This window comes from Neisseria zalophi, from assembly GCF_008807015.1.
Classification (GTDB): Bacteria; Pseudomonadota; Gammaproteobacteria; order Burkholderiales; family Neisseriaceae; genus Neisseria; species Neisseria zalophi.
Genome location: NZ_CP031700.1, coordinates 1,729,360 through 1,787,030 on the forward strand (window position 1 = coordinate 1,729,360; position 57,671 = coordinate 1,787,030).

General features: G+C 46.0%; 54 protein-coding genes and 4 tRNA genes (1 of these 58 running past the window's edge). 22 read left to right on the plus strand and 36 right to left on the minus strand.

Annotation, left to right across the window (positions count from 1 at the left end):
- Window positions 1–67 carry the 5' portion of a transketolase gene (tkt, locus tag D0T92_RS08000; RefSeq protein ID WP_151051824.1) on the minus strand. 1,934 nt of this gene lie to the left of the window's left edge, so only the first 67 of its 2,001 coding nucleotides appear in the window; the start codon lies at window positions 65–67; its stop codon lies beyond the left edge, outside the window.
- Between the two features lie 229 nt (window positions 68–296).
- Entirely contained in the window at window positions 297–860 is a 564-nt protein-coding gene (locus D0T92_RS08005) for an NADPH-dependent FMN reductase (RefSeq protein WP_151051826.1), read from the minus strand.
- Between the two features lie 358 nt (window positions 861–1,218).
- On the opposite strand from D0T92_RS08005, the gene tadA reads away from it, so the two are divergent.
- On the plus strand, window positions 1,219–1,947 hold the full coding sequence (tadA, locus tag D0T92_RS08010; protein WP_151051828.1) for a tRNA adenosine(34) deaminase TadA: 729 nt from the start codon (window positions 1,219–1,221) through the stop codon (window positions 1,945–1,947).
- Between the two features lie 103 nt (window positions 1,948–2,050).
- Here tadA and rnr read toward each other — a convergent pair whose 3' ends face one another.
- Window positions 2,051–4,414, minus strand: coding sequence for a ribonuclease R (gene rnr / locus D0T92_RS08015; protein WP_191963622.1), 2,364 nt, complete (start codon window positions 4,412–4,414; stop codon window positions 2,051–2,053).
- Window positions 4,415–4,487: 73 nt separating this feature from the next.
- Here rnr and D0T92_RS08020 point away from each other — a divergent pair.
- The 5 genes from D0T92_RS08020 (at window position 4,488) to D0T92_RS08040 (ending at window position 8,797) form a co-directional block, all read left to right on the plus strand.
- Window positions 4,488–4,574, plus strand: a tRNA-Leu gene (locus D0T92_RS08020).
- 65 nt (window positions 4,575–4,639) lie between these two features.
- Window positions 4,640–4,726: transfer RNA gene (locus D0T92_RS08025), tRNA-Leu, on the plus strand.
- Between the two features lie 158 nt (window positions 4,727–4,884).
- Window positions 4,885–5,508: an NAD(P)H-hydrate epimerase gene (locus D0T92_RS08030; RefSeq protein WP_151051832.1), complete on the plus strand. Its 624-nt coding sequence runs from the start codon at window positions 4,885–4,887 to the stop codon at window positions 5,506–5,508.
- 240 nt (window positions 5,509–5,748) lie between these two features.
- Window positions 5,749–7,119: a murein hydrolase activator EnvC family protein gene (locus tag D0T92_RS08035; protein WP_151051834.1), complete on the plus strand. Its 1,371-nt coding sequence runs from the start codon at window positions 5,749–5,751 to the stop codon at window positions 7,117–7,119.
- Window positions 7,120–7,339: 220 nt separating this feature from the next.
- On the plus strand, window positions 7,340–8,797 hold the full coding sequence (locus D0T92_RS08040) for a S41 family peptidase (RefSeq protein WP_151051836.1): 1,458 nt from the start codon (window positions 7,340–7,342) through the stop codon (window positions 8,795–8,797).
- Between the two features lie 91 nt (window positions 8,798–8,888).
- Here D0T92_RS08040 and D0T92_RS08045 read toward each other — a convergent pair whose 3' ends face one another.
- The gene (locus D0T92_RS08045; protein WP_151050639.1) at window positions 8,889–9,749 is read right to left on the minus strand and encodes an IS3 family transposase; all 861 of its coding nucleotides are present in this window, start codon (window positions 9,747–9,749) and stop codon (window positions 8,889–8,891) included.
- Window positions 9,689–10,036, minus strand: a complete 348-nt coding sequence (locus D0T92_RS08050) for a helix-turn-helix domain-containing protein (RefSeq protein WP_151051838.1) — start codon at window positions 10,034–10,036, stop codon at window positions 9,689–9,691. Before D0T92_RS08050 ends, D0T92_RS08045 begins: the two co-directional genes overlap by 61 nt.
- A 283-nt stretch (window positions 10,037–10,319) precedes the next feature.
- Between D0T92_RS08050 and D0T92_RS08055 the strand changes: the two genes are divergently transcribed.
- The gene (locus D0T92_RS08055) at window positions 10,320–11,351 is read left to right on the plus strand and encodes a formylglycine-generating enzyme family protein (RefSeq protein ID WP_151051840.1); all 1,032 of its coding nucleotides are present in this window, start codon (window positions 10,320–10,322) and stop codon (window positions 11,349–11,351) included.
- Window positions 11,352–11,451: 100 nt separating this feature from the next.
- Here the strand turns inward: D0T92_RS08055 and D0T92_RS08060 are convergent, their stop codons facing one another.
- The 4 genes from D0T92_RS08060 to D0T92_RS08075 all read right to left on the minus strand — a co-directional run bounded on the left by D0T92_RS08060 (window position 11,452) and on the right by D0T92_RS08075 (window position 14,902).
- Window positions 11,452–12,084 (minus strand): thermonuclease family protein, encoded by a 633-nt coding sequence (locus tag D0T92_RS08060; protein ID WP_151051842.1) that lies wholly within the window; start codon window positions 12,082–12,084, stop codon window positions 11,452–11,454.
- A 180-nt stretch (window positions 12,085–12,264) separates the two neighbouring features.
- Window positions 12,265–13,470, minus strand: coding sequence for a hypothetical protein (locus D0T92_RS11400; RefSeq protein ID WP_191963623.1), 1,206 nt, complete (start codon window positions 13,468–13,470; stop codon window positions 12,265–12,267).
- A gap of 227 nt (window positions 13,471–13,697) precedes the next feature.
- The gene (gloA, locus tag D0T92_RS08070; protein WP_151051844.1) at window positions 13,698–14,111 is read right to left on the minus strand and encodes a lactoylglutathione lyase; all 414 of its coding nucleotides are present in this window, start codon (window positions 14,109–14,111) and stop codon (window positions 13,698–13,700) included.
- A gap of 191 nt (window positions 14,112–14,302) precedes the next feature.
- Window positions 14,303–14,902, minus strand: a complete 600-nt coding sequence (locus tag D0T92_RS08075) for a Type 1 glutamine amidotransferase-like domain-containing protein (protein WP_151051846.1) — start codon at window positions 14,900–14,902, stop codon at window positions 14,303–14,305.
- Between the two features lie 88 nt (window positions 14,903–14,990).
- Here D0T92_RS08075 and waaF point away from each other — a divergent pair, with 88 nt between their 5' ends.
- Window positions 14,991–16,001 carry a lipopolysaccharide heptosyltransferase II gene (gene waaF, locus D0T92_RS08080; RefSeq protein ID WP_151051849.1) on the plus strand — a complete coding sequence of 337 codons (1,011 nt, stop codon included), beginning with the start codon at window positions 14,991–14,993 and terminating at the stop codon, window positions 15,999–16,001.
- A gap of 5 nt (window positions 16,002–16,006) precedes the next feature.
- Here the strand turns inward: waaF and xseA are convergent, their stop codons facing one another.
- The gene (gene xseA / locus D0T92_RS08085) at window positions 16,007–17,362 is read right to left on the minus strand and encodes an exodeoxyribonuclease VII large subunit (RefSeq protein ID WP_151051851.1); all 1,356 of its coding nucleotides are present in this window, start codon (window positions 17,360–17,362) and stop codon (window positions 16,007–16,009) included.
- A 170-nt stretch (window positions 17,363–17,532) separates the two neighbouring features.
- A complete protein-coding gene (locus D0T92_RS08090) occupies window positions 17,533–18,276 on the minus strand; it encodes a pseudouridine synthase (protein ID WP_404821647.1) in 744 nt (247 codons plus the stop codon).
- 155 nt (window positions 18,277–18,431) lie between these two features.
- Here D0T92_RS08090 and D0T92_RS08095 point away from each other — a divergent pair, with 155 nt between their 5' ends.
- A complete protein-coding gene (locus D0T92_RS08095; RefSeq protein WP_151051852.1) occupies window positions 18,432–19,301 on the plus strand; it encodes a phosphatidylserine decarboxylase in 870 nt (289 codons plus the stop codon).
- A gap of 198 nt (window positions 19,302–19,499) precedes the next feature.
- Here the strand turns inward: D0T92_RS08095 and D0T92_RS08100 are convergent, their stop codons facing one another.
- From D0T92_RS08100 to glyA, 12 genes are all read right to left on the minus strand, one after another.
- Window positions 19,500–20,441, minus strand: coding sequence for an IS110 family transposase (locus D0T92_RS08100; RefSeq protein ID WP_151049877.1), 942 nt, complete (start codon window positions 20,439–20,441; stop codon window positions 19,500–19,502).
- Window positions 20,442–20,813: 372 nt separating this feature from the next.
- Window positions 20,814–20,969 carry a hypothetical protein gene (locus tag D0T92_RS11405; RefSeq protein WP_191963624.1) on the minus strand — a complete coding sequence of 52 codons (156 nt, stop codon included), beginning with the start codon at window positions 20,967–20,969 and terminating at the stop codon, window positions 20,814–20,816.
- A gap of 8 nt (window positions 20,970–20,977) precedes the next feature.
- Window positions 20,978–22,120 (minus strand): zonular occludens toxin family protein, encoded by a 1,143-nt coding sequence (locus D0T92_RS08105; protein WP_151051854.1) that lies wholly within the window; start codon window positions 22,118–22,120, stop codon window positions 20,978–20,980.
- A gap of 12 nt (window positions 22,121–22,132) precedes the next feature.
- A complete protein-coding gene (locus D0T92_RS08110) occupies window positions 22,133–22,411 on the minus strand; it encodes a DUF2523 family protein (RefSeq protein WP_151049873.1) in 279 nt (92 codons plus the stop codon).
- A gap of 1 nt (window position 22,412) precedes the next feature.
- Window positions 22,413–24,251, minus strand: a complete 1,839-nt coding sequence (locus D0T92_RS08115) for a virulence factor TspB C-terminal domain-related protein (protein ID WP_151051856.1) — start codon at window positions 24,249–24,251, stop codon at window positions 22,413–22,415.
- Window positions 24,241–24,546, minus strand: a complete 306-nt coding sequence (locus tag D0T92_RS08120; protein ID WP_151049869.1) for a hypothetical protein — start codon at window positions 24,544–24,546, stop codon at window positions 24,241–24,243. Before D0T92_RS08120 ends, D0T92_RS08115 begins: the two co-directional genes overlap by 11 nt.
- Window positions 24,547–24,555: 9 nt before the next feature.
- Window positions 24,556–24,783, minus strand: coding sequence for a hypothetical protein (locus D0T92_RS08125; protein WP_151049867.1), 228 nt, complete (start codon window positions 24,781–24,783; stop codon window positions 24,556–24,558).
- Window positions 24,784–24,871: 88 nt separating this feature from the next.
- A complete protein-coding gene (locus D0T92_RS08130) occupies window positions 24,872–25,153 on the minus strand; it encodes a hypothetical protein (protein WP_151049865.1) in 282 nt (93 codons plus the stop codon).
- Window positions 25,154–25,165: 12 nt separating this feature from the next.
- Window positions 25,166–26,173: a rolling circle replication-associated protein gene (locus tag D0T92_RS08135; protein ID WP_151049863.1), complete on the minus strand. Its 1,008-nt coding sequence runs from the start codon at window positions 26,171–26,173 to the stop codon at window positions 25,166–25,168.
- Complete coding sequence (locus tag D0T92_RS08140) at window positions 26,170–26,397, minus strand: hypothetical protein (RefSeq protein ID WP_151049862.1); 228 nt, start codon at window positions 26,395–26,397, stop codon at window positions 26,170–26,172. The genes D0T92_RS08135 and D0T92_RS08140 overlap by 4 nt, the downstream gene beginning before the upstream one ends.
- A complete protein-coding gene (locus D0T92_RS08145; protein WP_151049859.1) occupies window positions 26,397–26,630 on the minus strand; it encodes a hypothetical protein in 234 nt (77 codons plus the stop codon). Before D0T92_RS08145 ends, D0T92_RS08140 begins: the two co-directional genes overlap by 1 nt.
- Window positions 26,631–26,771: 141 nt before the next feature.
- Window positions 26,772–28,022, minus strand: coding sequence for a serine hydroxymethyltransferase (gene glyA, locus D0T92_RS08150; protein ID WP_151051858.1), 1,251 nt, complete (start codon window positions 28,020–28,022; stop codon window positions 26,772–26,774).
- Window positions 28,023–28,397: 375 nt separating this feature from the next.
- Between glyA and D0T92_RS08155 the strand changes: the two genes are divergently transcribed.
- Window positions 28,398–28,598 (plus strand): hypothetical protein, encoded by a 201-nt coding sequence (locus D0T92_RS08155; protein WP_151051860.1) that lies wholly within the window; start codon window positions 28,398–28,400, stop codon window positions 28,596–28,598.
- Between the two features lie 244 nt (window positions 28,599–28,842).
- Entirely contained in the window at window positions 28,843–31,059 is a 2,217-nt protein-coding gene (locus D0T92_RS08160) for a TonB-dependent hemoglobin/transferrin/lactoferrin family receptor (RefSeq protein WP_225315093.1), read from the plus strand.
- A gap of 166 nt (window positions 31,060–31,225) precedes the next feature.
- On the opposite strand, the gene D0T92_RS08165 is transcribed toward D0T92_RS08160, so the two are convergent.
- The 6 genes from D0T92_RS08165 to D0T92_RS08190 form a co-directional block, all read right to left on the minus strand.
- Window positions 31,226–31,888 (minus strand): MarC family protein, encoded by a 663-nt coding sequence (locus D0T92_RS08165; RefSeq protein ID WP_151051862.1) that lies wholly within the window; start codon window positions 31,886–31,888, stop codon window positions 31,226–31,228.
- Window positions 31,889–32,069: 181 nt separating this feature from the next.
- Window positions 32,070–33,176: a rod shape-determining protein RodA gene (rodA, locus tag D0T92_RS08170; RefSeq protein ID WP_151051864.1), complete on the minus strand. Its 1,107-nt coding sequence runs from the start codon at window positions 33,174–33,176 to the stop codon at window positions 32,070–32,072.
- Window positions 33,173–35,233: a penicillin-binding protein 2 gene (gene mrdA, locus D0T92_RS08175; protein ID WP_151051866.1), complete on the minus strand. Its 2,061-nt coding sequence runs from the start codon at window positions 35,231–35,233 to the stop codon at window positions 33,173–33,175. The genes rodA and mrdA overlap by 4 nt, the downstream gene beginning before the upstream one ends.
- A complete protein-coding gene (gene mreD, locus D0T92_RS08180; RefSeq protein ID WP_151051868.1) occupies window positions 35,230–35,733 on the minus strand; it encodes a rod shape-determining protein MreD in 504 nt (167 codons plus the stop codon). Before mreD ends, mrdA begins: the two co-directional genes overlap by 4 nt.
- 8 nt (window positions 35,734–35,741) lie before the next feature.
- Window positions 35,742–36,620 (minus strand): rod shape-determining protein MreC, encoded by an 879-nt coding sequence (gene mreC, locus D0T92_RS08185; protein WP_151051870.1) that lies wholly within the window; start codon window positions 36,618–36,620, stop codon window positions 35,742–35,744.
- 27 nt (window positions 36,621–36,647) lie between these two features.
- Complete coding sequence (locus D0T92_RS08190) at window positions 36,648–37,688, minus strand: rod shape-determining protein (RefSeq protein WP_151051872.1); 1,041 nt, start codon at window positions 37,686–37,688, stop codon at window positions 36,648–36,650.
- A gap of 225 nt (window positions 37,689–37,913) precedes the next feature.
- Between D0T92_RS08190 and gatC the strand changes: the two genes are divergently transcribed.
- The 8 genes from gatC to panC all read left to right on the plus strand — a co-directional run bounded on the left by gatC (window position 37,914) and on the right by panC (window position 45,555).
- Window positions 37,914–38,204 carry an Asp-tRNA(Asn)/Glu-tRNA(Gln) amidotransferase subunit GatC gene (gene gatC, locus D0T92_RS08195; protein WP_151051874.1) on the plus strand — a complete coding sequence of 97 codons (291 nt, stop codon included), beginning with the start codon at window positions 37,914–37,916 and terminating at the stop codon, window positions 38,202–38,204.
- An 85-nt stretch (window positions 38,205–38,289) separates the two neighbouring features.
- The gene (gatA, locus tag D0T92_RS08200) at window positions 38,290–39,741 is read left to right on the plus strand and encodes an Asp-tRNA(Asn)/Glu-tRNA(Gln) amidotransferase subunit GatA (RefSeq protein WP_151051875.1); all 1,452 of its coding nucleotides are present in this window, start codon (window positions 38,290–38,292) and stop codon (window positions 39,739–39,741) included.
- Between the two features lie 114 nt (window positions 39,742–39,855).
- Window positions 39,856–40,629 carry a DpnI domain-containing protein gene (locus tag D0T92_RS08205; RefSeq protein ID WP_151053033.1) on the plus strand — a complete coding sequence of 258 codons (774 nt, stop codon included), beginning with the start codon at window positions 39,856–39,858 and terminating at the stop codon, window positions 40,627–40,629.
- Between the two features lie 155 nt (window positions 40,630–40,784).
- Complete coding sequence (gene gatB, locus D0T92_RS08210; protein WP_151051877.1) at window positions 40,785–42,215, plus strand: Asp-tRNA(Asn)/Glu-tRNA(Gln) amidotransferase subunit GatB; 1,431 nt, start codon at window positions 40,785–40,787, stop codon at window positions 42,213–42,215.
- 305 nt (window positions 42,216–42,520) lie between these two features.
- Window positions 42,521–43,537, plus strand: coding sequence for a 2Fe-2S iron-sulfur cluster-binding protein (locus D0T92_RS08215; RefSeq protein ID WP_151051879.1), 1,017 nt, complete (start codon window positions 42,521–42,523; stop codon window positions 43,535–43,537).
- A 130-nt stretch (window positions 43,538–43,667) separates the two neighbouring features.
- Window positions 43,668–43,743, plus strand: a tRNA-Thr gene (locus D0T92_RS08220).
- 118 nt (window positions 43,744–43,861) lie between these two features.
- Window positions 43,862–44,647: a 3-methyl-2-oxobutanoate hydroxymethyltransferase gene (gene panB, locus D0T92_RS08225; RefSeq protein ID WP_151051881.1), complete on the plus strand. Its 786-nt coding sequence runs from the start codon at window positions 43,862–43,864 to the stop codon at window positions 44,645–44,647.
- A 71-nt stretch (window positions 44,648–44,718) separates the two neighbouring features.
- A complete protein-coding gene (gene panC, locus D0T92_RS08230; RefSeq protein ID WP_151051883.1) occupies window positions 44,719–45,555 on the plus strand; it encodes a pantoate--beta-alanine ligase in 837 nt (278 codons plus the stop codon).
- 187 nt (window positions 45,556–45,742) lie between these two features.
- On the opposite strand, the gene D0T92_RS08235 is transcribed toward panC, so the two are convergent.
- The 6 genes from D0T92_RS08235 to zwf all read right to left on the minus strand — a co-directional run bounded on the left by D0T92_RS08235 (window position 45,743) and on the right by zwf (window position 53,334).
- Window positions 45,743–46,957 (minus strand): sugar MFS transporter, encoded by a 1,215-nt coding sequence (locus D0T92_RS08235; RefSeq protein WP_151051885.1) that lies wholly within the window; start codon window positions 46,955–46,957, stop codon window positions 45,743–45,745.
- A 358-nt stretch (window positions 46,958–47,315) separates the two neighbouring features.
- Window positions 47,316–48,980, minus strand: a complete 1,665-nt coding sequence (pgi, locus tag D0T92_RS08240; protein WP_151051887.1) for a glucose-6-phosphate isomerase — start codon at window positions 48,978–48,980, stop codon at window positions 47,316–47,318.
- Entirely contained in the window at window positions 48,977–49,831 is an 855-nt protein-coding gene (locus tag D0T92_RS08245; RefSeq protein ID WP_151051889.1) for an SIS domain-containing protein, read from the minus strand. Before D0T92_RS08245 ends, pgi begins: the two co-directional genes overlap by 4 nt.
- Window positions 49,832–50,061: 230 nt before the next feature.
- The gene (locus D0T92_RS08250) at window positions 50,062–51,117 is read right to left on the minus strand and encodes a glucokinase (protein WP_151051891.1); all 1,056 of its coding nucleotides are present in this window, start codon (window positions 51,115–51,117) and stop codon (window positions 50,062–50,064) included.
- Window positions 51,098–51,796, minus strand: coding sequence for a 6-phosphogluconolactonase (pgl, locus tag D0T92_RS08255; protein ID WP_151051893.1), 699 nt, complete (start codon window positions 51,794–51,796; stop codon window positions 51,098–51,100). Before pgl ends, D0T92_RS08250 begins: the two co-directional genes overlap by 20 nt.
- Before the next feature lie 80 nt (window positions 51,797–51,876).
- Window positions 51,877–53,334, minus strand: coding sequence for a glucose-6-phosphate dehydrogenase (zwf, locus tag D0T92_RS08260; RefSeq protein WP_151051895.1), 1,458 nt, complete (start codon window positions 53,332–53,334; stop codon window positions 51,877–51,879).
- 472 nt (window positions 53,335–53,806) lie between these two features.
- Here zwf and edd point away from each other — a divergent pair, with 472 nt between their 5' ends.
- The 3 genes from edd (at window position 53,807) to D0T92_RS08275 (ending at window position 57,460) form a co-directional block, all read left to right on the plus strand.
- On the plus strand, window positions 53,807–55,642 hold the full coding sequence (edd, locus tag D0T92_RS08265) for a phosphogluconate dehydratase (RefSeq protein WP_151051897.1): 1,836 nt from the start codon (window positions 53,807–53,809) through the stop codon (window positions 55,640–55,642).
- A 134-nt stretch (window positions 55,643–55,776) separates the two neighbouring features.
- The gene (locus tag D0T92_RS08270; protein ID WP_151051899.1) at window positions 55,777–56,403 is read left to right on the plus strand and encodes a bifunctional 4-hydroxy-2-oxoglutarate aldolase/2-dehydro-3-deoxy-phosphogluconate aldolase; all 627 of its coding nucleotides are present in this window, start codon (window positions 55,777–55,779) and stop codon (window positions 56,401–56,403) included.
- A 181-nt stretch (window positions 56,404–56,584) separates the two neighbouring features.
- Window positions 56,585–57,460: a DMT family transporter gene (locus D0T92_RS08275; protein ID WP_151051901.1), complete on the plus strand. Its 876-nt coding sequence runs from the start codon at window positions 56,585–56,587 to the stop codon at window positions 57,458–57,460.
- 81 nt (window positions 57,461–57,541) lie between these two features.
- Here D0T92_RS08275 and D0T92_RS08280 read toward each other — a convergent pair.
- Window positions 57,542–57,635 (minus strand) — tRNA-Ser (locus tag D0T92_RS08280).
- Window positions 57,636–57,671: the final 36 nt, after the last annotated feature.

Consider the following 57,671-nt stretch of genomic DNA (forward strand, 5'->3'; position numbering starts at 1 on the left):
CGGAATTGGCTTTTTGGACTGCATCGGCAGAAAGAAAACGGATAGCATTTGCCAGTTGAGAAGCCATGAGAATACCTTTGTTTCTTTTAGAATGGGAACGGATTGAATTATCACCTGATTCGACCGTTGTTTCAAGGCAGCTTCACTTTTGTTAGGGTTTTACCAAGGCCGTCTGAAAACATTTGATTGTTTGAAATCGATCCTTTACATCTATTTATCCGACGACTAACCATTCAATGAAGATAAGCAATAAAAAACCCACTATATAGCGGGTTTTACTGCTTATCAATTTCTGTTTATGCGTTTTTTTCTACCAATTCAACAAAACGTGTCACATAGTCTTGTAAAAACTGGCGGGTTTTTTCTACATTCAGATTACCTTCATCATCAAAATAAGTCGGTGAGTTGCCCAAGAAGATTTCAGGCTGGCCAACCGTTTTCATATCGAAATAAGATAAAGCAAGCCGTAAATTCTTTTGGCTGCTGTATCCGCCCATTTTACCGACGGAATGACTGACAATGCCATTCGGTTTATTTTTCCAAGCCACATCACTATTAGGTTTCGATCCGATATCCACCGCATTTTTTAAGCAGGCGGGAATGCTGCGGTTATTTTCAGGAGTCACAAAGAAGATACCATCCGATGCTTTTATGGTTTCTCTAAACTCCGTATATTCCGGAGGCAGTGCAACATCCGTTACTTCCGGATCATCATAATCGAAGTTGTATAAAGGCAGGTGACGGATTTCAACAATCTTGACATCATAATCTTTTGGAAACATGGGGATAATATTGTTGGCAATTTTTCTAGCAAAAGAACCTTTGCGCAGACTACCGACCAATATACTTATTTTTTTCATTTTAATAATCCATTTCTTGAAATAAAAATTAGAGTGTGTCGAAAGTCAGCATTAATCAGCTTTGTTTATCCTAGAAGAAATATTACTGACTATCATGGATTATTCTATTGCAAAAGATAATTATTATCAATATTGATTGATAAACACAAAGAATATAACCACGCAATAATCATATTAAGAAGTGATTAAGGGTGGTCAATCTTCGAATAAAATGCCTAAAATTTTATTCATATAATAATTATAAAAACCCTCACCGCCTGAAAAGTATTCCGCCATTCAAACTGTTTATAACATAGCTGAACACAGCCACATAGATTACAATAGTTTCCCTTATCTTTCAGACGGCCTGTATCACGTTATGCAGCTTACCCACCCTCCTCTTACAGAAAAAGTGCTTAAAACTTTACAGTCTATCGGCATTCACTCGCAGGCTGATTTGCAAAAGTACAGCGCCGTAACAGCATTTTTGTTGCTCAAAGCGGCCGGGCTAACCATTACCCGCAGCACTTTATGGCAATTGGTTGCCCTACAGCACAATATCCGTTTGCAAGATTTAAAGCCGTCTGAAAAAACCGCTTTATTAGAAAGGGTTCGCCAGCATCCGCCGGTCGCTATTTTCCCTCCTGTTCAGGAAATGGAATATTTTATGAAACTGGCCTTACAACAAGCTCAAGAATCCGCCCGAATCGGCGAAATACCGGTGGGCGCGGTTGTGGTGAAAAACGGGCAGCCGATTGCCGCCGCTCATAACAGTTGCATAAGCGGCTGCGATATCAGCCGCCATGCCGAAATTTCAGCCCTAGCCCAAGCCGGCCATAAGCTGCAAAACTACCGTCTGGATGGTTGCGATGTGTATGTGACCCTCGAGCCTTGCACTATGTGCGCGAGCGCATTGATTCAAGCACGCGTCCGCCGTGTGATTTATGGTGCCAAAGAGCCGAAAACCGGTGCTGCCGGCAGCATTATCAATCTATTTGCCGACCGCCGTCTGAATAGCCATACAGCCATAAAAGGCGGCATTTTGGCAGATGAGTCTCAAGATATATTACAAAACTTTTTTAATGGTAAACGTGCGACATCAACTTAAACATAACCATATTTGATGGCTTAATGATTTTGTTATAAAAAAACCGAACCACTAAACAACGGTTCGGTTTTTTGATTGGTTTATTTTCACCAATAATCAAACATCAATGTTTTTTCTTGCCCCTGCGTTTAGATTTGGCAGCCGACGGTTTACCGCCATGCTTGGCATCACTGCTTTTACCTTTGGCTTTCGCTTTAACCGTTGCATGACTACGGCTATTATTGCCTTTAGCCGATTTAGCGGCCTTATCACTCGGTTTTTTACCGCGCTTATTGGATTTTTCACCACCGCTGATTAATGTTAAATCAATCTTGCTGGTATCCAAATCGGCACGGGCTACTTTCACCACTACCCGATCACCCATACCAAAGCGTACGCCGCTGCGTTCACCTTCTATGGCCATAATCTCAGGGCGGAAATTGAAATAATCTTCCCCTAAGTCGCTGATATGTACCATGCCTTCGATATGAATATCGTCAAGGGTAACGAAAATACCGAAATTGGCCATACCCGAAATACGCCCGCCGAATACTTCGCCGACCTTATCGCGCATATAATAGGTTTTCAGCCAATTTTCCACATCGCGGCTGGCATCATCGGCACGGCGCTCGCAGAAGGATGTATGCACGCCCAAAGCCTGCCAAGATTTCGGCGTATATTTTTTCTGCTTTAACACTGCCTTAATCGCGCGGTGTACCGTTAAATCAGGGTAACGTCGGATGGGTGAAGTAAAGTGTGTGTAAGCCTCATAAGCCAAGCCGAAATGGCCTTTATTATCCGGCTCGTAAACTGCCTGCTGCATCGAGCGCAACATCATTACCTGCAACAGCTCGGAATCAGGGCGGCTGCTGAATTGCTCGGCCAGTTTGGCATAATCTTTAGGCGCAGGATTATCACCGCCACCCAAGTGTAAACCCAACAAACCTAGCTGTTCGCGCAAAGTAGCCAGTTTTTCAGGTGTCGGGCCTAAGTGATTGCGGAATAAAGCCGAATGTTTGTTTTTCAATAAAAACTCAGCGGCACACACATTCGCAGCCAACATACACTCTTCAATCAGCTTATGCGCATCATTGCGGACAACCGGTACAATGCGTTCGATTTTGCCGTTATCATCAAACATCATCTGCGTTTCAAGGCTTTCAAACTCGACCGCACCACGCTGATGGCGTTTTTTCTGCAAGATTTTAAACAGTTTATATAAAGTTTCGATGGGCTGTTTATGCGGATAATCGCCTCCTTTTTCCAACCATTCCCACACTTGCGTATAGGTTAACCGCGCTTTAGAACGCATCACAGCCGGATAGAATTTATATTCTTTAATATTGCCCGCATAAGTTACCACCATATCGCACACCATACATAAGCGTTCGACATCGGGATTTAACGAGCAAATACCGTTGGACAAACGTTCCGGCAGCATCGGAATCACTCTGCGCGGAAAATAAACGCTGGTCGCCCGCTCTTGCGCATCTTTATCAATGGCATCATCCGGGCGGACATAATGGCTGACATCGGCAATCGCCACCACCAAACGGAAATTACGGCCGATTTTTTCGGCATACACCGCATCGTCGAAATCGCGGGCGGTTTCACCGTCTATCGTCACCAGCGGCAAATCACGCAAATCGACACGGTCTTCATCCCAATCTTTAGCCTGAACATGGTCGGGAATATTCTCAGCCGCCTGCATACAGGCCTCGCTGAAAATATACGGCAATTGGTGTTTGCGTACCGCAATTTCGATTTCCATACCGCTATCGGCATAATCGCCCAATACTTCAATCAACTTGGCCACTGCGGGACGGTGTGCGTCGGGATAGCTGACAATTTCAGCCACCACAACCTGACCGGATTGCGGATTCATTTCGGTTAAACTGGCCGGCTCTAAAATGATACTTTGCGTTAAGCGTTGGTCTTCGGGATCCAATATCGCCACACCGCGCTCGATATAATATCGGCCGACCACCTGTTTTTGCGCGCGCTCGACAATATCCAGCACCTGCCCTTCACGCCGCCCTCTGCGGTCAATCCCGCCGGGGCGCACGGTAACGATATCACCATGCATCAAACCGCGCATCTGTCGTTCGTATAAAACAAAATCACCCTCACCGGTAGGAGTGAGGGGAACGGCGAAACCAAAACCATCTTTATGGGCTTCGATACGGCATTTCACCAATGCCAATTTATCTGCCACACATACCGCACCACGGCGGTTAATCAAAACTTGGCCGTCTCTGGCCATTGCCTTAATGCGGCGTTCGAAAAATTCATATTCCGCATCGGTAATCGAGAGTTTTTGTGCCAATGCGGCAATTTTTAACGGTACACCTTCTTGCTCTAAAATATCAATGACCCACTCTCTGCTGGGTAGTGGGTTTTCGTAGCGCTGGCGCTCTCTTTCCAGAAAAGGATCTTTCTCTCTTAAATTGAGAAACTTAGTATTTTTATTCATCTCTATGATTGACAATCTTTCATTTAAATATATAATTCACGTCTCTTTTGAAGTTGATACTTTAGCGTAAAGCATTGATTAAAGCAAAGCCCAGGTGGCGGAATTGGTAGACGCGCCAGCTTCAGGTGCTGGTATCCTCACGGGTGTGGAAGTTCGAGTCTTCTCCTGGGCACCATTAATCAAATCGCATTGATTTTACCTGTTTTTATTATTCTTTCAACATCATTCTCAAATGGCATTGCCCAGGTGGCGGAATTGGTAGACGCGCCAGCTTCAGGTGCTGGTATCCTCACGGGTGTGGAAGTTCGAGTCTTCTCCTGGGCACCAGCAGATATTTCCGGTTTGATACCGGATTTTTTATTGCCTGAAATTACCTTATTTATGCATTACCTACTATAAAATCCATTACAATCAAGAGGCCGTCTGAAAACTTTCAGACGGCCTCTAATCCATTAAAGCCCTTAATAGATAAAAAGGAGAACACCGTGAAAGTCTATACTGCCGCCGAAATGCGCCGTTATGAACAAGATGCCGTTGAAGCCGGCACCAGTTTCGAACAACTCATGGAAAACGCAGGGCAACGGGCAGCCGCCGAGCTACTCACCCGCCGCCCGAAAGCCGGGCGGGCATTGATTGTTTGCGGCAAAGGCAATAACGGCGGCGACGGCTTGGTTATCGCACGGGTTCTGCAAAAAAATCATTGGCAAGTGGATATTGTTTTTGTATTGGGTGAAAAGCTTTCCGAGCTGGCCGAACTAAACCGCAGCCGCCTAGCAGGCTTACCGAATATCCGTTTTCTCAGCCCCGATATATTGGCTGAAACACTCGATAATAAGGATTACGACATCATAATAGAAGGCATTTTCGGTACCGGCTTTTCCGGCGCCCTACCCGACCAAGTAGCATCCGCCTGCCGTTTACTCAATCATTCAGACAGCCTGAAAATAGCTTTGGACATCCCCACAGGCTTGAACGGTGACACCGGCGAGGCAGACAAAGACGCATTTCGCGCCGATATCACCTACACCTTTGCCGCTTATAAACCTGCCCACCAAAGCGAAGCAGGCAAAGCCTTGTGTGGCGAAATCGTATGCATCGATATTTTATAAAAACCGGAAGCATATTTATATCAAAACAAAAAATAATTTAATTTATGCCATTGTTTTTAATAACCAAGTCATATCTTTTATTATTTTAACTTTCATACAGCCAGGCCGTCTGAAAACAATTTCAGACGGCCTGACTTCACACCCTTTCGGCTACGATAAAAATCATATTTGCTAAGGCGCTGGAATAGTTGAAGTTATTTGCTATAATTGCGGCTTTCATAAACCATCGCCCAACCCGCCATGCCGTTCAAACCGTTGCTGCTCGCCTGCCTACTCTGCCTATCTGCCGCACCTTGGGCAGCCACTTCCGACAATACGGCCGAAACCGCCGGTGATTTGCGCGAAATCAGACAGGCCATTAGCGCAGCCCAAACCGAATTAAAACAAAAACAAGCCGCGCAAAAAAATGCACGCGCCACCCTTGAGCGCACCCGTGCCGCATTAGCCAAAGCACAAAAAGAACTGGCCGATATCAACCGCCGCCAGCGCAATACTTGGCAAAAACTGCAAAAACTGCAAAATGAATTAAACCATCTCAAAACCGAAGTAACCGGAACCAAAGCACAAGTTGCCCGCCTTTTAGCCGGACAATACCGCAACCAACAACCCAATGCCGTCGCTCTCTTCCTTAAAAATGCCGAGCCAGGCCAAAAAGCCCGTTATCTGCAATACAGCCGCTATATAAATACTGCCAACGAGCAAGTCATCAATGATTTAATCCGACAAGAAAACGAACTGCAGCAACAAGAAAAAGCCATTGATGCCGAACTGGCACGCCTCAAAAAAATCAAAGCCCAAAAACAAGCAGCATTGGCCAAACTCGGCCGCAGCCGTTCTGCTGCCCAAAAAGAAAGCAACAGGCTTTCCGCACAAATCAACAGCCAAACCAAACGCATCAGTAATCTTCGCGCCGACGAACAGCGTTTAAACAAACTCTTAGCCGATATTGCCAAACGCCGTGCCGAACAACGCAAACAAGAAGCGGCATCACGGAAAAAAGCCGCAGAAGCGCGCTTGGCCGCAGCCGAAAAAGCGCGCCAATCATCCGCCTCAAAACCTGCACAAAAAAATACGCGGGCACAAAATCAAACCGCCCCTAAAAATCGTTCCAATACCGCCAAGAAAAATACGCCGAAAAGCAATCCGACACCTAGCACACCCCGTTCCACACTCACAGCGGAAGACCGTGCTTTACAACCCACTGCGACAGCTAATACCGATCAAGGCGGTTTCAGCCGTATGCAGGGGCGTTTGCGCCGTCCGGTTGGCGGCAGTATCACAGGACGATTCGGTCAATCCCGCCCCAACGGCGGTACATGGAAAGGCGTATTTTTTGCCACATCAGGTGCCGCCGTTCACAGCATAGCGGCCGGAACCGTAGCCTATGCAGGCTTTCTCGATGGCTACGGGAATACCGTCGTACTTGATCATGGCGATGATTATGTCAGCGTTTATTCCGGTTTAAACAGCCTTTCCGTCGGCAGTGGCAGCCATATCGGCTCAGGGCAGACCATCGGTTCCAGCGGCAGCCTGCCTTCAGGAGAAAAGGGACTCTATTTAGAAATACGCTATCGCCGCCAGCCAATGAACCCTTTATCATGGATACGTTAAACCATATCGTTTGAAATATTGGCATTTGCCACAATTTAACGGCAAGCATAATCCTTTACAAAAAATTATTTTTTGCCATAAACCGTTGTAAAACATACTCTGATTAGCATTTTTTTACGCCTTCGATATTGCCCGAAACCAATAAATCACATAAAGTTTCGCTATTATTTAATAAGTACGTCCGAATACCCGACGACACAGCAGAAAGAGAAAACACAAGATGTCTAAAGCCACTTTAAAAAAAGTTACCCTCTATACACTTGGTGCCATCAGTGGTATCGCACTAAGCCTCAGCGTACAAAGCTACGCCGCAAGTGAAAAGAAAGATGAAGCATTGCCCGTACAATCCATCCGGACCATGGCGGAAGTATACGGACAAATTAAAGCCAATTATTACCAAGATAAAAAAGATGAAGATCTCATTGAAGGCGCTATGAAAGGCATGGTTGCCGGCTTGGATCCCCATTCCGAATTTATGACTAAAAAAGATTATGCCGACTTGAAAGAATCAACCAGTGGCGAATTCGGTGGCTTGGGTATGGAAGTCGGCGCTGAAGACGGCTTTGTAAAAGTAATTGCGCCGATTGAAGACACTCCTGCGGAGCGCGCGGGTGTGAAAAGTGGTGACTTTATCGTTAAAATCAACGGTGTTTCTACCCGCGGCATGACCGTTAACGAAGCCGTAAAAAAAATGCGCGGCAAACCCGGCACCGATATCGTGCTGACACTTTCCAGAAAAGATGCCAGCAGCCCGATAACCGTTAAAATCACCCGCGCCATTATTAAAGTACAAAGCGTCCGCAACTACCTGCTTGAGCCCGATTATGGTTATATCCGTATCAGCCAATTTCAGGAGCGCACGATTCCTGCCCTGAACGAAGCAGCCAAAGCATTGGTAAAACAAAACAAAGGAGCGGCTCTGAAAGGTTTGGTACTTGACTTACGCGACGACCCCGGTGGTCTGCTCAACGGCGCAGTCGGCGTTTCAGCAGCATTCCTACCGCCCGATGTAACCGTTGTCAGCACCAAAGGCCGTGACGGCAAAGACAATATGAATCTGAAAGCCACACCTGAAGATTATATGTTCTCATCATCAGGCAAAGACCCGCTTGCCGGTTTGCCCCCGGAATTTAAAACCATCCCGTTATCGGTATTGATTAATTCAGGTTCGGCTTCTGCTTCCGAAATCGTTGCCGGTGCATTACAAGACCACCGCCGTGCCGTGATTGTCGGCACCCAAAGCTTTGGTAAAGGCTCGGTACAAACCGTTTTGCCATTATCCGGTGGTAGCGCGGTCAAACTGACCACAGCTCTGTATTACACACCCAAAGACCGCTCGATTCAGGCACAAGGTATTGTTCCGGATGTGGAAGTAAAAGACAAAGACCGCTTATTTGAAAGCCGTGAAGCAGATTTGATCGGTCATATCGGCAATCCGCTCGGGGGGGAAGAGGTAAACAGTAAAGACTATGTTTCCATAGAAAATAACCGCGCGGCCGAACAGACACCGAAAAAAGAGAAAAAGCCCGAAGATTTATCTTCACGCCGCATTCCAAACCCTGAGAAAGACGAACAGTTGAAAAAAGCTTTAGATTTGGTGAAATCACCAAGCCAATGGCAAAAATCACTCGGTTTGGCAGCAAAAAAACCGGCTCCGAAAAAAGATAGTGATAGCTAATCAACCATTATCTTAATCGGTAGTGAAAAGCAAACAGGCCGTCTGAATATTTGATCTGACCCCCAAATCTTGGACAAACATAAAAGCCTTTTCAGGCTGCCTTTTCGAGCTGGGTTCTGTATGCCACAGGACTCAGCTTTTTCAATTTCAAACTACATCTGTCATGATTGTAGTATCGTATATAGTCATCTATTGTCTGCATCAGCTCTGTTGTCGAAACTTTGCCTTCCTGATAAAAGCATTCCGTCTTCAGTATCGCAAAGAAGCTTTCCATCGGTGCATTGTCCCAACAATTGCCTTTACGCGACATACTTTTCACTATGCCGTGTTCTGCCAACGTGCGGCGGTAGGCTTCCGTACGGTACAGCACACCTTGATCGGAATGCAGCAGCACTTTATCTGCCTTTGTCAGTTTGCAGACCGCATCATTCAGCATTCTTTCCACCATCTCGCTGTTCGGGCGGCGGCTCATCGCATAAGCGACGATTTCGCGGTTAAATACATCCAATATCGGTGACAGATACAGTTTGCCATTGCTGCACTTGAATTCGGTGGCATCCGTCAGCCATTTCTCATTGGGCTTTTGCGCCTCAAAGCGGCGGTTCAGAATATTATCCGACGGTTCGCCCATTGCCGGATGGCGGTAGGCTTTTTTCGGACGCACTTTGGCTTTCAATTGCAACAGTTTCATCAAACGGATAACCTTTTTCTTATTCCATGACAAAGTGGCGGCAATCCGCCTGTATCCGTAACGCCCTTGATGGCGGGCATAAACTTCGGCAACGGCGGCTTTGTCCTGTTCGTCCGGGTCGGGACGGCCGTGGTGGTAATAAAAGCTGCTTTTGGGCAGTGCAGCACTGTGCAGCAGGTATTTAAGCGGATGTTTTGCCCTCAGTGCTTGGACGGCTTCGCTTTTTTGGCGACCGCTTCTTTCTGCCTGAGGGCTTTTAATTCCTTTAGATAGTCGTTCTCCGCCCGCATATAGCGCAACTCTTCAATCAGTTCCGCCTGTGTTTTTTCGTGGTCGGGTTTATCGACGATAAAGGGGTTTTTACGTTTGATGGTCATAATGGCCTGCGGATGCTCAAGTGCGCGGATGCCGCCTTGGTTGTATGCGGCTATCCAACGGCGTAAATGGGTACGGGAAATATTAAAGTGATCGGCAGTACGCTGTTGGCTGCGTACGCGCTGATAATATTGCACGGCTTGGTATTTAAAGTCTAATGTATATTTGCTCATAAGAAAACTGCACCTTAATGGGTTGGAGGAGTGTCCAACTTTTGGGGTGCAGTTCATATTTTCAGACGGCCTGTTTGTCATATTCTTTATCTGCCATGGATATCTAAACATAATTTTTCATTGGTTTAATTTATGTTATACAGCCGATTTGATGCTTTACTTTTACCATATAGACAGTCCAAAACCATTTTTATATGATTAAACCCAGCAATCAGTTGATAACATACACAGCGGGAACCATAAACATCTTATCGCATTTTCAGAAACGACTTTAGGAGACCATATGAAACACAACTCTTTCATACCCAATAAAAACGTGCTGACCATGCTTGCCCTCGGTATTATCAGTTTATCCGCCTGCTCCGAAGCCACCAATTCCACTATGGCGCCCGTAAACGCCAATGCCAGCTCGGCCGGACAAACCCGTTCCGGCGACCATCCGCCCACATTTGCCAACCCCAATACCACACCGTTCAGCCCGCAAACCGCCCCGCAATCGGCACAAGCCGTACAAAATATGGTGAACATTCCTGCCGGTACTTATACCATCGGCCGCGACGACGGCCCCGCCATCGAAAAACCGGCGCATCAAGTTACCCTGCCGGCGTTTAAAATCGACCGCACCGAAGTGACTAATGCCGCGTTTGCCGAATACCTAAATGCCATGAAGATTCCCGTTAACAAAAACTTTGAAGGCGGATACGCCACCCGCGACGACTTACCGCCGGAAAGCGTCCGACTGTTAATGGAAGAAGAACGCGGCGGCGGCCTTTATCCCATTATTGCCTTAGATGATCCGCAAGCCCGCATCGGTTATCAAAACGGCAAATTTGTCGTAAACGAAGGCTATGCCAACCATCCCGTTACCGAATCGACATGGGCGGGTGCGCGCGCCTATTGCGAATGGCGCGGCGGCCACTTACCGAGCGAAGTGGAATGGGAAGCCGCCGCACGCGGCCAAGATGCCCGTTTATATCCTTGGGGCAATAGCACGCCGAACAGCAGCCGCGTATTCGTATCCGGACGCACAGGCGTAACCAGCGAAGTCGGCAGCCGTCCGGCAGGTGCATCGCCGTTCGGCGCGTTGGATATGAGCGGTTCCCAAGCAGAATGGACCTCCTCATTATTACGCCCCTACCCCTACAATGCCGACGACGGACGCGAATCCGCCGACAGCCCCGACGACCGCGTTACCCGTGGCGGCGATTATATGTATGATGCCAATGCCGACACATTAACCGCTACCCACCGCAAAGGCTTTTCTAATCTGCCATATCGCGGGCATCGTCATATCGGCTTTCGTTGTGCCGGATAGTAAGATGGCTTTTATAAGATAACCATCTGATTAAAAATATATTCATTGCACCATCTTTTATGAGTGCAATGAATATATTTTTGCAATAAGCGATAAACTCCTAGCGATTTTTCTGATTATTTTCACGCCCCGATTTACTCCCTGCCGCTTCTTGCTTTTCCCGTTCCCGACGACGAAAATCCCACGGTGCTTGCGGATTTCGTTGCCGCCATAATCCTTTTTTATAATAGCGCGCATCCATTTCGGCGGCGGCATAAAGTGCATAACCCGTTTCGCTCTGTTGGCGTTTGGCAATCGATACATAATGCCAAGCATGCCCTTGCTCTATTTGAGCCAAATTCAAATCGCGGTCGTTTAAACGTATTTGCGCAACTTCCCGTTTATAGCGGTCGTGATCGAACACCCAAACATCAACGGTTTTTCCATAAGCCAAATCATTTAATGCATCCCGCGCCGCCTTGCCGTGCGCCTGCTGAAACTCCGGTGCATCAATATAGGCCAACCGAATCTTGTGCCTGAGGCCGTCTGAATCGACAACCCAAACCGTATCGCCATCGGATACCTTTACCACCTTGCCCGAATATTGTTGAATATTTTGTGACTTTTCTTGAAAAATGCCGACAGATTCGGCTATTTGCCGACCTTTCGACAACCACTCAGCCCAATCCTCCGCCTTGGCTAAAAAAGACATTCCCGCTAAAACACATAAAATAATCAAACCACGCTTTTTCATGAATACCTTCTAAAAACCTTATTGACTATTAACGATATAAGGGCGGATTGCATATCCGCCCCTGCCGATGCCGAAACAACGGGCGGATATTTAATCCGCCCCTACTTATGGCCTTAATAGGCCGTCTGAAAACCTTTCAAATTATTAAACAATCACAGATCAATAAACTTCATCCATATTTCAGCGTTCTTCCAAAGGTCGATTTTCAAGATGGTTCAAAGTTTTCATTAAACGCTTTTTGGCAACCTCTTTATTATAATAATAGGCATCATCTGCAGACAGCCAATCTTCCACCACCTGCCGTAAATTCTGTTTGCCGTTTAAATAAAGTACAACCAACCGCAAAGGGAAATAATCATAGGGAAACAGCCCTTTCCCTACATTATGTTCTTCTGCCGTTACCGTTTTCATGTCATAAAATTTATCCACATCATTATAGTTATAAATAAAAGAAACTTCCTTTAAGTGGGATTCAATATGAATTAATAATTCTTCTATTTCTGTTTCCGTTTTAAACTGCTGATTCTCCATCCATGCATCATCTAAATAATATTCAACATTTACCCTACCAACAGCAGCCCATTTTTTGATATTGTTTTGCTTCTCATACGGACGCATATTATCCAACTCATACCAATAGATTTGTTGCACTTGCTCATCCGACAAAGACCAAATAACCAATATATTGTAATCACCATCATTATAAATATCATACATTCCGATATAGATAATCTGCCAACCGTATTGCATCGGCTTGGCATAAATCATAACATCCGGCTCCGGCTTTTTGCTTTTCTTCGGAAGACCCTCCGGCCGATAAAACTGCGGCGCATAGGCAAATCCGTATCGGCCCATTAATTCATCCGTCTTCGGGCGCAGATAGGCATAAAAGTCTTTCAGCTTCTCCGGCAACCCCCGGTTTTCCTGCCGCCATTTCCGTTCGGCTTCTTTTTCTTGTTTCAACCAGTCGGTAATGCCTGCAAAAAAGCTTTCATCCGGAAACTCGCGCCCGTCCGGCAGAATCAGTTTGCCGTTGCTGTCGTATAACACCAAACCCAGCGATTGGCTGTGGTCGTCTAATATCGGCATAATCTCGATATAGTTTTCCGAAAGCTCCGGCATCGCATAAAGGGCGGCCCGTTTGGGCAGCCAATTTTCGACATCTTGATAAGTCTGCTTAAACGCTTCCGATGCGCTATCCGAACGGGCGGCTTCGGCAATATAGCCGGCCAATTCGGTGAACGGGCTTAAATCCGAACCCTCCGGCGGCGCCTGCTCCGACCATTGGTCGGTTAATTCCCAAGCCGCTTCCAAACTCTCCGGCAACATGGCTTCGGGGTTGGGGAAGTTTTCCGGCTTCCATAGGTAAACAGGGTTCATTGACATGGGCTTTCCTTGTGTTTGTTTAAAATATTGCTCTTGTTGGAATGGTTTTATAGATAAAAAATACCTGTCTAAACATATCAGGTATTCGATATTATTCAGACAGGTATAATAAATGAGTATATCTTTTTCAGCAATTACGGATTAAATATCCGCCCCTACTTATGCCTTAATAGGCCGTCTGAAAACCTTTCAGACGGCCTATTCATATAAACCACGACAAATATTAATTAAGATTGATAACGAACCGAATCGCTGCCGCTGCCTTTTTGAATAAATTCGATTTTGTAGCCGTCCGGATCTTCAACAAAAGCAATCACGGTGGTGCCGTGTTTCATCGGCCCGGCTTCGCGGGTAACCTTACCGCCTTTTTGTTTCACTTTTTCGCAAGCGGCATAAGCATCGTCCACTTCGATGGCGATATGGCCGAAAGCATTGCCTAAGTCATAGCTTTCGGTATCCCAGTTATAGGTTAGCTCAAGTACGGTTGTATCGGATTCTTCACCGTAGCCGACAAAGGCCAAAGTAAACTTGCCATCGGGGTAATCTTTTTTTCTGAGCAGTTTCATGCCTAAAACATCTTGGTAAAACGCCAAGGATTTATCCAGATTGCCGACACGCAACATTGTATGAAGCATTCTCATGGTGTGTTCCTTTCATAAATATCATCTTTTTCATTCGTATAAGGCATGGCCGTTTAAGCCGATTGCCTAACCCAACAATCTATTGGAATGATGAGTTTGTTTGGCTGTATTTTATCATAATCGAGCCATTAGCCCTGCTTATCAAGAGGCCGTCTGAAATCTTTCAGACGGCCTTTAATATTGAAAAAATGTTAAACGCTCAATTTTCTCGTTGTTCCATTTTCCACTAAGATAGCTTGTGAATTATCAAGAGGACATAAATTCAAATTTAAATAGCTATCAACAATTTGTTGGGAACTCTCTTTAAATGGCGGGCATAGGTAATGAGGTACGACATAACAATCAATCAAGCCCAGCCCGGAATAGTCTTTTTGTGAAAAATCGTCGGGCACTTCATCCATTAACTTTATATATGAAAGTTCTTGGGCACAAACTATCGCACCGGCTGATTCGCCTACATACCATTTTCCTGCTTTTAAATGCTTCTCAATGAATTTATCTACGCCGGTTTTCTTGATTTGATCAATCAAAAAGAAGGTATTTCCTCCGGTAAAATAAATAATATCGGCATTTTCAAAAGCTTTTTGAACTTCATTGATTGGCATTGATGAAATTTCGATTTCCGATACTTGTGCATTCATTTCTTTCCACAATTCTCGTGCAGAAGCAACATATTCTTTATAATGCTCATGTATTGAAGCAGTGGGTATAAAAAGAACATGCTTTCCCGCTACTTCGTCTTTCAATAAAGTGCCTACTTGTTTAAAGTGCGAACACAAAAACAATCGCATATATCCCTCCTATTGTTCAAAACAGATGATTTTTTACCTGTAACCCGTTTGGCGGTAGAATACGCCAAATAATACCTCACAAACCACCATGCCTAAAAAAATTCTGATTATTTCCCCCAGCTGGATTGGCGACTGCGTAATGACGCAGCCGCTATACCGTCGTCTTCACGAACTTTATCCCGGCTCTACCATTGATGTTTTCGCCCCTAAATGGTCGATGGCCGTTTTTGAACGCATGCCTGAGATTCATGAAGTATTTGAAAACCCGTTCGGGCATGGTGCGCTAGAGCTGCGCAAACGGATTCAAACCGGCAGGGCTTTGGGGAAACGCGGCTATGATTGGGTGATTGTGTTGCCCGGTTCGCTGAAATCGGCCTTGATTGCTGCGGCAACCGGTATCAAACGGCGGACGGGCTATGTGGGCGAATCCCGCTATCTATTGCTAAACGACATCCGCAAACTCGATAAGGCGGCTTTGCCGTTGATGGTTGACCGCTACACGGCGCTGGCCTATCCCACTCAAGCCGATTTTAACGGGCATTCCGATAACCCTCTTTTCCAAATCGACCCGGCCAGCCGACAGGCGGCATTAAATCAACACGGCTTGCACACCGACAAACCGATATTGGCATTCTGCCCGGGCGCGGAATATGGCCCAGCGAAACGCTGGCCGGCGGTGCATTTTGCCGAACTCGCGCGCCGATATGCTGATCGCGGTTGGCAGATTTGGTTGTTCGGTTCGCAAAAAGATTTTCCGATTGCCGAAGAAATCAATACCCTTTCAGACGGCCAATGTATTAATTTATGCGGCAAAACCAGTTTATCGGAAGCGGTTGATTTATTATCCTGCGCCGATACGGTGGTGTGTAACGACAGCGGCCTGATGCACCTTGCGGCCGCATTGGGGCGAAAACTGGTGGCGGTATATGGTTCGTCTAGTGCCGACCATACGCCGCCGTTAAGCGATACGGCCAAAATCGTCAGCCTGAATCTCGATTGCTCGCCGTGCTTCAAACGCGAATGCCCGTTGGGGCACACCGATTGCTTAAACAAACTCACGCCGGATATCGTTCAAGAAGCCATGCAATCTATTGATTAACCAGATTAAGAATAATCAAACAAATCAGGCTGCTTGTGTTCGCTGGTTACGCGAACATCGGCTTCCCCGTCGGCAAAGGTAATGTGCAGTTTCTGCCCCTGTTTCAACACATGGGCATTGCGTATCACTTGCCCGCGGCTGTTTTTCACCACGCTGAAACCGCGTTCCAAAATATGTTGCGGCGACACTGCATCAAGCAATACCGCCTGTTTTTCCAAACGTTGGCGGCGGTTATCCAACAAGGTTTGCCGGTTTTGCTTTAAGGCCGTCTGAAACAACAGAACGTCACGGCGTGCGGCGGCAATATCAGGCTTCAGATAAGCCAGTGCCTGACGGCTGCGCACCCATTGCTGTACATGAAAGCGGTAGCGGTTCGACATGCCCGTATGCAATAACTGTTTCAACGCCGCCACCTGATTGCGCTGCTCGGCCAATTTCTGCTGCGGATGCCTGATTTGGCGGGCCAACCAATCCAGTTTTTGGCTGGCATCATAATAACGTTGTGCCAATACCGTTTTCAGACGGCCTTGGGAGTGTTCCAGTTTGCGGATGGATTCCATACGGTCGGGGCTGACCAATTCCGCCGCCCCCGTCGGCGTCGGCGCGCGGACATCGGCCACAAAATCGGCCAAGGTGAAATCCGTTTCATGCCCCACTCCGCTCACCACCGGAATGCTGCAAGCCTCAATCGCCCGCACCACCGGCTCTTCGTTAAACGCCCATAAATCTTCAATGCTGCCGCCGCCGCGACACACAATCAGCACATCCGTTTCCGCACGATTGGAGGCCGTCTGAATCGCCTGCGCAATCTGATGTTCGCTGCCTGCCCCCTGAACCGGCGTCGGATACACAATCACCGGAATATCCGGCGCACGGCGTTTTAAGGTGGATACCACATCGCGCAATGCCGCAGCCGCCAAACTGGTCACAATACCGATTCGGCGCGGATGTTCGGGCAAGGCTTTTTTACGTTCGGCGGCAAATACACCCTCGGACTGCAACTTGGCTTTTAATTTTTCATACGCCTCGTATAGCTGCCCCAAGCCTTTCAAGCGCACATCGCTTACCGTAATCTGAAACTCACCGCGCGCCTCATAAATGCCGATTCTGCCCGTTAATTCGATATGGTCGCCCTCTTTCAAAGGTGCAGCCAACTTTGCCGCCGTTCCTTTAAATAAAGCACAACGCACTTGGGCGCGGTTGTCTTTCAAGGAAAAATAATAATGGCCGCTGGCGGCGCGGGTAAGGTTCGACACTTCGCCCGCCACCCATAAGCCGAATAAATTCTCTTCCAATAAACTTCTGGCTAAAGCATTCAATTCGGAAACGGAAACGGCGGCAGGGGCAAACAATTCGGACATGGCGGATTAACTATATTTGGAAAAAACAAGATTATATATGGAATAACACGGCAACCAACACAGTTTCAGACGGCCTTTTTCTAGCGTATAGGCCGTCTGAAACCTCATTATCCATATTTGCAGATAACAATCGTTGCTGAAATCAATATCACCAGTAGGCCGTCTGAAATTTAAAATTTTTCATTCGGGGCAAGATAACGCCATTTTCCCGGCGGCAGTTTGCCCAATTTGACTTTACCGATACGGATACGTTTCAAACCGACCACGCGCAGCCCGACCAACTCGCACATGCGGCGGATTTGGCGTTTTTTACCCTGTTGCAACACAAAGCGCAATTGATCTTCGTTTTGCCATTCCACTTTGGCCGGTTTGAGTTTTTCACCGTCCAAACTCAAGCCGTGGTTCAGCAAACGCAAGCCTTCGTCGCTCAGCTTGCCGCGTACACGAACGAGATATTCTTTATCGCGGGTACTGTCTTCACCGATAAGCTGCTTGGCCACACGCCCGTCTTGGGTCAACACCAGCAGGCCGACCGAATCGATATCGAGCCGCCCCGCCGGCGCCAATCCGTAACGGTGCGACTCGTGAAAACGAATCCGGCTGGTATCGCCCGACCAATGGTTTTCCGGCGTAATCAGTTCGGCGGCAGACTGATAGCCTTTTTCCGCCTGCGCGCTCACATAACCGACCGGCTTATTCAATAAAACCGTTACCCGTTGCGCCTGCTTTTCATGGGCTTGTTTATTAAGGTCGATACGGTCTGCTGCGGTCACTTTTTGACCGAGCACAGCCGTTTGGCCGTTTACTTTCACCCAGCCTTGTTCGATATAACTGTCGGCCTCGCGGCGGGAACACAAGCCGAGTTCGGCCATTCTTTTGGATAAGCGGACGGTTTCTTGCGGTTTATCAGACATGATGTTTTCAGACAGCCTTAAGATTGATGGGACAAGGCCGCCATTATAGCCCATAAGCGGCGGTTAACGCTTTTCAGACGGCCTTTTCCTTTTCTCGCAAGTATCGGCTATAATCGAAACGTCCGTCTGTTACTAACTACAATAAGGAAATATTTATGTCCGGTTTTTACCCACATCCAATTATTGCCCGAGAAGGCTGGCCTTTTATTATAGGCGGATTGGTTGTCAGTATTTTATTAACGATTTTTGCCTGCTGGTGGTCGCTGCCGTTTTGGATTTTTACTATTTTCGCCTTACAGTTTTTCCGCGATCCCGGCCGCGATGCCCCGCAAGATAAAGATGCCGTATTAAGCCCGGTCGATGGTCGTATTGTGGTGGTAGAAAAAGCAACCGACCCCTACCGCCAAGTCGAAGCTTTAAAAATCAGTATTTTTATGAATGTGTTTAATGTTCACTCCCAACGCTCGCCGATTGACGGCACGGTAACCGCCGTTGAATACAACAAGGGCAAATTTGTAAATGCCGCTTTAGACAAAGCCAGCACCGAAAACGAACGCAATGCCGTATTGGCCACCACCGTAAGCGGCCGTGAATTAACCTTCGTTCAAGTTGCCGGGTTGGTGGCACGTCGGATTTTATGCTATACCCAAGTCGGCGATTCCCTGCGCCGCGGCGAACGTTACGGCTTTATCCGCTTCGGTTCGCGCGTAGATGTTTATCTGCCAACCGATGCCCGTGCCGAAGTAGCCATCGGCGATAAAGTCAGCGGCACCAGCACCATTATCGCCCGTTTACCGCTCACAGCACCGAGTGAAAACACTGATGCTAATACGGATACTTCTGCTGCACAACAAACCGAAGAAAACCCAACAACACCGGTAGCCAATGAAGCAAATGCGGCGACAGTCCAACCCAATACAGCGGCAACAGAAAGCACTGCTCAGGTTGAGGTTAGCCAAACCGATATCGAAGCTTCCGCCGAGAAAGTCCGCCAAGCAGTGGAAAACGAATTTTCCAAAGATTAAAAAGTTTGGCTGAAGCAAAACAACCGCCGTTTTTCATAATGGCGGTTGTTTTATGTTTATGGTTCGATTAAGCCTATTAATAAAGCAAAGATAGTGTATTGTATTGTCAATGCCGTTTGTGTATTCAAATGGCAATAATCGCCACACACCCTGCCTTTCCGGGGTGTTTTTGCATATATCATTGTTAAGCTATGTTATTTATTTGTAACGGCTTTTGTCATATTCCGTTTGGTTTTTCAGCAGGTGAAACGCAATAACTACCAATTTCCGCATTATTGCAACAATGATTAACTTCGGCGGCTTCCCCTTTGCTTTCAGACGGCCTATAAAGTCAGGAAAGGCGTTCATCCGATACGCAACCATAGCCGGCATATACAGGGAAGCCCGTATATCTGATTTCCCTACTTTCGATATGCGGCTTCTACCATTAACGCTTGTGCCTGATTGGTGCTTGCGCGGGTCAAGTCCTAAATAGGCGACCAATTGCCCAGCGTTTTGAAACCTGTTCGTTATGGTCGCGAGCAATACCGAAGCCGCGCTATCGCCTATACCCGTTATCGTTTTCAGGCGTTGGCGGTTTTTCTGATATTCCTTATTCTGCCTGTAAAAGTTTTGCAGTTCTTTTTTTAGCTTGGTTATCAGACTGTCTAAATATTGGATCGTTTCTTTAATATGCGGCCTGATATGACTTGAGGCTGCCTGTAGTTTTGTACTTTCTGATGCACGTTGTTTTTTTATACGGGCAATATAGCGGGTTAACTCTTGCAACTGTTTTTGTTCCGGTGACTGCTGCTGCCATGCTTCAGGAGTCATGGCTTTGCAGTATTGGGCAATCAGTTTGGCGTCTTGTTTATCCGTTTTGCTTCTTTGCAGAACCGCCGAGCCGAAACCTTTTATTTTTCTTGGGTTCTCTACACTCATTTTGTAATAACAGCATAGATATTCCGCCAATGCTTCGTAATAGGTTCCTGTTGCTTCGCAGCAGCAATGCAGCGTTTCGGTTGCTTTGTGGCCGTCTAACCATTCTTTCAGCTTCCTGTATCCGCTTGTGTTGTTTGTAAAACGGCGATCAAAAAAAATGCCGCCTGATATCAGACAGCAGTCTATCGTTGCTTTGCTTACGTCAATTCCTAAGTACATATTGCTTTACCTTATGAATACAGGCTTTTTGCCTTAGATAGTGTTCAAACTTTCTTTTTGTTAATCGCCCCCGCTTCAATCTTTGCTACATGCTTTAACATTGGCCGTACTTACGAAGTCGGGGGCAGTACTTAGCATTTCGTCAAACACTAAGCCCTGATATATCCGTTTTGAATTTATCAGGGCTTAATGCTTCGCTTTTATGGGGTGCTACCCCATACCCCGCACTCGCCGTGTGGCAGCCCCCGCAGCAAGTATGCCGCGGGTGCAGCAGGAAGCGTATTTGAGGGGCGGGGCGTCAAGGGGTATCTATAAACGATTATAAAGACTTCGTCATTACAATCGTTTACAGACATTCTCCCCTTGACTTGGTTAGGCATAAAAAGAATAAAAAAGTATTATTGCAATTAATGCCCCGATAGAAAGCCCTATAAATGCATCCATTAAAAATGGAAACAACTTTCCTTTCTTATGTAAATCAATAATGAAATAGAGTATTAACCCACCCACAACAATATCAAGAACCATACTACCCCTTATCTAAATTGTTCCCCCGCTTCAATATAGCCGTCATACATCAAACTAGACGGGCTTTTTCCGCCTAATGTTGCTATCTGATTAGATGACTGAACAGGCGCTTGAATATCCGCTGAAACACTGTTTTCTACCGTTTGTTTATACGGATTGTATATGCCGTTATCAACGTAATCAATACAAATGGCTTTATCCATGCCTTTAATCGGCGTCGCTTGGTCTGTATAACAGGTGCATCTGTCGCCATTCTTCACGCAGGCCGCAGGAAACGGCATGGTCTGTATGTTTTTATTAAGACTGTTGTATATTGGTGCAGTCCACGGCTGGCCGTCTATAACAGGCTTGTAATCGTCTTCGGTCAAATGCGGCTTAGTAACCGGTTCACTGGCTGCCGTCGGCGGGTACTGCCCCGTCGTGCTTGCGTCGTTTGCGGCGGGAGCCGCCACCGCCGCACCCCCAACGGGGCTTGCCGCTTCCGCGGCAACTTGTGCCGCGCTTTCTTCGCTTGTGTATCCTTGCCAACTGCTATATAGATACCATGCCGCGGCGATGATAACCAATAACACAACGGGCGTAATATAAACAACGCGACTAAGTTTTGTATTGATTTTCGTATGCTCTTCGGCCGACTTGTACACGCCAAATGCTTTTTTATCCAACGTATAAACGCTTTTTACGGCACTTTGTACGCTGGCCTTGCTTGTCGGATCGCCACAACTTTCCCATTCCAACATACGCCTAACGCCCAGATTAGTCTTGCTGATATGGCAATGATGACCTATCAGGCTTCTAACGTTGATATCAATTAGTCGGGGGTGTTGTGTCAGCAAAAATATATCTAGTCCTTTATGGCGGTGTGTTTCCAATTCGGCCACGTAGTCGGGTACTTTTGAACCGCTTGGGCGTGGTCTGAATACGCGTTGGCATTCATCTATGACCAGTATTGCGCCAGTCGGTGCCCATTTGTGCCACGTCTGCATACTTTCGCCCTCTGGTATCGGCAGATTCGGAATAATATCGCCTTTTACTTCTGGTATGCCGTCCAAATACAAGGGTCTGTCTTTCAGGTCTTTACGGTTCATTAAATCCGATATCATTTTTAATGTTTTGCCGCTACCCGGAACGCCCGTAATCAAATACAACATGCTTATTCCTTTCTATTTTCTTTGTATGCCTGCCGACAGCTTGGACATGGTTTTCATGGACGCTATAAATGCAAAGGTGCCGAATATCCAATTCAAAACCACCCCCATTCCGGCTATATAGGCCAGTTGTAAGGCGTCATTCGGTATGCCCCCTATTTGCGTCTGTACCTGATTCAGCAGGTAGCCCTGTATTTCATTAAGGCCGACATACGACACGAAAGACAAACCCAGTGCGGCAATTAGTCTGCCTGCCACGCTCATTAATACGCCCGTTATGAGTTTCCCCCACATATCACAACTCCTTAACCGCGCTATATGCAATCATGCTGCAGGTTATGATTGTGCCCAGTATGACAATCGGCCTTATCATTCTCAAAAAGCTGCAAATATAGTCATAGCCCATTTCAAAGCTACCAAGCGAGCCTAACTCATACCGAATCGGGGCGGGACAGGTTCCATCGGTTGCAAAAACATCTATCGGCTTAAATTGCAAATCTATGGTTTTTTCGGGTATATCTAAATCTTCATAACTGGTATCGCCCAAATCGGCACAAGATGCGGAATTCGGGTTTTGACGGCAAAAATCCTGTTTGTCATTCTGCTGCCCCTGATTGCTGCCTTGTGCAGTGCCTTGAGTGGTTCCCTGTTGGCTTCCTTGCGTCGTTCCCTGATTAGTACCCTGTTGGGTTCCTTGCGTCGTTCCCTGATTTGTACCCTGTTCGCTGCCTTGTGTCGTTCCCTGATTAGTATCCTGTTGACTACTTTCAGGCGTTAGCTGCTTTTCAGGACTTAAAGTAGTGTTCTTAACTATTTCAGTACGTCGCGGAGCCTGAAAACTGCCAGCTACTAAATCTGGACGTGAAATCGACCTTGCAGAAATACTGCCGTCACTCTTTAAACTAAATTCGGTTTGTTGTGGTGTATTTGAACCGGCGGGTGTATATGGATCGGTTAAAACGGTAACAGGGGTTACGCTTTTAGATGTGGTCGCGTTTTGTACTGCTGTATTGCCAGCAATCGCTGTCAATTGCCGCATCATTTCTTCATGGTTAGCTTGCTGTTGTTCAGCCATGTTCTTTAAGATTGCCGCTATCTCACCAGATGATAGGCTTACATCAGATTGCTTTAAATCCGGTACCTTTAACTTAACCGTCTTAGCTTCTAAACCCCACAACCATGTCGGCTTATCAACCCCACCCAAACATGAACCGTCAACATAGAAAAATTTCAAACCATTGCTACCCGGTGCTTCACCCGAACACGCATTTTCAGGAGTATCGCCATATTTGGCATACTGACCTTGCGCAGATGCCACCCAATAAGTTTCTGTTGTTTTTCCTTTGTCTATCTTTTCAGCGACCGATGCCGCTTTTTCAGCAGCTTCTGCCGCTTTTTTTACTGTCGCCGATACAACCGCACCGCTTACGTCGCCTTGTCTTTCAGCTTTAGCTTGGGATGAGGCTGCCGTTTTTGATATTTCAGAAAATGAACCACCCCTATTCAAAGAGGAAATAGCACCTTTCACCACAGAATCCGCCATTGAACTATTTCTAGAGGCAGCAGCCCCTTCAATGGCATCCCCTATAGCACCACCTGTTAAAAACCCATCAACAACAGCGCCAATAATTTGTGTCGAATTAACGAAAGCAGCACCGTAATTACCATTAGAAAGATTACTTTCTAATTCGGATCCATATCGCTTATAAGCAGAAGCTGAAGCATTGCCTACCAAATTTCCTACAACAGCACCCGTAAGTAATTTTGAAGATACTGATTGGCCAACAGTCGTCTTCACCTTTGCTTTATTGCCATAGGTATCGGTAACCGTTACGTTTACGTCTTGCCTGCCCGTAATCACGCCGCCTTTGCCGCTCACTTTCGGCTTGCCGCTGTTATCGACCTGTACCTTTAACACGCCTGTCTTCGGGTCGTATCCCTGATTAATCAGCGCCCGACCACTCGGAAAGCTTGTGTCTATCTGTTTGTGATATGCAGGGGGCGGTGGTGGTACATCCGCCCATGCCGTAAGCGGGATTAGCGCAGCGTTACCGCTAAAACACACAAGCACACCGACACGCACAGTGCGGGCAGCAAGCCTAGTAAAAATTCTATTTCCGGTATCATTTTTCATTACTTTCACTCTCAATCAATGCAACAGACCTTAACGCCACAACGACCACCAATAACACCGCGATGGCAGATACCATGCCTACACCTATTTCTTTCCCTGCTTTGGCATACGCTCCATATTCGCATTGCGGATACGTCGGCTTGATTATCTGTTCTTTATAAACCCAGTCCTTGCCGTTAAAAACGGGGTGATGTAGCACCCCGTCTTTGTCTATCGTCGGCACAACTTGGGTCATCAAGACGTTTGTGGCTTCTTCATAGGTTTGATAGCAGATTCTGCCGACCTGATAACCCATAACCGCGCCTTAACCTACTGCATTAGAGCCGCGTTTACCGATGCGAATCATGGCAAAGGCAACGGATACGCCGATAACCAATGTACCAATAGCCAAAACACCTGCTTTAAGGCCAGTAGCTTCAGTTTTTACAATATCCAACAAATTTATGCTTTCATCCGCCAATGCTAAAGCAGGCAACGCAGATGTAGTCACAACGGCAACGCCGTATTGCAGTTTTTTCTTCAAATTTTTCATGATAATTCCTTTCAATTAGGTTTTAAAAAATGACGGTGTTTAAGGGGTCAATTCAAGGTACACCGCCTAAACCTTGAAAACTTACTGTTTAGCTTTCGTCTGAGTAATACACGTTGTCTTTAAATGCGCGGGGGAATACCCACAGGGTTACAATCTGATTCTGTTTTAAAGATGCGTATTTTTCGGGTGTCTTGGTGCGAACCTGATAAAGGTTCGTTGTCGTTTCGGTTCTAACAATCATGCCCACGTAATGGGTTTTGGTATAACTGCCGTCATCATTCTTGCGTTCTTTGACAATCATGCGGTCAAATGCCCCAGTGATAAATAATCCCTGTACGGGGGCTTGTCTGTCTTGGTTTTCGTTACTCATGGCTATCCTTTCTTAGGCTAAATTGGTAATAATTTCACGGTTTAGAAATGCCCACTTCGGGCTGATTACTTCGCTTAAAATAATGTTGTAATTTTCTTGGTCTATATCGGGTATTTCATAGCCTTTCATTTCAACAGCATATTGTTTTAAATAGGGTTCGATAGCGACAACCCAGCTTTCCAACTTACGCCGCCATTCAGCAGAACCTACCGAGCGGAAGGAAAAATTAGACGTTGCAATCTTCCAAAGGCTTTTTTTGTCTATCGTTGTTCTAATCAGGCGGTATCCTTTGTCTTCAGGCTTGCGGCTATCAATATGTTTTGCAATGTACTTAGCCACATAACGCGCTAAGCCTTTGCTGTTTGTCTTTACGGGCAATAGTTCGGAACGACCGAAGCCGTATTTACCGACGTTTTCGCGTATCAGTTTCCACAACTGGCGCAATGCGGGGTTTGCGCTTGTGTAGTTTCTCGCGGCAATCGCTGCAAAATTCAGGCCGCGACGTATATCTTCACGGGTGTTTACGATCAGATGGAAATGAATTCTTCCTTTCTTGGTGCGTTCATACACGCAGATATAGTGTTTAAAATGCTTGCTTAAAAAGTTTGTTCTCAAACTATGAAATCTGCGGCTTGCTTCTTTCACGTCTTGCACATCATCAGCGAAAGTAAGCGTCAGGAAACCAACATGATTTATGCCAAAAGTTTCGATGAATTGATGAACGTTCAGCTCTAAAGCCGTTGCTGATTTTTTGTGCGATGTACTGAACTCATTCAGTTTTGCGCTTTTTTTGTCAGCTTCTTTTTTTAACCTTTCATGAAATTCGGGTAATTGCTTGTTTTTGTTACTAATCATGCTTTCAGCATGATTCCCAATGCAGTTATTACTATTAAGACAAGGAAGCGCGCCGCGCTTCGCGCTTTGCGCCGCAGCAGCGCACACATCACAGACGCAACCGATACCGCCTGAAAAGGCGGACGGATGGCGGTAAGTCAAACATTCGGGGCAACGGCGTTTCATACTGGCATACCCCCATCTGAAACCCACGTTTCACCATTCAATTTGCACGCAAGGAATGAAAGGTCATAGTGTTTCTTCCCATCAAATTCAAAACCTTGCGGGTATTTGTTGTGCGGTTCTGTATGCGTTTTAATGATTCTGCCTGCTTGGATAAGCTGAAGATTCCACCCGCCGCCGAAACGGTCGGGGTTTGGTTTGATGCGGTATTTACGGGCAGCTTCCATTACAGCCCCCCCATGCGCGCTATATTCGCGTTCATGATTTTGTTAACGAGCATTCGGCCGCAAGCATGGGCTTCGTTCAATACCTTGTTGGGAAGTGCTGGGTTTCGAATAGGGAAGTTAACCGTCTGAACACAAACGACTTCATCATCTTGTGTTTCGTTGAATACTTGAAGTATGTACGACTTGGGAAACTGTTTTGATTCAGGCGTAACAGTATAAAAAGTTAATGACATTTGAGACCCCTTTCAAAAGTCGGTTAATAAACTTGTCAAGGGGTGTTTATGTAAAAATACCCCCTTTCATGGGGGTGCAATATATAAGGCCGTCTGAAAATATTTCAGACGGCCTTTAGGTTAATCATCCGATATCAAGTCTTACGCACCATAAACCGGATATTTTGCGCACAACGCCGTAGCGGCTTTGGCAACGCGTTGCAAGGTTGCATCGTCGTTCGGGTTTTCCACCACATCGGCCAACAAGTTAGCCAATTCACGGGCATCGCTTTCTTTGAAGCCGCGCGTAGTAATCGCCGCCGTGCCAACACGGATACCTGAAGTCACAAATGGTTTTTCAGGGTCGTTCGGAATTGCGTTTTTATTGATGGTAATGTGTGCTTTACCCAATGCTTCTTCGGCAGCTTTACCGGTAATGTTTTTAGCACGCAGATCCACCAAGAAAACGTGGCTTTCGGTGCGGCCGGAAATAATACGCAAACCGCGTTTTACCAACTCTTCAGCCATAGCCGCCGCATTGATTTTCACCTGTTTGGCGTATTCTTTAAACTCAGGTTCCAAGGCTTCTTTAAACGCCACCGCTTTCGCCGCAATCACATGCATCAGCGGGCCGCCTTGCAGGCTTGGGAAAATCGCCGAATTCAAAGCTTTTTCATGGGTATTGTCACGGCACAAAATCACGCCGCCGCGCGGGCCGCGCAGGGTTTTATGGGTGGTGGTGGTCACAAAATCGGCAAAAGGCACGGGATTCGGATATTCGCCGCCCGCAACCAAACCGGCATAGTGCGCCATATCCACAAACAGATAAGCGCCTACCTTATCGGCAATTTCACGGAATTTCGCCCAATCAATCTCCAAAGCATAAGCAGAAGCACCGGCCACAATCATTTTAGGTTTGTGTTCCAATGCCAAACGCTCTACTTCGGCATAATCCAATACTTCGTTTTCATCCAAACCATAAGTAATCGCGTTATACAGTTTGCCGGAAATATTCACCGATGCACCATGCGTTAAATGGCCGCCGTGTGCCAAGCTCATACCCAAAATAGTATCGCCTGGTTTCAATACCGAAGCATAAACCGCTTGGTTGGCTTGAGAACCGGAATGCGGCTGCACATTGGCATATTCCGCACCAAATAATTTTTTCACGCGGTCAATCGCCAGTTGCTCGGCAATATCCACATATTCGCAGCCGCCATAATAACGTTTGGCCGGATAGCCTTCGGCATATTTATTGGTCAATTGGCTGCCTTGAGCTTCCATAACGGCGCAGCTAACATAGTTTTCGGAGGCAATCAGCTCAACGTGGTCTTGTTGGCGCTGTACTTCTTTAGCGATGGCCGAAGCCAATTCGGAATCGTATTTCTCAATGGTAACGCTTTTTGAAAACATGGTCTGAAATCCTTGCAATGTTGAAAAAATAAGCGGGAAATGCCGGCTATTGTAACTGAATTTAGCGCGATAGCGGATGAAAAAATCCGATATTGTCAACAAAATTAACTCATAGAGCAGGCCGTCTGAAAAGGTTTCAGACGGCCTTGCTATAAACAATCATAGCAACCAATCCGGTTTTACTCATTTTAAAAGTTTTAAAAATTTAAATATTATTTATATTTAATATCATAATAATTTCAAACGTTACATGTTTTCCATCAAACACTTGAAACATACCGTCGGGAACAGAACCACAACTCAAATATGACATTTGTCTTATCCTTTTAACCATAAACCTAAAAACAAGCGACCAAGGTGTAAAAGGATAGTGCTATGAGTAAAACCGTTATTGTTACTGCCGCGTTATTAATCGGTGGTCTATATTATATTCAAGAGAATCCCGAAATAAAGCAAAGTATCAGCCAAACATTTAGTCGTGAAAATTTGTTGGAAGCCAAATTTAAAGATCCGGAAAAACAAAAACAATATGAAGAAAATAAATCTTCTCTATTCTTTCACGAATCAAAAAATTAATGATTAACACAATAAACATGCCGTCTGAAATTATAAAATCAGACGGCATGTTTTTTTATATAAGACCATTCCGTTAAAAAACTGCCTCCTCCCCAATCTTTATATTAGATTAACCATAAATTAACTTATCTTATAAAAATCAATCTTTTTGCAAAAACACTTTTATCACATTGCCCAGCCGATATAAATTAATTATGATAATGATTAGCATTATAAAATTATAATTTTTTCTCAGAGGAAAATCATGATTAAACGCTCCCTATTGGCATGTACTATTACAGCCCTATTCCCCACTATTCCCTTAACAGCATGGGCAGCCCCTGGTGATGAAAATGCCAATAATAATACTGAGCTCGATACTGTTGTCGTTACCGCCAGCAGATATGAACAAACACTAGATAAAGCGGCCCCTAACGTGGCCGTTATTTCACGTCGGACGATGGATAGTGCTGCGACACATAATCTAGATGACATTATGCTGTACGAACCCGGAGTCAGTGTGACTACCGATAACACCCGTAGAGGCAATGGTTCGATCAATATTCGTGGCATTGACGGCAACCGTATTCTGATGATGGTCGACGGTGTCCGTATTCCGGAATCGTATGCAGGCGGCGGCCCAAACAACACCGTTTCTGGCCGTGATTTAGTAGAAACCGACACACTCAAACAAGTTGATATTGTTAAAGGGCCATACTCTGCTTTATACGGAAGCGATGCATTAGGCGGTGTGGTCAATATGAGCACTTATTCGCCTTCTGATTTTGTCGATGCCGACAAACCAGTATATTTCGGTGTAAAACAAAGCTATCACAGTAGCGACCGCAGTCATGGCACTACCGCCACCATTGCAGGCCATACAGATATGGCTGAAGGATTGTTAATGTATACCAACCGCAACGGTCATGAATACAAAAACCGGGGCAGTATAGATACTCTTGGTGGTAGTCGCACTAAAAACAACCCTCAAGATACGCACAGTAACAATATCTTGGCTAAAGGCAGTATCGGCAACGAACAACATCGTATTGAACTGCTATGGGAAAGATTTTCACGCAAAAATGATACTAATGTACTTAATGCGATGGGTTCCGTTGCACGAGGGCCAAGGGTGACCAACACATCAGAATATTTTGCCCGCGACCGTGCGCGTCGCCAACGCTCAGAGATAGGCTATCGTTATACAGGTCAAGGTACGTTACAAGAAGCAGCCGTTCAACTGTACCATCAAAAACTAAATGCTGAAGATGATGCAGTCATTGGCGAAACTACTTCTATGGGCAACAATATCATATCAAGGTCAACCCGCTATTCTGATTATGGCTTTAACCAAACCACAAAAGGCGTTAACACCCGAACTATATGGGGACTAACAACAGGTGGTATTGAGCATCGAATTGTTGCAGGCGCAGAATACAAACAATCTGATACAGCCCGTCCACGAGACAGCTTAACAATCAACTCCGATGGTACTACCAGCAAAATCTATGCAGGTAGCCTTTATCCCAATAAAACATTCCCCGACAGCCGTCGTAAAACTTTTAGTATCTACGCACAAGATAGCTTGATTTTCAATAACGGCATCACCCTGACCCCTGCTTTACGTTATGAAAAAGAAACCTTAAATCCACAAATCGATCAGGCTTATTTGAATGCAAAACCACAAGAATTACCACAAAAATTTAGTGATCATGCATTCACACCCAGTCTACGCCTAAGCGTGCCATTTAATCAAAACTGGACTGGATTTGCCTCTTATTCTCGCGGTTTCCGTACCCCTCCGTTTGACAGTGCCACCATGTCATTCAGTAACAACGCATACGGTTACCGCATTATTCCTAATCACAACCTAAAATCAGAGCGCTCCGACAGTATTGAATTAGGTATGAAATATATCCATCAGCGTGGTAACGCCCAAATAACCGCTTTCCATAACCGCTACCGCGACTTTATTAACAACCGGTTATTAAGAGTTGATAATAGCGGCCCACGCCCGATTCAAATATTCCAATACGATAACTTAGACAAAGTGAAAACACATGGTATCGAAGCATCCGGGCAACTCAGACTAACGGAAAACTGGCGTCTGAACGGTGGTATTGCCTGGATGCGCGGAAAAGACGGTAATGGCGGCAACTTAGACACTGCCTATCCGTTAAATGGCGTGGTTGGCTTGGATTATGTTCAAAGCAAATGGGGTATCAGCAGTAAGCTCCGTTGGGCTAAAGCACAAAAACGTGTCAGCAGTGATAATGTTTTCCAAACGCCGGGATACGGTGTATGGGATGCGTCCGCATGGTATAAACCCAATAAAAATATCGAATTGGGGCTGAATATCTACAATATCGGCAATAAAAAGTATTGGCAACATGCCGATATGGCCGGCAGAGCCAGACAAGGTGCCGATATTTACACTCAGCCCGGTCGTAATGTCGCCGCATCTTTACGCGTAGCGTTCTAAGCTTTAAGCTTGAAATTACTCAGGCAGCCACACAAGGCTGCCTGAGTAATAATAACAACTGTATTCGTCTTATATGCGATACAAACAATTAAACATAAATTTCAACTAAAAACCTGAATCAAATTATTGCGAACGACAATCTTTTCAACATTCAACCGAATCATCTTTATACATTCAATTGCGGAAACAAAGCTTTCAATCCTGCTACAATAATTTCAACTGAAACAGCCGCCAACAACATCCCCATCACACGATTCAGAATGATTACCCCCGTATCGCCTAACTTTTGGCTAACTCTAGCTGCTGCCAACAAAATAATATAACAAATCAGACTGATGAAGAGTCCGGCAATTAAAATTGCTATCGTATCACGATAATCTTTAGCTGCAGAAGCGTAAATAATCACCGTAGAAATCCCGCCCGGACCGACCGTTATCGGAATAGCCAGCGGTACCACGGCAATAGCACCGATATTATTATGATTATTGCGATTGGATACTTCCGTATCTTTACTTCCATCCAGCAATGTTTCAGGCTTGGCAGGATTATTGCCGCCATTCATCAACGCAATCGCAATCAGCAATACTAAAATACCGCCGCCCACCTGAAACGCGCCGACACTGATACCGAACAACTTGAGAATCGTACTGCCTGTCAACGTAAAAGCGGTAATAGCGATCATTACGGCGATAGAAACATTTTTCGCGACTTTACGGCGCTCCCGCGTACTTAAATTGTGTGTCAAATCAAGATAAATTGCCAATCCACCCAAAGGGTTAATCAATACCATAAATGCCAATATGATCTTGCCGATTTCCATACCTATCATGTGTTTACACCTTATATTATTTCATTCTCTGTGATTCGTCCGGCAAACATTACTGCCACACTTCAAAGCGATTACCTATATCATCTATTATTTAACTCGAAGCAATCCATTATATGAGCTATAGATAGTTTCAGACGGCCTTATATGAATAAAGGCCGTCTGAAACTATCCATTCAACAGCTTAAACCCGCTGATTACCGATACCCATTAACAATGCCAATATCATCATAATAGACAAAGTAGCTGTACCGCCATAGCTCACCAACGGCAACGGTACACCGACGACGGGAAGAATACCGCTCACCATACCCATATTTACAAAAGCATAACAGAAAAATGTCATAGTTAATGCGCCGGCCAAGGTTCTGTTGTATAAGGTTTGCGCCTTGCCTGCAATATAAAGCCCGCGCCCGAGAATCAGCAGATAAACGGCCAATAATAATCCGTTACCGATAAGGCCGAATTCTTCGCCATAAACCGCAAAAATAAAGTCGGTCGTCGATTCGGGAATATAATCCAAATGGGTTTGCGTACCATTTAGCCAGCCTTTACCCCAAAGCCCGCCGGAACCGATGGCAATCATTGATTGCAAAATATGATAGCCCGCACCCAACGGGTCTTTGGTCGGATCAAGCAGGGTCAGCACACGGGTTTTTTGATAGTCGTGCATACCATAATTCCAAAGCAACGGCAAAGCGGCAAAAAAACCAATCAATGAGGCAAAAATCACTTTCCACGGCAACCCTGCGAAGAAAATCACAAAAATACCGGAAGCCATAATTAAAGTTGCCGTACCCAAATCGGGCTGCTTCAAAATCAGCGCACCCGGCACCATCACCAAAACCAAAGCACCGATATAGTGATACCACCGCAACGACATTTCATATTTTTGAAAATACCAAGCCACCATCATCGGCAATGCGATTTTCATGATTTCAGACGGCTGTATCCGACCGATACCGATATTCAGCCAACGCGTCGAACCATTTACCGTCACTCCGAAAAACTCCACCCCCAACAGCAACACAACGCCAATCGCATACACTGGCGGTGCAAGGGCAGACAATGTTTGCGGACGAGCGCGTGCCACAAACCAAAGCAATATAAATGCCAATACCGTATGCACGGTTTTGTTTTGCAATTGGCCGACTTCTTGCCCGTCTGCCGAATACAGTAAAAACAGGCTCATAATATAAACTGCCAACATGGCATAAAACAGCCACGGATCCATAGGCGCCCAAACAATACGCCTAATTCGGCCTAAAAAATTCTCTTCATTTATATTCATCGCACTGCTCCGGAGGCCGCCTGAATATTTGCAATATTGTCATAGGCCTGTTTGAATGGTGAAGTTTCAGAACGGACAACAGGCGCACTGGCGGCAGTTTGCGACACCTCAACATGCTCTTGATTTGTTAACAACGGCTCTTTAGGTACGGGGCCGGTTAACTGCCCTGCTTTTAAAGTCAGCAGATAATAATCGGTCAGCGCGCGTGCCAACGGTGCCGCACTGGCTCCCCAACCGCCGTTTTCCAATAAAACCGCAATCGCAATCTGCGGCTTTTCCAGCGGCGCGAACGAAATAAACCACGCATGGTCACGATGCTGCTCGGCTAATGCCGCCGCATTATAGCTGGCACCTTGTTTAATCTGTACCACCTGCGCCGTACCGGTTTTGCCGCCCATTGTATATTGCAACCCATGCCCTATACGGTGGGCGGTTCCACCCGGTTTTAACACTTTCGACATCGCTTCTTTGATGTATTCAAAATTATCGTATTTAAAGGGAATGGTACGCTCCGGTTTAGGATCGATTAAGGTGATTTCACGTCGGTCATGATCCAATAATTCTTTAACCAAATGCGGCCGGTAAACCACGCCGTCATTAGCCAATGAAGCCGTAGCTTGCGCCATCTGTAAAGGTGTGTAGGCGTTGTACCCCTGCCCGATACTAACAGACACCATTTCTGCCGCCTGCCACTCCCGCGACCTTGGATTTTTAGCTTTGGCAAAGCGCTTGGCTTTCCACTCTCTAGAAGGTAATACGCCCCGGTATTCATGTGGTAAATCAATACCGGTTTGTTCCCCCAGCCCGAACTCCGCCAAATAAGGTGATGTTTTATCAATACCCAATTCATAACCTAAACGGTAGAAGAAAGTATCCGACGACACTTGAATAGCCTTACTTAAATTAGCCGAACCATGACCTCTACGTACCGAGTCACGAAATAGATGGCGGGAACCCGGAATACTCCAAGCACCCGGTGCAGGCACAATAGTATTTTGATCAATTTTGCCGCTTTCCAATAAAGCCATGCCCATAAACGGCTTAAAGGTAGAGCCCGGCGGATAAAGACCTTGTGTCACACGGTTAATCAGCGGACGCTGCCAATCTTCATTCAGCCCTTTCCATGATTCGGTATCAATGCCGTCAATAAATAAATTCGGATCAAACGATGGTTTGGACACAAATGCCAATACCCCGCCGGTTTGCGGGTTCAGCGCCACCATCGCACCACGCCTATCACCCATCAGACGATCTGCCTCTTGTTGCAAGCGGATATCCATAGCCAACCGCAAAGTCTTACCCGTTTTGGCAGGTACGCTTCTCAAAACATGGACTATATTGCCGTAAGCATCTTTTTCAACTTCCTGATAACCCGGCACACCATGAAGTTGACGCTCGTAAAACCGCTCTAATCCCGATTTACCGATATGGGTACTGCCCCGATAAAGTGCCGAAGCATTTTCCGTTTCCAATCTTTTTTGGTCGCTATCACTGATACGGCCGATATAGCCTAAAACATGTGCCATCAATTCGGGATAACGGTATGAACGGAAAGTACGTGCATTAATCTCCACCCCTTTAAAACGGTAGAGTTGTGCAGCCAAGTTTGCTGCTTCATCAGGATTAAGTTTTAACTTTAAGGGAATATTTTCATAAGAACGAAATTCGACACGGAATTTTTTAAAACGCCTCATGTCGCCCTCGGTAATATCGACATAACGGCGTAATGCTTCTATCGTATCATCCAGCTTTCCTTCAATTTTACTGGGTACGATTTCAAGGGAATAGGCAGGATAATTGTGCGCCAATACCACACCGTTTACGTCTACAATTTCTCCACGTATCGGTGCCGTAGGCACTAATGAAATACGGTTGGTATTGGCCCGCACCACATATTCATCATGTTTGACAATTTGCAGATAAACAAAACGACCAAATAACAACAAAAAGAAAATCACAATGAATACGAACGCCACCACCAGCCGCAAGATAAAATCCCGTTCGCGGTCAGCAACAACCTGATCATATCCATTGTTTAAATAGGTATTTTTATTCATCGGCGTAATAGACGTGAATTAAGGATAACCAGCATAATCTTACTCAACAGCGGCCACAACAACGCGCCAATAAACGGCGCAATAAATACCTGCCATTCGGTAAAACGGTGGTCATACATCAAACGAACCAATGATAAAACGACTTGGTTGCACAATAAAGCCGCCCAAATAGCCATGGCCTGCACCCCATAACTGAACAACATAATACGCTGCTGCCGCTGCTGGATAAAAAATACCATCACCATATACGACAAAGCATGTTGTCCAAGTGGTGCTGCCGTTCCGACATCAACCAGCAATCCGGTCAAAAAAGCAGCGCCCACACCCACCATTTGCGGCCGGTATAATGCCCAATAAAGCAAAATCAATGCCGTAAACTCAGGCAACCAAAAAAAAGTATTGAAAGAGAATGGGATAAAGTCCAGCAACATGGCAAGCATGAAGCCGGAAATAGTGATGTGTTTGGGAACACGCTTATGAAAATCTTCAAGTTCGGTCATAACTCAGACTAAGGCCGTTTTGCTTTGGCAGAATCAGATGCCGGCGATAATTGCTCCGGCAGTTTTTTTTGTGGCAATACCAATACATATTTGCTGTTTCGAAACCCTGACAAAGGTGTTAGAGTAACGCGGTAATAAGGGGTTCCGGCAACACGGAATACCTGAAGTACTTTAGCCACAGGAATCCCTTCCGGGTAAATACTGTCTAATCCGGAAGTCACCAAAACATCGTCCGGCCGTAAATCGGCATCGGCAGGAAAATAACGTAAATTAATCGAGCTACCGCTGCCATAAAGTAAACTGCGCACACCGGTGCGCTCAACCATAATCGGAATCACCATTTTACTATTGGTAATCAACGTTAATTCAGCACTTAATGGGTGCACTTGTGTAATCTGGCCAATTAAACCATTTTGATCCACCGCAGCATCGCCTACTTTAAATCCGCTTACTTCTCCTTTATTTAAAATCAATCTATCCGCCAGCGGGTCGCGACCATTCGAAATTATCGTTGCCATACCCGAAATACGAATACCACTCTGCTGCAAACCCTGTAATTTTTTTAGCTCAATCAGTTCCTTTTGTTGAACACCTGCTTGTGCCAATAATAATTTCAGACGGCCGTTTTCTTCGCTCAACCGTTTGCTTTCGGCAACCAAATCTGTTTGTGATTGAACTGAATCACTAATATAACGATAGAAATAAACAGGCTGGTTGGCAATCCACTGCAAAGGATACAGTGCTGTCGCCGTATAGCTTTTGACTTTCTGAACCGCCGAATAGCGGCTATCCAGCATCATCAAAGCCACGCTGACTATTGAAAGAATAATCAGCTTGCTGGAAGACTTCATGCCCTTACGGGAAAAATTCAAAGGCTGTTCAGACATATTAAAACGGCATTCCGAAATAATAAATTAAGGGTTTGCCACAAAAATCGAGTTCAGTTTGCCAATCATATCCAACGCTTTACCCGATCCCCGCGCCACACAAGTCAGCGGATCTTCCGCTATCATCACCGGCAATCCGGTTTCTTCGGCCAGCAAGCGGTCAAGACCTTTAAGCAATGCACCGCCACCGGTTAACACCAACCCGCGCTCCGCAATATCCGCACCCAATTCGGGCGGCGTTTGCTCCAATGCATTTTTAACCGATTGAACAATCTGGTTCAATGGCTCGGTCAGTGCTTCCAAAACTTCATTTGAGCTGATGGTAAACGCTCGCGGAATACCTTCTGCCAAATTGCGGCCTTTCACTTCGATTTCATTAACTTCCATGCCGGGGAAAGCCGAACCGATTTTTGTTTTAATTTCTTCAGCCGTCGCTTCACCGATCAACATACCGTAATTGCGGCGAACATAATTGATAATGCTGTCATCAAACGCATCCCCGCCGACACGAATAGAATGTGAGTAAACCACGCCGCTCAAAGAAATCACACCGACTTCGGTTGTACCGCCGCCGATATCGACCACCATACAACCGGTAGCTTCCTCAATCGGCAAGCCCGCACCGATTGCCGCAGCCATCGGCTCTTCAATCAAATTTACAGAAGAAGCACCCGCAGCCGAAGCCGAATCACGAATCGCTTTACGCTCGACTTGAGTCGAACCGCAAGGCACACAAATCACAATACGTGGTGGTGCAGCGAAACGGCTGTTATTTACTTTCTTAATAAACTGTTTCAGCATTTTTTCAGTGACATTAAAATCAGCAATCACACCATCTTTCATCGGGCGGATAGCTTGAATCGTGCCCGGAGTACGCCCCAACATTTTTTTAGCTTCAGTGCCCACCGCCAAAATAGCACTTTTGCCATGTGTGGCATCCGTCTGCATCGCCACTACTGAAGGTTCATCTAAAACAATACCTTTATTACGGATGTAAATCAACGTATTGGCAGTACCCAAGTCAATCGCGAGATCATTTGAAAAATAGCGTGTTAAAAAGCGAAACATAAAATATTTCCCGAACCTTTAAAATCTTGTTAAAACGATAGAAAAAACAGTATCCTGTTTTTTCAGACGGCCTCCCCGCCGGAAAGCGGTATAAATCCGCTGAATTCTGCATGTAGAATAACAGCGTTTTCAGTTATAATTCTCTACCAAACGGAATAATAATCGGATAAACGTGTAATAATACCTTAGTTTGGGTATTTACTGAATTAAATTTAAGGATTTTTTATGGCTCTGACCCTAAGTGATGTGGAAAAAATTGCCAAGCTCTCGCGCCTGAGTTTGACAGAGGAAGAAAAACAACAAAACCTGCAAGAATTAAATGATATTTTTGCGCTGGTTGAAAAAATGCAGACCGTCGATACCGACGGCATCGAACCGATGGCGCACCCACATGAAGCCGCTTTACGCTTGCGCGAAGACCGTGTTACCGAAACCGACCATGCAGCCGAATACCAAGCCGTAGCGCCCGAAGTGCGTAACCGTTTATATATCGTCCCACAAGTTATCGAAGAATAAAATTTCAGACGGCCTTATATATATAAATAGATATATTTAAATACACTTAGGCCGTCTGAATCATTGCGCCGTCTGAAAGAGACCTATGACCCAATATACATTGAAACAAGCCAGCGAAATGCTGCAAACCAAACAAATTTCCGCCACCGAATTGGCACAAGAATACTTAACAGCCATTGATGAGCGCAATCCCGCGATCAACGGCTACATTACATTAGATAAAAATCTCACCCTCGCTGAAGCCCAAGCAGCCGATGCGCGTATCGCCTCCGGCAATGCTACCGCTTTAACCGGCGTACCCATTGCCTATAAAGATATTTTCTGCCAACAAGGCTGGCGCAGCGCCTGCTCCAGCAAAATGCTCGACAACTTCGTTTCACCCTACACCGCCACCGTGGTACAAAACCTTTTAAACGAAGGCATGGTGACCCTAGGCCGCACCAATATGGACGAGTTCGCCATGGGCTCCACCAATGAAACTTCATTCTACGGCGCAACCAAAAACCCGTGGAATACCGAAAACGTACCCGGCGGTTCTTCCGGCGGTTCCGCCGCCGTTATCGCCGCCCGTCTCGCCCCCGCTGCTTTAGGCTCCGACACCGGCGGCTCTATCCGCCAACCCGCCTCGCACTGCGGCATCACCGGCATTAAACCGACCTACGGCATCGTATCCCGTTTCGGCATGGTTGCCTACGCATCCAGCTTCGACCAGGCCGGCCCGATGGCACAAACCGCCGAAGATTGCGCTATTTTACTCAATGCCATGGCCAGCTTCGACGAACGTGACTCCACCAGCTTGGAACGCAGCAAAGAAGACTACACTCGCGATTTAAACCAACCCTTAAAAGGCCTAAAAGTCGGCCTGCCTAAAGAATATTTCGGTGAAGGCATGAGCGCGGACGTACAAAAAACCGTTCAGACGGCCATCGACCTACTCAAAGCACAAGGCGCGGAAATGGTAGAAGTCAGCCTGCCGCAAACCGAATTATCCATTCCCGCCTATTATGTACTCGCCTCCGCCGAAGCCAGTACCAACCTTTCCCGCTACGACGGCGTACGCTACGGCCACCGCGCCGCCCGATTCGGCGATTTGGAAGAAATGTACAGCAATACCCGTGCCGAAGGTTTCGGCAGCGAAGTCAAACGCCGTATTATGATCGGCACCTATGTACTCAGCCACGGTTACTACGATGCCTACTACCTGAAAGCCCAAAAATTGCGCCGTTTGGTTGCCAACGATTTTCAATCAGCCTTACAACAATGCGACATTATCCTTGCGCCAACCGCACCGACAGCCGCACCGAAACTAGGCAGCGATATCAACGACCCGGTACACATGTATCTTTCCGATATTTACACCATCGCCGTTAACCTAGCCGGTTTACCCGCCATGACCCTACCCGCGGGCTTCTCTTCAGACGGCCTACCGATCGGCGTGCAATTGATTGGCAATTACTTTGCCGAAGCGAAGATTTTGGGCGTGGCGCATCAGATGCAGTTGAATAGTGATTGGCATAGTAAGCAGCCTACTAGATAAAAAATCATAAGCTGCTTAAAAAACTAAAAAATGATCGTTAAAGATCATTTTAGGAAATCCTATACAGGTGCGAATTATGCCAATATCCAAAACCATAAAAGAAACTGCCTCAAAATGAACCTTCACTTTGATATCAATTTGGCTAAAGGCTATAAAAGTCCATCTCAAATTGTACGCGTCTTAACGGAAAATTGGATGGCAATAAATATGTATTGTCCAAATTGCGGTTGCAACCATATAAAAAAAGCACCCAATAATCGCCCTGTACAGGATTTTCTATGCCCTCAATGCAACGAGCAATTTGAATTAAAAAGTAAAAATGCAAAATCCATAGGAAAAAAGATTGATGATGGTGCATATCACACGATGATTGAGCGAATCCAATCAAATGATAATCCTAATTTCTTTTTCTTGATGTATAAAAAAGCAGATTATTCTGTTCAACAATTGATATTGGTACCGAAACATTTTATGACTGTCGATATGATTATTCGCCGTAAGCCTTTATCGGAAACAGCCAGCCGTAAAGGTTGGATCGGCTGTCAAATAGACATGAGTAGATTGCCTGAAAGTGGAAAAATTTTATTGATTGATCAGGCTAAAGTCATTGAACCTGAGCGAGTACATCAGCAATGGCAATCCAATCTTTTTTTACGTAATCAGAAAGCTGCCAGTAAAGGCTGGCTATTGGCAATCATAAAGTGCATTGAGCAACTTCCTGAGAAATTTGATTTAAAGCAGCTATATAAGTTTGAGGAACAATTAGCCGCCCAATTCCCTAATAACAAACATATTAAAGATAAAATCCGCCAGCAGCTTCAAATTCTACGTGACCAAAATATAGTTGAATTTTCCGCACGCGGGCATTATCGGAAACTTCAACCTTAAAGATTTTTCAACATGAAAAGCATTGTAAATAGAAATGTTATTCATATTAAAAGATGTTTGATTTAATTATTTAAGCATTAAAAATATCCGTATTTTTTATTATAAGTAATTGTTAAATTTTTACTTAAAATTTTATTTAAAAAGAAAGACCCTTTATGACCTGGGAAACTGTAATCGGACTGGAAATCCACGTCCAATTAAACACTAAATCCAAAATTTTCAGCGGTGCGTCTACCGCTTTCGGTGCCGAACCGAACGCACACGCCAGTGTAGTGGAATGCGCCCTGCCCGGTGTGTTGCCGGTATTGAATCGCGAAGTGGTTGACAAGGCCATTAAACTTGGTCTGGCTATGGATGCGACCATCAATCAGAAAAACGTGTTCGACCGCAAAAACTATTTTTATCCCGACTTACCGAAAGGCTATCAAATCAGCCAATTAGATCTGCCGATTGTAGAGCACGGTAAGTTGGAAATTGTGGTGGGCGACGAAGTTAAAACCATCAATGTGACCCGTGCCCATATGGAAGAAGATGCCGGTAAATCGGTTCACGAAGGTTTGAACGGTGCGACAGGTATCGACCTTAACCGTGCCGGTACACCTTTGTTGGAAGTGGTATCCGAGCCGGAAATGCGTTCGGCAGCCGAAGCGGTGGCCTATGCCAAAGCCTTACATGACTTGGTAACCTGGCTGGATATTTGCGACGGCAATATGGCCGAGGGTTCGTTCCGTATCGATGCCAATGTTTCCGTGCGCCCTAAAGGCCAAGCTGAATTCGGCACCCGCCGTGAAATTAAAAACCTTAATTCATTCCGCTTTTTAGAGCAGGCGATTAATTATGAAGTGGAAAGCCAGATTGAAATTATTGAAGACGGCGGCAAGGTACAGCAAGCCACCATGCTTTTCGATCCTGATAAAGGTGAAACCCGTGTGATGCGCTTAAAAGAAGATGCGCATGACTACCGCTATTTTCCCGACCCCGACCTATTGCCCGTGATGATTTCCGATGAGCAATTGGCCAAAGCGCGTGACAATATGCCCGAGCTGCCGTCTGAAATGGCACAGCGTTTCGTGTCGGATTACGGCGTCAGCGAATATGATGCACGTCTGCTCACTGCTTCACGCGGACAAGCCGCTTTCTTTGAAACGGCTGCCCAAGCAAGCAAGCAAGGCAAACTGGTGGCAAACTGGATGAACGGCGAGCTGGCGGCCACGCTAAACAAAGAAGGCTTAAGCCTGCCTGAAAGCCCGATTCAGGCCGACCGTTTAGCCGGATTGGTTGCCAAAATCGCTGACGGTACTTTGAGCAACAAACTGGCCAAACAAGTATTCGAAGCCATGTGGGGCAGCGATTTGGATGCCGAAGCCATTATCGAACGCGACGGTTTGAAACAAATGACCGACAGCGGTGCCATTGAGAAAATCATTGATGAAGTTTTGGCAGCCAATACCAAATCGGTAGAAGAATATAAATCCGGTAAAGAAAAAGCCTTTAATGCTTTAGTGGGGCAAGTCATGAAAGCCAGCAAAGGCAAGGCTAATCCTCAGCAGGTGCAAGAGTTGCTGAAAGCCAAACTGGCTTCATAGATTAACCAATCTTATTTCACAGGCTTTTATAAAATAGGCCGTCTGAATATTTCAGACGGCCATATATAAAATACCGTTATTACTTTTAGTCCAAGTTCATATTATCTGCCATCACATTATTTTTTCATTGCAAAAAAATCAATACAGCGATTAAAGCGTCACCGTAAAACCAACAGCCTGCATATAAGCAAGGTTCAAATACGGCAATAATATAACCATATATAAGGCCGAAGCAGTAAAATATTAAACTACCTAACTTATTTTTCAGACGGCCTATTTCATTATCAAAATAACCAAAGCTTATTATGTCGTATACCGTTACCCTCACACCCGATCAAACCACCTTTACCGTTTCAGAAGACGAACCTATTCTCCATGCCGCCAAGCGACAAGGATTAAACCTGCCTCATTCCTGTCAAAGCGGCATATGCGGACAATGTAAAGCCAAACTGGTGAGCGGCGAAGTTTCGGGGGGCAAATATGCCGAATTGGCTTTAAGCTCGGAAGAGGCCGAACAAGGCAAAATTTTGATGTGTTGCGCCATTCCCCAAAGCGATATTACTTTGACCGTACCCGGTTATAACGGCGCATCCGCCCCACCTGTTAAAACCTTCCCCGCCCGTGTTTCATCTGTTGAATACATACATGATGCCGCCATCCTAACCCTGGCGCTTCCCAAAGCACCGCCGTTTGTTTTTTGGGCAGGGCAATATATTGATATTTTATTGAAAAACGGCGAAAGCCGTAGCTATTCCATCGCCAATAGCCCTGACAGCGCGGCCACCATAGAACTGCACATCAGAAAACGTGAAAACGGCTTATTTTCCAATATGCTGTTCGGTGAAAATGCCGTTGTTAAAGAAAAAGCCATTATGCGTATACGCGGCCCGTTGGGTACGTTCACCTTAAAAGAAGAAAGCGGCAAACCGATTATCCTCATGGCTACCGGCACAGGGTTTGCCCCGATACACAGCATTCTGCAACATTTAATCTACAACAATAGCAAACGCTCCGTACACCTTTATTGGGGCGGTCGCCAAGAAGCCGATTTATACCGCTTGCGGGAAGCCGCCAATATCGTTTCCCTGCTTCCGCAATCAAGCTTTACCCCCATACTCTCCCAACCTGATGCAGGCTGGCAGGGTGCCCGTGGTTATACTCAGGATTATGTGGTTGCCGACCATCCCGATTTATCGGCATACGAAGTTTATGCCTGCGGTTCGTTGGCTATGATTCAATCGTCGCAACAACAATTTATACAGCATCATAATTTACCTGAAGATGCCTTTTTCTCAGATGCGTTTTCACCCGCCGTGTCATAATGCGTAATATTAAAAAGCAGTTTTAGAAAATAAATTTATTTTCAAAACAATACCTTTATTTATTTTTTATATAACATCAGCAAAAATACTTGCCAAAACACATAAAACCAATCATAATGCGCACTTCTTCGCCGGTATAGCTCAGTTGGTAGAGCAGCTGACTTGTAATCAGAAGGTCCCGAGTTCGACTCTTGGTGCCGGCACCAGATAAAAAACAGCCTGACCGACCCGGTCGGGCTGTTTTACTTTGCAGATTGAAATTTATTCGGATGTCCCCATTATTAAGCGCGCTTAAACTTAAGGCCATCTGAAACGGAAAATGCCATGGTTACCATCAATACGCTACAAAAAATGAAAGCGGAAGGCGAAAAAATCGCTATGCTGACCGCCTACGAAGCCAGTTTTGCCGCTTTAATGGATAAGGCGGGCATAGATGCTATTCTAGTCGGCGACTCACTAGGAATGACCGTACAAGGCCAAAGCTCCACCCTACCCGTTTCCCTACGCGATATGTGCTATCACACCGCTGCCGTAGCCCGCGGTACACAAAATACCATGATTGTGAGCGATCTGCCTTTCGGTGCTTATCAGCAAAGCAAAGAACAAGCTTTTGCCGCTGCTGCCGAACTCATGGCCGCAGGCGCCCATATGGTGAAACTGGAAGGCGGCGTATGGATGGCAGAAACCACAGAGTTTTTACAATTACGCGGGATACCCGTTTGCGCCCATATCGGCCTGACCCCGCAATCCGTACACGCTTTCGGCGGCTACAAAGTACAAGGCAAGGGCGATAAAGCCCAAGCGCTTTTAAACGATGCCAAAGCGCATGATCAAGCCGGTGCTTCGATTATTTTAATGGAATGCGTACCCGCCGAACTTGGCAAACAGGTTACCGAAACCGTACACAGCCCCACTATCGGAATCGGCGCCGGTGTGGATTGCGACGGACAAGTCTTGGTTATGCATGATATGTTGGGCGTATTTCCCGGCAAAACCGCCAAATTTGTGAAAAACTTTATGGAAGGCCAAAGCAGCATCCAAGCTGCCGTTGCCGCTTATGTGGCTGCCGTTAAAGACAAAAGCTTTCCTGCTCCGGAACATACTTTTTAATGATGCTTTTATCTAAGGCCGTCTGAAACCTTTTCAGACGGCCTGATACCGTAAACAAGGACACACCGACCATGCAAATTATCCATACCGTGCAAGCACTACGCGAATGGCGTAAAACCGCAGGCAGAGTTGCTTTTGTTCCCACTATGGGCAACCTGCACGAAGGCCATCTGGCTTTGGTACGCGAAGCCGGAAAACATGCCGACCAAGTCGTGGTAAGCATTTTTGTGAACCGCCTCCAATTCGGGCAAGGCGAAGATTTCAGCCAATATCCGCGCACCTTGCAACAAGATGCCGATAAATTAAGCAAAGAGAATGTCGCGGTTATTTTCGCACCGGATGAAAAAGAACTTTATCCTCATGTCGAACAGCGTTATAACGTTGAACCGCCTAATCTTCAAAATGAATTATGCGGTAAATTTCGCCCCGGCCATTTCCGCGGCGTGGCTACGGTAGTCAGCAAACTTTTTAATATCGTCGAACCCGATACCGCCTGCTTTGGCAAAAAAGACTATCAGCAATTGGCCATTATTAAAGGCTTGGTGGAAGATTTAAATTTCAATATCCGGATTGTGCCTGTCGATACCGGCCGCGCTTCAGACGGCCTCGCCCTTTCCAGCCGCAACCAATACCTCAATGAAACAGAGCGCACCGAAGCACCACGCCTATACCGCGAACTAACAGCCATTGCAGAAGCATTACGCCAAGGCAACCTGGCTTACGCCGAATTGGAAAATGCTGCCATACAGAACCTAACGGCAGCAGGTTGGACGGTTGACTATGTGGAAGTACGTCACGCAGAAAGCCTAAAAGTTGCCCATGCCGGTGATAAAGACTTGGTCGTGCTTGCCGCTGCCCGCTTAGGAAAAACCCGCCTGATTGACAATGTAGAAGTACATTTAGATTAGTACCTCATATCTTTAATTATCATAAGTTCAAGGCCGTCTGAAAATTTTTCAGACGGCCTTGAACTTATCAAAACAACTTAAATAACGTATTTCAAATGATATAAGGCTTAATAATCCAATAAACCAAACATTGCTACTACAAATATCGTGCTGCCACATAACTAAAGCAACAGCACGGTATTTTAGCTTAATCTATTTTATAGCCTTTGGTCGCAAAGAATACGATGTAGACGTAGCACAAAGCAGATACGAAGAACGATACCAGCAAGCCGATATGGTCTGCAAAAAAGCCTTGAACCACCGGAACAATCGCACCACCAACAATAGCCGTACACAGAATGCCTGAAGCTTCACCGGTAAATTTACCCAAGCCTTTGGTCGCCAAAGAGAAGATGGTCGGAAACATAATCGAGTTGAAGAAACCGATAGCCAATAGCGACCACATAGAGATAGCACCGCCGCCGGATAGAATCGCAATCGCAATCAATACTACAGCAACGGTCGCATTAAAGGCCAAATACTTATTCGGGGCAAATTTGTTCATCATCACCGAACCTAAGAAACGGCCGACCATCGCGCCGCCCCAATAGAGGGCTAGATAATTAGCACCGGTAGAATGGTTTAAATTAGCAGTTAATTCCATCACGTTGATCAACAGCGATCCAATAGATACCTCCGCACCTACATAGCAGAAAATACCGAATGCACCCAATACAAGATGTTTATACTGCCAAACACTGGTTTTACCGTCGTGTTTGTGTTCGGTTTCTTCTTCGGCAATTTTGCGCGCATCAGGCAATCTGATCATTTTGACAAACACAGCCAATAAAATCAGCACCCCGGCCAATCCCAAATAAGGAATCTGAACCGAAGAAACCTGTTCAGCCTTCGTGGTAACTTTTTCGATATCGGCCAAAATAAATATAGCACCAAAGATAGGTGCAATGGTGGTACCCAAAGAGTTAAAAGCCTGCACTAAAGTCAACGTGGCCGATTCTTTGCCAGGTTTGGATAATAAAGTTACATAAGGATTACCGGCTACTTGTAATAAAGTAATACCGGAAGCTAAAATAAATAGCGCCCCTAGAAAAATCGGATATGAAGCAATATTTGCCGCGGGATAAAACAAGATACAACCGACCGCAGTCAGTAAAAAACCGCCGATAACGCCACCTTTATAACCGATTTTTTCAACCAATTTACCCATTGAAATAGACAATACGGCATAAGGGGTAAAGAAACAGAACTGTACCAACATCGCCTGAACATATGTTAAATCGAAAATGGCTTTTAAGTGAGGAATGAGGGTATCATTTAATGCAGTGATAAACCCCATCATGAAAAACAGCGCGGTCAATACCGATAGCGCGCTATTATTATTTTGCTGTGACTGCGTAGACATATATATTTGCCCTTCATCTTAGTTTACTTGATTGTAATAAAATTCAAATTTACTACATCGTGAAATTAACTTACATAACTCCTAAGTTGCATCTTACTGATATTGTTAAGTTTTGCAACTGTTATTTTATTACAAAATATTAATATGTAAATTATTTAGGTTTCCCTCTATCCTCCATTTAAATATAAATAAATAAAACAAATCACATTAATGATTCAAATAATCAGATAACATTTTAAAAACTGCTTTTCAGACGGCCTATGTCTTAAAATTAAATTTTGAGAATTCAAACAACACGGGCACTTATGACATAAAGCTAAGAATATAAATGAATAACCTAAAATTTACCCAAACAGGTTTAATCACACTGCCCCGGTTTGTCACAGTTAGCATTACGATATAAACGAATTAATCGCTCTGTTGAACTGTCGTGATCTTGTACGGCGGTTTCGCCTGTCAGCTCGCGTAAAATGGTTTTTGCCAATTGCTTGCCCAACTCGACACCCCATTGATCAAAGCTATTAATATCCCAAATCGTGCCTTGCACAAAGGTTTTATGTTCATATAAAGCTATCAGGCTGCCCATATTGCGCGGATTGATTTTATTCATCAAAATCAAATTGCTGGGGCGGTTTCCCGAAAACGTTTTATGCGGCACCAATGCTTCGATTTGCGCACTGTCCATGCCCTGTTCTGTTAACTCTGCGCGTGCTTCATCGGGTGTTTTCCCCCGCATAAACGCTTCGGCCTGCGCAAACACATTGGCCAACAAAATCTCATGATGACCAGGCAGATTACTGCGTTTTTGCAATGAAGCAATCAAATCAATCGGGGTAATGTGCGTGCCTTGATGCAATAATTGAAAGAAAGCGTGTTGTCCGTTAATACCGGTTTCGCCCCAAATAATCGGGGCGGTTTCGTGTTTTACCGGCTCGCCGTCCAACGTGACCTGCTTGCCGTTACTCTCCATATCCAATTGCTGGATAAATTTAGGCAGGCGGTGTAGATGTTGGTCGTATGGTGCAATAATATGGCTGCCGCCACCATAATAATTGATATACCAAATACCGATAAGCGCCAATAAAACCGGCATATTTTGTTCCAATGGCGAATTATAGAAATGCTGATCCATCAGATGTGCACCATTGAGCATTTCAATAAAGTTTTCTTCGCCCAAATACAGCATAATCGGCAAACCGATGGCCGACCATAAGCTATAACGCCCGCCTACCCAATCCCAAAACTCAAACATATTGGCCGGATTAATACCGAAATCGGCCACGGCTTTCTGATTGGTAGAAACGGCGACAAAATGCTTCGCAACCGCCGATTCTTCGTCGGCATGTTGTAGGAACCACTCGCGCGCGGTTAAAGCGTTGGTCAGCGTTTCCTGTGTGGTAAATGTTTTTGAGGCAATAATGAATAATGTGGTTTCAGGGTGAACCTGCTCCAATACATCGCGCAATTGTGAACCATCCACATTAGACACAAAATGCATATGCAAACGCGGATGACCATAAGGTTTCAATGCAGTACACATCATCAACGGCCCCAAATCGGAGCCGCCGATACCGATATTGACCACATCCGTAATCACCTGATTGGTATAGCCCAACCATTCGCCGCTACGAACCTCATGGGCAAACTCGCCCATCCGCTGCAACACACGGTTTACATCCGGCATCACATCTTCGCCGTCTACATAAATCGGCGCATTGGTGCGGTTGCGCAGCGCAACATGCAAAACGGCACGGTTTTCGGTGGTATTGATTTTTTCACCATGAAACATTTGCTTGATACGTTCCGGCACACCGGCTTCTTTAGCCAGTTTCATCAATAAGGCCAATGTTTCATCGGTGATACGGTTTTTGGAATAATCCAGCGTTATCCCACCGACTTCCAGCCAATAGCGTTGGGCACGCTCCGGGTCTTGTTTGAATAACTCACGCATATGCAGGCTTTTGGTTGCATCAAAATGCTTCCATAATTCCCGCCAGCTCGGTAAATCCTGCAAATGTTTCATGACTCTTCCTTGTTATATTCCAAATGTTTGTTGTGAATACTGCGTTTGCCTTTTTGTAGCTGCAAACTGGCGGTTTCGCCCAAATGTAATGCCAAGCCGATGGTTAAGATATCAATCACGGCCAATTGCAACAGGCGGGAAATCATCGGGGTATACAATTCGCTGTTTTCGGAAGAAGAAATACTTAGTACACAATCAGTCAGTTGCGCCAATGGTGAATCAGGGCGCGTAATCGCAATTATCGAAGCCCCGTTTTCTTTGGCTACGCTCACAGCATCTAATAATTCAATAGAAGAACCGGAATTGGAAATCACAACCAAAACATCTTCTTTACTCAATACCGCAGCAGCCATCAATTGAATATGGGTATCAACATAAGCTACGGTTGAAATCCCGAACCGGAAAAATTTATGTTGGGCATCTTGAGCCACAATGCCCGAATTGCCCATACCGTAAAACTCAATCCGCCGTGCACGGCTGAGCATCGTTACCGCACGCTCTAAGTCAGCTTCTTTTAAAAAGCGGCGCGCACCTAAAAGCGAAGCGGCGGCATTGCCTAATACTTTTTCCACCACCACACCCATATTGTCATCGGCATTCAATTCTTCATGCACATAAGGCATACCGTCATGGCCGATGCTGGCCGACAATGCTAATTTAAATTCAGGCAGCCCTTTATAACCCAAACTACGGCAAAAACGGATAACGGTCGGCTGGCTCACAGAAGCACGTTCGGCAATTTCCGCAACCGCTGCATGTACAAACCATTTTGGTTCGGCTAATGCGGATTCCGCTACTTTGCGCTCTGCACCTGATAGTTCAGACAACGACTCACTGATTTTGCTTAACATGATTCTATATCCTTTTAAAAAGCCGGCCGATCCGGCTTATCACCGGCTATCAGGCTGTTTGCCCGATTTATTCAAATAACATATCATAAATCATCCTGATAACTATCTGTCCGATATTATTTAATATTTATTATTTGCCTATTTATCCGGTTGTTTATTATCTAATATTGGTATTGTATCGGCAATATTTCATTCACAATCGAATATTTTCAGCAAATTTTGCTCCGCTATCAACAGTTTTCCTGCTGCTGTGCCCCGCCCAAAGCAGCGGTATTATTACAGATACCTTGCAAATGGTTTGACAATGCCACTGCAGCACCAACAATACCGGGATATTTCCCCAAAACAATATACACAGGAATAGCCGCTAAATAAGCATCAAAACGGCCTTTGCTTTCAAAACGGGTGCGGAACGGCGAATGTTTGAAATAATCGATAAAACGCGGAACAATGCCGCCGCACAAATAAACACCACCACCTGCGCCCAAAGTCAACGCGAGATTGGATGCCGCCGTACCCAACATGGCACAGAAAATATCCAAAGTCAGACGGCAAAGTGGAGAAGAGCCGCTTAATGCCTGCGCACTGATTTCAGACGGCCGTAATTTTTGCCGTTTAATTCCTTCTTTGGCCGAAAGTGCTTCGTGAATCAGGGTTAGGCCTGCACCACTTAAAAAACGCTCGGCAGACACATGACCGTATTTTTTGCGGGCATATTGCCAGATCATAATTTCAGCATCGTCAAACGGTGAAAAGCTCACATGTCCCCCCTCACCGGCCAAAGGCACCCAACCTGAATTACTAGGTATCAATCCGCTCACACCCAAGCCCGTTCCCGGGCCAATAACGGCTTTCGGAGCATTTTCCACCTGATGCGAACCACCGACTTGAACCAGCTCGTCATCCGACAAACGGGTAATCGCCAAAGCTTGCGCGGTAAAATCATTCAATAGAATCAAGGTTTCCAAGCCCAAAGCCTGACGCGTGGTTTCAATCGAAAACGCCCAATGGTGATTGGTCATCTGCACCCAATCGCCCAGCACCGGATTGGCAATGGCAATGGCGGCATGGCTGATTTTCGGATCACCGGCAAGTTTTAAATAAGCACGCGCCGCATCCACCACCGTATCATAATCATTACAAGGCAAAACCTCGACCTGTTCGATTTTTTGCGGTGCCGTTTCTAAAGCAAAGCGGGCATTGGTGCCGCCGATATCGGCCACCAAACGCGGCCATTCTACTGTTTTTGTTTGAACGGCTGCTGTTTTAATCTGAGTAGTGGACATGGCAGTTTACCTTTTTGTGATTGAGAACATAACTTATCGGAAATTGTTTGGACGGCGCAACGGCAGCCTGTTCAAATATATTTTTTTTGTCGCCGCCCTGAATGGCTAAAAATACCGCTGGTGTTTCGGCAATAGCGTTCAGTGTCATGCTGATGCGCTCGTGTGCGGCGGTAACCGGTGTGGTATGCAGCAAAGGAATTTCATTTTTCTCATCCAAGCCTTGATCCAATTGCGGCGCCTGCGGAAACAACGATGCGGTATGCCCGTCGCCTCCCATGCCCAATACCAGCACATCACGACGGCGGTAATGTTTTAAGGCCGTCTGAACCACTGCTTCAGGCTGTAGCGCTTCTGCTTTTAAGCCGGCCTCAACCAAAGGAAGCCAACCGGCCGCTTTCGCTTTATTTTGCAAAAGATACTGATGAACCAATGCCGTATTGCTATCGGCGTGATCCGTCGGCACTATGCGCTCATCCACCAGCGTAATATAAACACGCGGCCAATCCAAATCTTTTTGCGACAGTGCTTCAAAAAACGCAATTGGCGAGCGTCCGCCCGATACCGCTAAAACCGCATATTCTTGTTGTACCAATACGGTGTTCAGCTTTTCGGCAACCGCATCGGCCAATGCTTCTGCAGCAACGGCGGCATTTTTATGTTGATGCCATTCATAAGCCATAAATAACCTTTTCTTTTTCTTTCTATTTCTTCAATTTCAGACGGCCTATACATACCCTAAGGCCGTCTGAAAACATTTTCTTACTGCTCTTCGTGCCACTTATCGCCATTGCGCGCCAACAATTCGCGGGCGGCTTCAGGCCCCCACGAATAAGCGGGATAGCCGTGCAGCGTCGTTTTATTTGCCGCCCAACTTTCCATAATCGGCATTACCCATGCCCATGCCGCTTCTAATTCGTCGCGACGGTTAAACAACGCCAGCTTGCCGTTAATCACATCCAACAGCAAGCGCTCATACGCTTCGGCACGCCGCCCTTCCAAAGCTTCGGCCATATTCACACTGAGCGCCGCTTGGCCGACATGATTGCCGCTGCCGGGCATTTTCAGTTGGGTATACAAACGGATAGATTCATTCGGCTGCAATTCGATTACCAAACGGTTGGGAGCTTTTTGGCTGCCGTCAAAAATATGGTTGGCGGCATCGCGGAAATTCAATACGATTTCCGCCACTTTACCTGCCATACGCTTACCGGTACGCAAATAAAACGGTACGCCTGCCCAACGCTGATTGTTAATCTCTGCTTTCACCGCCACATAAGTTTCCGTGCGGCTGTCTGCCGGAATATTATGTTCCTGCAAATATCCGTTGACCGTTTGACCGTCTTTTTCTGCTTCCGTGTACTGAGCACGTATTACATTTTCGGCCACATCGGCGGTAGTCAGCGGTTTTAACGACTGAATCAATTTGAGTTTTTCATCACGCACCGCATCGGCATCCAAGCTGGCCGGCGGTTCCATCGCCGTCATGCACAGCATCTGTATCAAATGATTTTGCACCATATCGCGTAGGGCACCGGTAATATCGTAGAACTCGCCACGCTCTTCCACACCCAATTCTTCCGCAATGGTCAGTTGTACACTTTTAATATATTTATTGTTCCACAACGGTTCGAACATTACATTGGCAAAACGCAGGGCTAATAAATTCTGCAACGATTCTTTGCCCAAATAATGGTCGATTCGGTAAATTTGATCTTCTTTAAAAAAGCGGGCAACACCGTTATTGATTTCTTGCGAAGATTGCAAATCGGTACCCAGCGGTTTTTCCAGCACAACACGCACATTTTCCGCATTCAGCCCCACCGCCGCCAATTGTTCGCAGGTAGGTTCAAAAAACTTCGGCGCCGTAGAAAGATAAATCACAATATTGTCGGTTTCCCGACGCGCTTTTACCGTATCGGCCAGCACTTTAAAATCTTCGGGACGGTTTACATTTAATGAAACATAAGTAATACGCTTGATAAACGAGGCCCAATCTGCCTCACTAAAATTCTTTTTGATATGAATTTTCGAATCGGTTTCCACTTTGGCCAAAAAGCCCGCCGTATCGAAATCACTACGGCTCACCCCCAGAATACGCCCTTCGGGATGCAATAATCCGGCCACATGCGCCTGATAAAGATTAGGCAGAAGCTTACGCATAGCCAAATCACCGGTGGCACCGAACAACACAAAATCAAAATTTATCTGCTTATCCATTTTTATCTTTCATTCCGGCATATACTTTTCACAATAGGAACAAACGCCCATTGCATGGTTGTTTATCGGGTAGGTGACGATATAAAAGTTTGCCGAAAACCGAAACTTTTATAAGGCGGCTACTTCAAATCAGTAGTAATCCTACACAGCACTACAGTTTTTGTCTATGCCGTTTTTAATAAAAATTTGACTTAAGTAAATGTAATATAGAAATCTGTAACGCAAATTCAATTGTTTTCCACTTTATATTGTTTCGTTCCCAGTTCCTTTTTTGTAATTAAATTACAAAATAAAAGTAAATAGATTATAATGAACGAAATAACCATTCAGACGGCCTAACTATTATTAAATATAAAAAACCAGCTAAAACAAAAAAACAGCGCAATACAAATCAAGCGGTTTTCAATAAATATCGCCAACCGGCTAAAACAAAAATATCGCCGTCGAATGCCATACAGAAAGGCACAAACCAATGACTACAACCCCTATCCACCCTACCCTTGCCACCGTCACGCAACGGATTATTGATCGCAGCCGCCCAAGCCGTGAAACTTATTTGGCACGCATCCGTACCTTGCAACAAAAAGGCCGTGTTGAGCGCGACCAATTGGGCTGTTCCAACCTTGCGCACGGCTATGCCTCTATGCCGCAAACCATCAAAATCGAAATGCTCAAACACAGCACACCGAATCTGGGCATGATTACCGCCTATAACGATATGGTATCCGCCCACCAACCGTTCTTACAATTCCCCGATTGGATTAAAGACGAAGCACAGCAGCACGGCGCCACCGCCCAAGTCGCCGGCGGCACCCCCGCCATGTGCGACGGCATCACCCAAGGCTACGAAGGCATGGAGCTTTCTCTATTTTCGCGTGATGTGATTGCCATGAGTACGGCTATCGGCCTGTCGCATCAAATGTTTGACGGCGCCCTCTACTTCGGCGTATGCGACAAAATCGTTCCCGGGCTGATGATCGGTGCTTTAAGCTGCGGCCACCTTCCCGGTATTTTCGTGCCGGCTGGCCCGATGCAAAGCGGTATCGGCAATAAAGAAAAAGCCCGCACCCGCCAATTGTTTGCCGAAGGCAAGGTAGGACGCGATGCTTTGCTGGAAAGCGAAATGAAGTCTTATCACAGCCCCGGCACCTGCACTTTCTACGGCACCGCCAATTCCAACCAAATGATGATGGAAATGATGGGCGTACATCTGCCGGCTGCTGCATTTTTCCATCCCTACACCCCTATGCGCGAAGCTTTAACCCGATATGCCGCCGCCCATTTAGTTGAAGGTATTCAAAACGGCACCGCCAAACCCATTGGCGAAATGTTGGATGAAAAATCGTTTGTTAACGCGCTTATCGGCTTAATGGCAACCGGCGGTTCGACCAATCACACCATGCACTTGGTTGCTATGGCGCGTGCCGCCGGTATTATTTTAACGTGGGATGATTTTGACGAAATTTCATCTATTATTCCGCTACTTATCCGCGTTTACCCCAACGGACAGGCAGACATCAACCATTTTGCCGCCGTCGGCGGGCTGCCGTTCGTTATCCGCGAATTGCGCAATAACGGTTTACTGCACGATGATGTCGAAACCGTGATGGGGCACGGCATGGCCGCCTATACCCAAGAACCGTTTTTGGTTGACGGAAAATTGCAATGGCAGGATGCCGTAGAAACCAGCCGCGATGAAGATATTCTACGACCGTTCTCACGACCGTTCTCACCCGATGGCGGCCTGCGCCTGATGAAAGGCAATATCGGCCGCGGCGTGATTAAAGTATCTGCCGTACGCGAACATTGCCGTATTATCGAAGCTCCGGCGATTGTGTTTAACGACCAACGCGAAGTGCTGGCCGCATTCGAACGCGGCGAGTTGGAACGCGATTTTATTTGTGTCGTCCGCTTTCAAGGCCCGCGTGCCAACGGCATGCCCGAACTGCACAAACTCACCCCGCCGCTCGGTATTCTGCAAGACCGCGGCTTTAAGGTCGCACTGGTAACGGATGGCCGTATGTCGGGCGCGTCCGGCAAAGTGCCCGCATCCATACATATGTCGCCCGAAGCCTTACTCGGCGGCGGTATCGGTAAAATCCGTACGGGCGATATGATTCGTTTTGACTCGGTGAGCGGGGAATTAACCGCGCTGGTCGACGAAGCCGAATGGAACGCCCGCGATATTCCCGAACCGGATTTAAGCAAAAATACCCACGGCATCGGCAGAGAATTGTTTGCCGGCTTCCGCAGCATCACCAGCAGCGCCGAAACCGGCGCCATGAGCTTTGGCGGTGACTTTGCCTGATAAGCTTTTCAGACGGCCTCCAGCCTGTTATGCATGCTTAAGGCCGTCTGAAAACATATATTCCGGCTTGAAATAATGAAACAAAGATTCAATTTATTTTCAGACGGCCTATCGTCTGAAATATGGAGTAAAACATGAACGCACGTGATATTTTAAGTGCCGGTGCGGTAATACCGGTGATGGCGATTGACGATATTGATACCGCCGTTGATCTGGCGCATGCACTGGTTGAAGGCGGTATTCCGACCCTTGAAATCACCCTACGCACCGAACACGGGCTTGAAGCGATAAAACGGATTAAAAAAGAAGTCCCCAACGCCATTGTCGGCGCCGGTACGGTGATCAACGGCGAACAGCTTAAAGCCGTTGAAGATGCGGGGGCGGTATTTGCCATTAGCCCCGGCTTCAATATCCGTTTTGCCGAAGCTGCGGCAAAAAGCAATATTACCGTGATTCCCGGCATTGCCACACCGGGCGAATTGATGCTGGCATTGGAATACGGCATTGATACGATGAAACTCTTTCCGGCAGAGGTGGTCGGCGGTAAAAAAATGTTGAAAGCGCTATACGGCCCGTTTCCGCAAGTAAAATTCTGCCCTACCGGCGGCATCAAACTAGAAACCGCACCCGATTATTTAAAACTGCCGAATGTATTGTGCGTCGGTGGTTCATGGTTAACACCCAAAGAAGCGGTAAAAAACAAAGACTGGAACACCATCACCCGCTTAGCCAAAGAGGCTTCGGCCTTAAGGCAAAGCTAATCAAACTGAGGCATATCACGCACTAAAGGCCGTCTGAAAACTAATGCTTATCTGAATAGAAAGAGCTTTAGGTTTCAGACGGCCTAGCCTAATGTATTAATAGCCAATGCGCCCTTATGCCCCACTTTCTTCCAATACTTTAACGGTTTCACTATATAATCGGCTTTTTGTCTAAGAAATCATGATTTATCTGATTGCCAGCATCTGTTTCAGCGTTGCCGTATCCGTCTTACTCAAAATCGCCCGATCCAAAAGTATCGATATCGAGCAGGCGGTAGCCACTAACTATATTGTTGCCGTTGCATTGTGTATGCTGCTTTTAAAGCCCAATCTTCAGGCATGGCAAGCATATATGCCGACTTGGTGGCTGTTTGCCGCGCTCGGTGTCTTGCTGCCATCGGTTTTTATTATTATGGGGCGGGCGGTGGAGCATGCCGGTATTGTTAAATCCGATGCGGCACAACGTTTATCCCTTTTCTTGCCGATTGCAGCCTCTTTTCTTATCTTCGGCGAACAACTCTCACAAGGCCGCCTTATCGGCTTGGCGTTGGCCTTTACTGCCTTGGTCTGCCTATTATGGAAAGCCCCGTCCGGCAGTAAAAAGAAATCAGGCGGTTCCGTTGTGCTATGGTTAATCGGCGTATGGTGCGGCTATGGCGTAATTGATATTTTATTCAAACAGCTCGCTAAAAACGGAGCGGCTTTTTCGGCAAACTTACTGATTGTATTTTGCCTCGCAGGCATTTTGATGTTCGGCTATTTGTTTGCCAAATCGGTTAAATGGACGGCAGCAGGTATACTTGGCGGCTTAATATTAGGCGTATTGAATTTTGCCAATATCTATACTTATGTACGCGCCCATCAGGTGATGAGCGATAATCCGACTTTGGTATTCGCCGGCATGAATATCGGGGTGATTGTTTCCGGCACTTTAATCGGCGCTTGGTTTTTTAAAGAGAAAATCAGCAATGTGAATGCGGCAGGCATCGCCGTTGCTATATGCGCATTGGCCTGCTTGTTTTATTGGCACATTATTTCAGGCTGGTTGGGTTTATAAAGCGATCCATAAAATAGATTCAGATATTTCAAATCAATAATAAAAAATCCCAAGCTATTATCGCTTGGGATTTTTTATATTTGGCGGAGCAGGAGGGATTCGAACCCTCGATCCAGGTTTTAGCCCAGATGCACCCTTAGCAGGGGTGTGCCTTCAGCCTCTCAGCCACTGCTCCGTAAAGAGAAACGAACTATAATCAAGTATATTATGA

Excerpts from the sequence above, each read along its gene's own strand:
- D0T92_RS08005 (WP_151051826.1), bottom strand. The coding sequence starts at position 860 with ATGAAAAAAATAAGTATATTGGTCGGTAGTCTGCGCAAAGGTTCTTTT.
- tadA (WP_151051828.1), top strand. The coding sequence starts at position 1,219 with ATGCAGCTTACCCACCCTCCTCTTACAGAAAAAGTGCTTAAAACTTTA.
- D0T92_RS08035 (WP_151051834.1), top strand. The coding sequence starts at position 5,749 with ATGCCGTTCAAACCGTTGCTGCTCGCCTGCCTACTCTGCCTATCTGCC.
- D0T92_RS08040 (WP_151051836.1), top strand. The coding sequence starts at position 7,340 with ATGTCTAAAGCCACTTTAAAAAAAGTTACCCTCTATACACTTGGTGCC.
- D0T92_RS08050 (WP_151051838.1), bottom strand. The coding sequence starts at position 10,036 with ATGAGCAAATATACATTAGACTTTAAATACCAAGCCGTGCAATATTAT.
- D0T92_RS08055 (WP_151051840.1), top strand. The coding sequence starts at position 10,320 with ATGAAACACAACTCTTTCATACCCAATAAAAACGTGCTGACCATGCTT.
- D0T92_RS08060 (WP_151051842.1), bottom strand. The coding sequence starts at position 12,084 with ATGAAAAAGCGTGGTTTGATTATTTTATGTGTTTTAGCGGGAATGTCT.
- D0T92_RS11400 (WP_191963623.1), bottom strand. The coding sequence starts at position 13,470 with ATGTCAATGAACCCTGTTTACCTATGGAAGCCGGAAAACTTCCCCAAC.
- gloA (WP_151051844.1), bottom strand. The coding sequence starts at position 14,111 with ATGAGAATGCTTCATACAATGTTGCGTGTCGGCAATCTGGATAAATCC.
- D0T92_RS08075 (WP_151051846.1), bottom strand. The coding sequence starts at position 14,902 with ATGCGATTGTTTTTGTGTTCGCACTTTAAACAAGTAGGCACTTTATTG.
- waaF (WP_151051849.1), top strand. The coding sequence starts at position 14,991 with ATGCCTAAAAAAATTCTGATTATTTCCCCCAGCTGGATTGGCGACTGC.
- xseA (WP_151051851.1), bottom strand. The coding sequence starts at position 17,362 with ATGTCCGAATTGTTTGCCCCTGCCGCCGTTTCCGTTTCCGAATTGAAT.
- D0T92_RS08090 (WP_404821647.1), bottom strand. The coding sequence starts at position 18,276 with ATGTCTGATAAACCGCAAGAAACCGTCCGCTTATCCAAAAGAATGGCC.
- D0T92_RS08095 (WP_151051852.1), top strand. The coding sequence starts at position 18,432 with ATGTCCGGTTTTTACCCACATCCAATTATTGCCCGAGAAGGCTGGCCT.
- D0T92_RS08100 (WP_151049877.1), bottom strand. The coding sequence starts at position 20,441 with ATGTACTTAGGAATTGACGTAAGCAAAGCAACGATAGACTGCTGTCTG.
- D0T92_RS11405 (WP_191963624.1), bottom strand. The coding sequence starts at position 20,969 with ATGGTTCTTGATATTGTTGTGGGTGGGTTAATACTCTATTTCATTATT.
- D0T92_RS08105 (WP_151051854.1), bottom strand. The coding sequence starts at position 22,120 with ATGTTGTATTTGATTACGGGCGTTCCGGGTAGCGGCAAAACATTAAAA.
- D0T92_RS08110 (WP_151049873.1), bottom strand. The coding sequence starts at position 22,411 with ATGTGGGGGAAACTCATAACGGGCGTATTAATGAGCGTGGCAGGCAGA.
- D0T92_RS08115 (WP_151051856.1), bottom strand. The coding sequence starts at position 24,251 with ATGAAAAATGATACCGGAAATAGAATTTTTACTAGGCTTGCTGCCCGC.
- D0T92_RS08120 (WP_151049869.1), bottom strand. The coding sequence starts at position 24,546 with ATGGGTTATCAGGTCGGCAGAATCTGCTATCAAACCTATGAAGAAGCC.
- D0T92_RS08125 (WP_151049867.1), bottom strand. The coding sequence starts at position 24,783 with ATGAAAAATTTGAAGAAAAAACTGCAATACGGCGTTGCCGTTGTGACT.
- D0T92_RS08130 (WP_151049865.1), bottom strand. The coding sequence starts at position 25,153 with ATGAGTAACGAAAACCAAGACAGACAAGCCCCCGTACAGGGATTATTT.
- D0T92_RS08135 (WP_151049863.1), bottom strand. The coding sequence starts at position 26,173 with ATGAAACGCCGTTGCCCCGAATGTTTGACTTACCGCCATCCGTCCGCC.
- D0T92_RS08140 (WP_151049862.1), bottom strand. The coding sequence starts at position 26,397 with ATGGAAGCTGCCCGTAAATACCGCATCAAACCAAACCCCGACCGTTTC.
- D0T92_RS08145 (WP_151049859.1), bottom strand. The coding sequence starts at position 26,630 with ATGTCATTAACTTTTTATACTGTTACGCCTGAATCAAAACAGTTTCCC.
- glyA (WP_151051858.1), bottom strand. The coding sequence starts at position 28,022 with ATGTTTTCAAAAAGCGTTACCATTGAGAAATACGATTCCGAATTGGCT.
- D0T92_RS08155 (WP_151051860.1), top strand. The coding sequence starts at position 28,398 with ATGAGTAAAACCGTTATTGTTACTGCCGCGTTATTAATCGGTGGTCTA.
- D0T92_RS08160 (WP_225315093.1), top strand. The coding sequence starts at position 28,843 with ATGATTAAACGCTCCCTATTGGCATGTACTATTACAGCCCTATTCCCC.
- D0T92_RS08165 (WP_151051862.1), bottom strand. The coding sequence starts at position 31,888 with ATGATAGGTATGGAAATCGGCAAGATCATATTGGCATTTATGGTATTG.
- rodA (WP_151051864.1), bottom strand. The coding sequence starts at position 33,176 with ATGAATATAAATGAAGAGAATTTTTTAGGCCGAATTAGGCGTATTGTT.
- mrdA (WP_151051866.1), bottom strand. The coding sequence starts at position 35,233 with ATGAATAAAAATACCTATTTAAACAATGGATATGATCAGGTTGTTGCT.
- mreD (WP_151051868.1), bottom strand. The coding sequence starts at position 35,733 with ATGACCGAACTTGAAGATTTTCATAAGCGTGTTCCCAAACACATCACT.
- mreC (WP_151051870.1), bottom strand. The coding sequence starts at position 36,620 with ATGTCTGAACAGCCTTTGAATTTTTCCCGTAAGGGCATGAAGTCTTCC.
- D0T92_RS08190 (WP_151051872.1), bottom strand. The coding sequence starts at position 37,688 with ATGTTTCGCTTTTTAACACGCTATTTTTCAAATGATCTCGCGATTGAC.
- gatC (WP_151051874.1), top strand. The coding sequence starts at position 37,914 with ATGGCTCTGACCCTAAGTGATGTGGAAAAAATTGCCAAGCTCTCGCGC.
- gatA (WP_151051875.1), top strand. The coding sequence starts at position 38,290 with ATGACCCAATATACATTGAAACAAGCCAGCGAAATGCTGCAAACCAAA.
- D0T92_RS08205 (WP_151053033.1), top strand. The coding sequence starts at position 39,856 with ATGAACCTTCACTTTGATATCAATTTGGCTAAAGGCTATAAAAGTCCA.
- gatB (WP_151051877.1), top strand. The coding sequence starts at position 40,785 with ATGACCTGGGAAACTGTAATCGGACTGGAAATCCACGTCCAATTAAAC.
- D0T92_RS08215 (WP_151051879.1), top strand. The coding sequence starts at position 42,521 with ATGTCGTATACCGTTACCCTCACACCCGATCAAACCACCTTTACCGTT.
- panB (WP_151051881.1), top strand. The coding sequence starts at position 43,862 with ATGGTTACCATCAATACGCTACAAAAAATGAAAGCGGAAGGCGAAAAA.
- panC (WP_151051883.1), top strand. The coding sequence starts at position 44,719 with ATGCAAATTATCCATACCGTGCAAGCACTACGCGAATGGCGTAAAACC.
- D0T92_RS08235 (WP_151051885.1), bottom strand. The coding sequence starts at position 46,957 with ATGTCTACGCAGTCACAGCAAAATAATAATAGCGCGCTATCGGTATTG.
- pgi (WP_151051887.1), bottom strand. The coding sequence starts at position 48,980 with ATGAAACATTTGCAGGATTTACCGAGCTGGCGGGAATTATGGAAGCAT.
- D0T92_RS08245 (WP_151051889.1), bottom strand. The coding sequence starts at position 49,831 with ATGTTAAGCAAAATCAGTGAGTCGTTGTCTGAACTATCAGGTGCAGAG.
- D0T92_RS08250 (WP_151051891.1), bottom strand. The coding sequence starts at position 51,117 with ATGTCCACTACTCAGATTAAAACAGCAGCCGTTCAAACAAAAACAGTA.
- pgl (WP_151051893.1), bottom strand. The coding sequence starts at position 51,796 with ATGGCTTATGAATGGCATCAACATAAAAATGCCGCCGTTGCTGCAGAA.
- zwf (WP_151051895.1), bottom strand. The coding sequence starts at position 53,334 with ATGGATAAGCAGATAAATTTTGATTTTGTGTTGTTCGGTGCCACCGGT.
- edd (WP_151051897.1), top strand. The coding sequence starts at position 53,807 with ATGACTACAACCCCTATCCACCCTACCCTTGCCACCGTCACGCAACGG.
- D0T92_RS08270 (WP_151051899.1), top strand. The coding sequence starts at position 55,777 with ATGAACGCACGTGATATTTTAAGTGCCGGTGCGGTAATACCGGTGATG.
- D0T92_RS08275 (WP_151051901.1), top strand. The coding sequence starts at position 56,585 with ATGATTTATCTGATTGCCAGCATCTGTTTCAGCGTTGCCGTATCCGTC.